51 protein-coding genes and 2 tRNA genes (1 of these 53 running past the window's edge) are annotated in these 57,386 nt (G+C 67.1%); 15 read left to right on the forward strand and 38 right to left on the reverse strand.

The features are described from left to right. From QZ709_RS19380 to QZ709_RS19415, 8 genes are all read left to right on the forward strand, one after another. On the forward strand, positions 1–112 hold a 112-nt coding region (locus QZ709_RS19380; protein ID WP_294639235.1), incomplete at its 5' end, for an arginase family protein. A gap of 104 nt (positions 113–216) precedes the next feature. Next, positions 217–993, forward strand: coding sequence for an ABC transporter substrate-binding protein (locus QZ709_RS19385; RefSeq protein WP_294639181.1), 777 nt, complete (start codon positions 217–219; stop codon positions 991–993). Positions 994–1,011: 18 nt separating this feature from the next. Further along, a complete protein-coding gene (locus QZ709_RS19390) occupies positions 1,012–1,797 on the forward strand; it encodes an amino acid ABC transporter permease (protein ID WP_294639182.1) in 786 nt (261 codons plus the stop codon). Next, positions 1,794–2,537: an amino acid ABC transporter ATP-binding protein gene (locus QZ709_RS19395; RefSeq protein ID WP_294639183.1), complete on the forward strand. Its 744-nt coding sequence runs from the start codon at positions 1,794–1,796 to the stop codon at positions 2,535–2,537. The genes QZ709_RS19390 and QZ709_RS19395 overlap by 4 nt, the downstream gene beginning before the upstream one ends. A 34-nt stretch (positions 2,538–2,571) precedes the next feature. Further along, entirely contained in the window at positions 2,572–4,023 is a 1,452-nt protein-coding gene (locus QZ709_RS19400; protein ID WP_294639184.1) for a DcaP family trimeric outer membrane transporter, read from the forward strand. A gap of 24 nt (positions 4,024–4,047) precedes the next feature. After that, positions 4,048–4,968 (forward strand): DMT family transporter, encoded by a 921-nt coding sequence (locus tag QZ709_RS19405; RefSeq protein ID WP_294639185.1) that lies wholly within the window; start codon positions 4,048–4,050, stop codon positions 4,966–4,968. 8 nt (positions 4,969–4,976) lie between these two features. Next, positions 4,977–5,600, forward strand: coding sequence for a MarC family protein (locus tag QZ709_RS19410; RefSeq protein ID WP_294639186.1), 624 nt, complete (start codon positions 4,977–4,979; stop codon positions 5,598–5,600). A 124-nt stretch (positions 5,601–5,724) separates the two neighbouring features. Further along, positions 5,725–6,078 (forward strand): hypothetical protein, encoded by a 354-nt coding sequence (locus tag QZ709_RS19415; protein ID WP_294639187.1) that lies wholly within the window; start codon positions 5,725–5,727, stop codon positions 6,076–6,078. Positions 6,079–6,100: 22 nt separating this feature from the next. Here the strand turns inward: QZ709_RS19415 and QZ709_RS19420 are convergent, their stop codons facing one another. The 18 genes from QZ709_RS19420 to QZ709_RS19505 all read right to left on the reverse strand — a co-directional run bounded on the left by QZ709_RS19420 (position 6,101) and on the right by QZ709_RS19505 (position 24,445). After that, positions 6,101–9,307 carry a response regulator gene (locus QZ709_RS19420; RefSeq protein WP_294639188.1) on the reverse strand — a complete coding sequence of 1,069 codons (3,207 nt, stop codon included), beginning with the start codon at positions 9,305–9,307 and terminating at the stop codon, positions 6,101–6,103. After that, the gene (locus QZ709_RS19425; RefSeq protein ID WP_294639189.1) at positions 9,304–10,302 is read right to left on the reverse strand and encodes a substrate-binding domain-containing protein; all 999 of its coding nucleotides are present in this window, start codon (positions 10,300–10,302) and stop codon (positions 9,304–9,306) included. The genes QZ709_RS19420 and QZ709_RS19425 overlap by 4 nt, the downstream gene beginning before the upstream one ends. Before the next feature lie 533 nt (positions 10,303–10,835). Continuing rightward, a tRNA-Lys gene (locus QZ709_RS19430) sits at positions 10,836–10,911 on the reverse strand. Between the two features lie 176 nt (positions 10,912–11,087). After that, a tRNA-Lys gene (locus QZ709_RS19435) sits at positions 11,088–11,163 on the reverse strand. Between the two features lie 32 nt (positions 11,164–11,195). Next, a complete protein-coding gene (locus QZ709_RS19440) occupies positions 11,196–12,056 on the reverse strand; it encodes a tRNA threonylcarbamoyladenosine dehydratase (protein ID WP_294639190.1) in 861 nt (286 codons plus the stop codon). Beyond that, positions 12,056–12,883 (reverse strand): tol-pal system protein YbgF, encoded by an 828-nt coding sequence (ybgF, locus tag QZ709_RS19445; protein WP_294639191.1) that lies wholly within the window; start codon positions 12,881–12,883, stop codon positions 12,056–12,058. The genes QZ709_RS19440 and ybgF overlap by 1 nt, the downstream gene beginning before the upstream one ends. A gap of 54 nt (positions 12,884–12,937) precedes the next feature. Next, entirely contained in the window at positions 12,938–13,507 is a 570-nt protein-coding gene (gene pal / locus QZ709_RS19450) for a peptidoglycan-associated lipoprotein Pal (protein WP_294639192.1), read from the reverse strand. A 62-nt stretch (positions 13,508–13,569) separates the two neighbouring features. After that, the gene (tolB, locus tag QZ709_RS19455) at positions 13,570–14,892 is read right to left on the reverse strand and encodes a Tol-Pal system beta propeller repeat protein TolB (RefSeq protein WP_294639193.1); all 1,323 of its coding nucleotides are present in this window, start codon (positions 14,890–14,892) and stop codon (positions 13,570–13,572) included. A 137-nt stretch (positions 14,893–15,029) separates the two neighbouring features. Next, positions 15,030–16,532 carry a ribonuclease G gene (gene rng / locus QZ709_RS19460; RefSeq protein WP_294639194.1) on the reverse strand — a complete coding sequence of 501 codons (1,503 nt, stop codon included), beginning with the start codon at positions 16,530–16,532 and terminating at the stop codon, positions 15,030–15,032. Positions 16,533–16,541: 9 nt separating this feature from the next. Beyond that, a complete protein-coding gene (locus QZ709_RS19465) occupies positions 16,542–17,249 on the reverse strand; it encodes an NAD(P)H-binding protein (protein ID WP_294639195.1) in 708 nt (235 codons plus the stop codon). Positions 17,250–17,281: 32 nt separating this feature from the next. After that, positions 17,282–17,902 (reverse strand): nucleoside triphosphate pyrophosphatase, encoded by a 621-nt coding sequence (locus QZ709_RS19470; protein WP_294639196.1) that lies wholly within the window; start codon positions 17,900–17,902, stop codon positions 17,282–17,284. Positions 17,903–17,935: 33 nt separating this feature from the next. Then, positions 17,936–19,516, reverse strand: coding sequence for a hypothetical protein (locus QZ709_RS19475; protein ID WP_294639197.1), 1,581 nt, complete (start codon positions 19,514–19,516; stop codon positions 17,936–17,938). Continuing rightward, positions 19,509–19,976, reverse strand: coding sequence for a 23S rRNA (pseudouridine(1915)-N(3))-methyltransferase RlmH (gene rlmH / locus QZ709_RS19480; protein ID WP_294639198.1), 468 nt, complete (start codon positions 19,974–19,976; stop codon positions 19,509–19,511). The genes QZ709_RS19475 and rlmH overlap by 8 nt, the downstream gene beginning before the upstream one ends. Before the next feature lie 18 nt (positions 19,977–19,994). Beyond that, positions 19,995–20,822, reverse strand: coding sequence for a ribosome silencing factor (gene rsfS, locus QZ709_RS19485; protein WP_294639199.1), 828 nt, complete (start codon positions 20,820–20,822; stop codon positions 19,995–19,997). Next, positions 20,823–21,467 (reverse strand): nicotinate-nucleotide adenylyltransferase, encoded by a 645-nt coding sequence (gene nadD / locus QZ709_RS19490; protein WP_294639200.1) that lies wholly within the window; start codon positions 21,465–21,467, stop codon positions 20,823–20,825. Positions 21,468–21,471: 4 nt separating this feature from the next. Then, positions 21,472–22,389 carry an oxygen-dependent coproporphyrinogen oxidase gene (gene hemF, locus QZ709_RS19495; RefSeq protein WP_294639201.1) on the reverse strand — a complete coding sequence of 306 codons (918 nt, stop codon included), beginning with the start codon at positions 22,387–22,389 and terminating at the stop codon, positions 21,472–21,474. Positions 22,390–22,425: 36 nt separating this feature from the next. Continuing rightward, positions 22,426–23,712, reverse strand: a complete 1,287-nt coding sequence (purD, locus tag QZ709_RS19500) for a phosphoribosylamine--glycine ligase (protein WP_294639202.1) — start codon at positions 23,710–23,712, stop codon at positions 22,426–22,428. A gap of 10 nt (positions 23,713–23,722) precedes the next feature. Next, positions 23,723–24,445: a YebC/PmpR family DNA-binding transcriptional regulator gene (locus QZ709_RS19505; RefSeq protein WP_294639203.1), complete on the reverse strand. Its 723-nt coding sequence runs from the start codon at positions 24,443–24,445 to the stop codon at positions 23,723–23,725. 188 nt (positions 24,446–24,633) lie between these two features. Here QZ709_RS19505 and QZ709_RS19510 point away from each other — a divergent pair, with 188 nt between their 5' ends. After that, positions 24,634–26,190, forward strand: a complete 1,557-nt coding sequence (locus QZ709_RS19510; protein ID WP_294639204.1) for a helicase HerA-like domain-containing protein — start codon at positions 24,634–24,636, stop codon at positions 26,188–26,190. Positions 26,191–26,228: 38 nt separating this feature from the next. On the opposite strand, the gene QZ709_RS19515 is transcribed toward QZ709_RS19510, so the two are convergent. Both QZ709_RS19515 and lplT read right to left on the reverse strand, forming a co-directional pair. Beyond that, positions 26,229–26,621, reverse strand: coding sequence for a hypothetical protein (locus QZ709_RS19515; RefSeq protein ID WP_294639205.1), 393 nt, complete (start codon positions 26,619–26,621; stop codon positions 26,229–26,231). Between the two features lie 129 nt (positions 26,622–26,750). Beyond that, positions 26,751–28,034: a lysophospholipid transporter LplT gene (gene lplT, locus QZ709_RS19520; protein WP_294639206.1), complete on the reverse strand. Its 1,284-nt coding sequence runs from the start codon at positions 28,032–28,034 to the stop codon at positions 26,751–26,753. 196 nt (positions 28,035–28,230) lie between these two features. On the opposite strand from lplT, the gene alr reads away from it, so the two are divergent. The 3 genes from alr (at position 28,231) to radA (ending at position 31,415) form a co-directional block, all read left to right on the forward strand. After that, positions 28,231–29,352 (forward strand): alanine racemase, encoded by a 1,122-nt coding sequence (alr, locus tag QZ709_RS19525; RefSeq protein WP_294639207.1) that lies wholly within the window; start codon positions 28,231–28,233, stop codon positions 29,350–29,352. A 91-nt stretch (positions 29,353–29,443) separates the two neighbouring features. Next, the gene (locus QZ709_RS19530; RefSeq protein WP_294639208.1) at positions 29,444–29,950 is read left to right on the forward strand and encodes an acyl-CoA thioesterase; all 507 of its coding nucleotides are present in this window, start codon (positions 29,444–29,446) and stop codon (positions 29,948–29,950) included. A 91-nt stretch (positions 29,951–30,041) separates the two neighbouring features. Beyond that, positions 30,042–31,415 (forward strand): DNA repair protein RadA, encoded by a 1,374-nt coding sequence (gene radA, locus QZ709_RS19535; RefSeq protein WP_294639209.1) that lies wholly within the window; start codon positions 30,042–30,044, stop codon positions 31,413–31,415. 24 nt (positions 31,416–31,439) lie between these two features. Here radA and murJ read toward each other — a convergent pair whose 3' ends face one another. Then, positions 31,440–33,002, reverse strand: coding sequence for a murein biosynthesis integral membrane protein MurJ (murJ, locus tag QZ709_RS19540; RefSeq protein WP_294639210.1), 1,563 nt, complete (start codon positions 33,000–33,002; stop codon positions 31,440–31,442). Positions 33,003–33,169: 167 nt separating this feature from the next. Here murJ and rpsT point away from each other — a divergent pair, with 167 nt between their 5' ends. Continuing rightward, the gene (gene rpsT, locus QZ709_RS19545) at positions 33,170–33,463 is read left to right on the forward strand and encodes a 30S ribosomal protein S20 (protein ID WP_294639211.1); all 294 of its coding nucleotides are present in this window, start codon (positions 33,170–33,172) and stop codon (positions 33,461–33,463) included. A 106-nt stretch (positions 33,464–33,569) separates the two neighbouring features. Here rpsT and QZ709_RS19550 read toward each other — a convergent pair whose 3' ends face one another. Next, the gene (locus QZ709_RS19550) at positions 33,570–33,914 is read right to left on the reverse strand and encodes a DUF3579 domain-containing protein (RefSeq protein ID WP_294639212.1); all 345 of its coding nucleotides are present in this window, start codon (positions 33,912–33,914) and stop codon (positions 33,570–33,572) included. Positions 33,915–34,351: 437 nt separating this feature from the next. Here QZ709_RS19550 and QZ709_RS19555 point away from each other — a divergent pair, with 437 nt between their 5' ends. Together QZ709_RS19555 and argF are read left to right on the forward strand one after the other, a co-directional pair. Beyond that, positions 34,352–35,551, forward strand: a complete 1,200-nt coding sequence (locus QZ709_RS19555) for an aspartate aminotransferase family protein (RefSeq protein ID WP_294639213.1) — start codon at positions 34,352–34,354, stop codon at positions 35,549–35,551. Between the two features lie 20 nt (positions 35,552–35,571). Beyond that, positions 35,572–36,504, forward strand: a complete 933-nt coding sequence (argF, locus tag QZ709_RS19560; RefSeq protein WP_294639236.1) for an ornithine carbamoyltransferase — start codon at positions 35,572–35,574, stop codon at positions 36,502–36,504. Positions 36,505–36,577: 73 nt separating this feature from the next. Here the strand turns inward: argF and QZ709_RS19565 are convergent, their stop codons facing one another. The 16 genes from QZ709_RS19565 to QZ709_RS19640 all read right to left on the reverse strand — a co-directional run. Next, positions 36,578–38,017, reverse strand: coding sequence for a methyl-accepting chemotaxis protein (locus tag QZ709_RS19565; RefSeq protein ID WP_294639214.1), 1,440 nt, complete (start codon positions 38,015–38,017; stop codon positions 36,578–36,580). Positions 38,018–38,107: 90 nt separating this feature from the next. Then, positions 38,108–39,481 (reverse strand): methyl-accepting chemotaxis protein, encoded by a 1,374-nt coding sequence (locus tag QZ709_RS19570; protein WP_294639215.1) that lies wholly within the window; start codon positions 39,479–39,481, stop codon positions 38,108–38,110. 58 nt (positions 39,482–39,539) lie between these two features. After that, complete coding sequence (locus tag QZ709_RS19575) at positions 39,540–40,253, reverse strand: RNA polymerase sigma factor FliA (protein WP_294639216.1); 714 nt, start codon at positions 40,251–40,253, stop codon at positions 39,540–39,542. Positions 40,254–40,269: 16 nt separating this feature from the next. Further along, complete coding sequence (locus QZ709_RS19580; RefSeq protein WP_294639217.1) at positions 40,270–41,109, reverse strand: flagellar biosynthesis protein; 840 nt, start codon at positions 41,107–41,109, stop codon at positions 40,270–40,272. A gap of 32 nt (positions 41,110–41,141) precedes the next feature. After that, a complete protein-coding gene (flhF, locus tag QZ709_RS19585; RefSeq protein ID WP_294639218.1) occupies positions 41,142–42,851 on the reverse strand; it encodes a flagellar biosynthesis protein FlhF in 1,710 nt (569 codons plus the stop codon). Next, positions 42,848–44,950, reverse strand: coding sequence for a flagellar biosynthesis protein FlhA (gene flhA, locus QZ709_RS19590; RefSeq protein ID WP_294639219.1), 2,103 nt, complete (start codon positions 44,948–44,950; stop codon positions 42,848–42,850). The genes flhF and flhA overlap by 4 nt, the downstream gene beginning before the upstream one ends. Continuing rightward, positions 44,947–46,125: a flagellar biosynthesis protein FlhB gene (gene flhB / locus QZ709_RS19595; protein ID WP_294639220.1), complete on the reverse strand. Its 1,179-nt coding sequence runs from the start codon at positions 46,123–46,125 to the stop codon at positions 44,947–44,949. The genes flhA and flhB overlap by 4 nt, the downstream gene beginning before the upstream one ends. Positions 46,126–46,342: 217 nt before the next feature. Continuing rightward, a complete protein-coding gene (locus QZ709_RS19600; RefSeq protein ID WP_294639221.1) occupies positions 46,343–47,902 on the reverse strand; it encodes a SpoVR family protein in 1,560 nt (519 codons plus the stop codon). Next, entirely contained in the window at positions 47,899–49,200 is a 1,302-nt protein-coding gene (locus QZ709_RS19605) for a YeaH/YhbH family protein (protein ID WP_294639222.1), read from the reverse strand. The genes QZ709_RS19600 and QZ709_RS19605 overlap by 4 nt, the downstream gene beginning before the upstream one ends. 128 nt (positions 49,201–49,328) lie before the next feature. After that, positions 49,329–51,251 carry a PrkA family serine protein kinase gene (locus QZ709_RS19610; RefSeq protein WP_294639223.1) on the reverse strand — a complete coding sequence of 641 codons (1,923 nt, stop codon included), beginning with the start codon at positions 51,249–51,251 and terminating at the stop codon, positions 49,329–49,331. A 258-nt stretch (positions 51,252–51,509) separates the two neighbouring features. Further along, on the reverse strand, positions 51,510–54,092 hold the full coding sequence (locus QZ709_RS19615; RefSeq protein WP_294639224.1) for an ATPase, T2SS/T4P/T4SS family: 2,583 nt from the start codon (positions 54,090–54,092) through the stop codon (positions 51,510–51,512). Between the two features lie 162 nt (positions 54,093–54,254). Continuing rightward, positions 54,255–55,214 (reverse strand): cell envelope integrity protein TolA, encoded by a 960-nt coding sequence (gene tolA, locus QZ709_RS19620; protein ID WP_294639225.1) that lies wholly within the window; start codon positions 55,212–55,214, stop codon positions 54,255–54,257. A 4-nt stretch (positions 55,215–55,218) separates the two neighbouring features. Continuing rightward, positions 55,219–55,662 (reverse strand): biopolymer transporter ExbD, encoded by a 444-nt coding sequence (locus QZ709_RS19625; protein ID WP_294639226.1) that lies wholly within the window; start codon positions 55,660–55,662, stop codon positions 55,219–55,221. Positions 55,663–55,665: 3 nt separating this feature from the next. Then, a complete protein-coding gene (gene tolQ / locus QZ709_RS19630) occupies positions 55,666–56,382 on the reverse strand; it encodes a protein TolQ (protein WP_294639227.1) in 717 nt (238 codons plus the stop codon). A 32-nt stretch (positions 56,383–56,414) separates the two neighbouring features. Next, complete coding sequence (ybgC, locus tag QZ709_RS19635; protein ID WP_294639228.1) at positions 56,415–56,948, reverse strand: tol-pal system-associated acyl-CoA thioesterase; 534 nt, start codon at positions 56,946–56,948, stop codon at positions 56,415–56,417. A 93-nt stretch (positions 56,949–57,041) separates the two neighbouring features. Continuing rightward, a protein-coding gene (locus QZ709_RS19640) for a histidine phosphatase family protein (RefSeq protein ID WP_294639229.1) crosses the window boundary here: on the reverse strand, positions 57,042–57,386 show its 3' portion. The gene runs 144 nt beyond the window's last position; 345 of the gene's 489 nt are visible here — the last part of the coding sequence; the start codon falls outside the window, past its right edge; the stop codon is at positions 57,042–57,044.

Below are 57,386 nucleotides of genomic sequence, written 5' to 3' on the forward strand. Positions count from 1 at the left end.
GCTGGACGTGGTCGAGCTGAATCCGGCGCTGGATGTGCGCAACCAGACCGCCCAGCTTGCCGTGGACCTGATCGAGAGCCTGTTCGGCAAGAGCACTTTGATGCGCCGTTGAGCGGGCGCCGCCGGAGGGGTGGGTCGGATGGGTTCGGGATAGGCATGGTTCCTGCTATTACCGGCCCCTGCCTGACCGACTGACCTCTCTCAAGGACCCTCACCATGACGCAACCCGGCAAGTGGATTCGACGCGGCGCGCTGATCGCCATCGGCCTGATGGCCGCCCTCGGCGCCCAGGCGCGCAGCCTGGACGACATCAAGAAGGACGGCAAGATCGTCGTCGCCACCGAGGGGCAGTTCCCGCCGTTCAACTATTTCCAGGGCACCAAGCTCACGGGCTTTGAAGTCGAACTGGCCGAACTGGTGGTCCAGAAGATGGGCCTGGGCATCGAGTGGAAGGTGCTGGGCTTCGACGCCCTGTTGGCGGGCCTGCGTCAGGATCGCTGGGACCTGGTGATCGCCTCGCACGGCGTCACGGAAGAGCGCGCCAAGGCCGTGACCTTCGCCAACCCGCACTACTGTTCGGGTGGACAGGTCGTGGCCCTGGACCCGGCCATCCGCACCGGCGCCGATCTGGCGGGCAAGGTCGTGGCCGTGCAGACCGGCACCACCTACCTCGAGAGCGTCAAGAAGCTGCCGGGCATCAAGGAAGTGAAGAACTTCCCCAAGGACACCGACGCCCGCACCGCGTTGCTGAGCCACCGGGTCGACGCCTGGGTCAGCGACCGTTTCGTCGCCAAGCAGGCCCTGGCTGCCGCACCCAACGCCGGCATGAAGGCCGGCGACATGGTTTTCATCGAGCGCATTGCCGCTGCGGTGGCCAAGGGCAACCAGAGCGTGGCCGCTGGCTACAACAAGGCCCTGGCCGAGGTCATGGCCGACGGCAGCTACACCGCGCTGTCGAAGAAGTACTTCAACGAAGACGTTCGTTGCAAGTAAGCCCGAGGACCTGACACCATGCTGACCCTGCCTGGCTGGCCCACCAGCTGGAGCAGGTCGACCCGCAGCACCGCCACCATGGTGGTGGCGAGTGCTGCGCTCGTCCTGTTCCTGTTGCTGATGGCCATTCCGTTGTCCTGGGCACCCGAGCCCATCGGTCCGGCCGCCCGCGACTTTGCCGACGGCACGCTCGTCACCGTCGAGCTCACCGTGGTCTCCGGCCTGGCCGGCATCGCCATCGGGCTGGTGGCGGCCATGGGCAAGCTCTCGCGCATCGCCCCCCTGCGCTGGCTTGCCGCGCTCTACATCTGGATCGTCCGTGGCACGCCGCTGCTGGTCCAGGTGCTGTTCGTGTACTTCGCACTGCCCGCGCTGGTCCCCTCGCTGCGGCTGAGCGACTTCACCTCGGCCTGCATCGCGCTGGCGCTCAACATCGGCGCCTACAACGCCGAAGCCATCCGCTCGGGGCTGCAGGCCGTCCCCAAGGGGCAGATGGAAGCCGCGCGCTCGCTCGGCATGTCGTCCTGGTACACCTTTGTCGACATCGTGTTCCCGCAGGCGATGAAGATTTCGCTGCCTTCGCTGGTGAACAACATCGTCTCGCTGCTGAAGGACTCGTCGCTGGCCTACACCATCGGTGTGGTCGAGTTGACCAACGTCGGCAACCGCATCCAGGCCGCCACCTTCCAGCCCATGGCCACGCTGGTCACCACGGCCTGCATCTACCTTGTGCTGACGACCATGCTCACGCAGATCTCGGACGCCATCGAGCACCGCTACGACGTGGAGGGCCGCCGGCCATGACCGCCCCGCAACCGTTCATCACCGTGCAGCAGGTGCAGAAGGCCTTCGGCACGCACCAGGTGCTGCGCAACGTCAGCACCCACTTCGACGCAGGCAAGGTCACGGTCATCCTCGGCTCGTCGGGCTCCGGCAAGAGCACGCTGCTGCGCATGCTCAACCGGCTGGAAAAGCACGACAGCGGCACCATCACCGTCGATGGCATCGAGGTGAGCGATGACGCGAAGGCATTGAACGCCCTGCGCCGCGAGGTCGGCATGGTGTTCCAGCAGTTCAACCTGTTCCCGCACCTGACCGTGCTGGACAACGTGACGCGCGCACCCCGCCGTGTGCGCGGCACACCGAAGGCCGAAGCCGAGGCCAAGGCCATGGCGCTGCTGCGCAAGGTGGGCATGGAAGCCCACGCACACAAGCATCCGTTTGCCCTGTCGGGCGGGCAACAGCAGCGCGTGGCGATTGCGCGCGCGCTGGCCATGGAGCCCAAGGTCATGCTGTTCGACGAGCCCACGTCGGCCCTCGACCCGGAAATGGTCAAGGAAGTGCTGGACGTGATGAAGCAGCTCGCCCGCAGCGGCATGACGATGATCATCGTCACCCACGAAATGGGCTTTGCCCGAGAGGTCGCCGACCGCGTGCTGTTCCTCAACCAGGGCGAGATCCTGCAGGACCGCCCACCCGCCGCCTTCTTCGACGCGCAGGACAACCCGCGCATCCGGGCCTTTCTCGGCCAGATCGCGCATTGAGCCCCACCCCCCTTTCCCCATGCAAAGGCACACCATGATGAAACGTAGCGCCCTGAGCCTGGCCCTGCTGGCCGCCTCCGTCACGTCCCTGCCCGCCCTGGCGCAGTCGGCCAAGGATTTCGAGTTGCTGCGCAACGAGGTGATGCGCCTGCGCAAGGAACTGGACGAGCTCAAGGGGCAGCAGGCTGCCAGGCCGGCACCCGCCCCCGCCGTGGTGGCCTCGCCCGAGCCTGCGGTCGACACCGCGGCCCTGACGGAGCGCATCGAGCAGGTTGAACTCAAGCAGAAGGACGCGGTCGTGGCCGGCGACATCCCGGGCAGCTTCCGCCTGCCGGGCTCGGACACCTCGATCCGCCTGTATGGCCACGTGGAAGTGAACGCCGTGCACGAGTTCAAGGGCTCGAGCGGTGACATCGATTACTCGACCTTCCTGCCCTACGCCCCGCTGAACGGCAGCACCGCGCGCAAGGGGGAGACCTACCTGCACGCCCGCACCTCGCGCATCGGCATCGAGACGTCCACGCCGACGTCGTACGGCCCGCTGGGCATCAAGCTCGAAGGCGACTTCAACAACGACCCGCGCCTGGGTGGCTCGGCCGTCAGCGGCGACGTGAAGGCCATCTACACCCAGCAGGCGACGAACTCGTACAACTTCCGCCTGCGCCAGGCCGTGGCCACGTTTGCCGGCTTCACGGTGGGCCAGACGTGGTCGACCTTCATGGACGTGGACAACGCGCCCGAGACGGTGGACTTCAACGGCCCCATCGGCTCGACCTTCATCCGTCAGCCGGTGGTGCGCTACACCTATGCTACGCCCGACCTGGGTGGGCTGACCGTGGCCGTGGAGAACCCGGTGAGCTATGCGCTCGATGCCCCGGGCTCCGTCACCAAGTCGGGCTTCTCGAAGACGCCCGATCTGGTCCTGCGCTGGGACAAGGGCTACGACTGGGGCGCGGCCAGCCTGCGCGGCGTGACGCAGGAAGTGAAGATCCTGAGCGCCGACCGCGCGGTGGACGCCGCCAAGCGCGGCTACGGCATCGCCGGCACCGGCCTGATCAAGCTGCGCGGCGGCCAGGACGCGCTGAGCCTGGGCATGACCTATGGCGACGGCGTGGGCCGCTACTTCAACTACCTGGAAGGCGCCATCGTCGACGAAACGGCCAACCGCATCCTGATGGAGCGTGCACTCGGCCTGGTGCTGGGCTACCAGTACAAGGCCAGCGACACCCTGCGGGCCAACCTCGTCGGCGGCTGGCAGAAGAACTTCCACAACACCTACACCGACTTCGCGCTGGCCAATGGCCTGGGCACCGGCCAGTTCGGCATCAACAAGCGGATGTACCAGCTGCACGCCGGTCTGATCTACAACCCGGTGAAGAACGTGGACCTGGGCGCCGAGTACATCTGGGGCGAGCGCGAGACGCTGGCCGGAGAGAAGGGCTCGATGTCGCGCTTCAACCTGATGGCCCGCTACACCTTCAACTGACCGCCTTACGGCCCAGCCGCGCGCATGAGTGACACGTCTTCCCTGCAGCCTGCATCGCCCGTGCGCGCGGGCTCCCGCCACCGGATCGGCATTGCCGCGCTGGTGATCGTCACCGCCGTGTGGGGCACGACCTTCCCGGCGATGAAGGCCATGAGCGACGACCTGCAGGCGCTCGAGATCATCTCGCTGCGCTTCGCGGTGGCCTGCGCCGTGCTGTGGCCCTTTCTGCGCGGCGTGCAGGCGCATGAACTGCGCTGGGGCCTGCTGATGGGGGCGGTGATGTTCGGCGCCACGGCACTGCAGGTCAGCGGCCTGGGACTCACAAGCAGCAACCGCAACGCCTTCATCACCGGGTTGAACGTGGTGATCGTGCCCTTGCTGGCTGCCGGGCTGGGGCAACGCCTCGGCTGGCCTGTGCTGGCGGGTGCTGCGCTCAGCGTGATCGGCATGTACGGCCTGTTCTACGAGGCCGCTCCCTGGAGCCTGGGCGACAGCCTGACACTGGCCAGCGCCTTCGTCTACGCCGTGTACGTGCTGCTGTTCGAGTACTGTGCGAGGGCGCCCCAACGCAGCCGCCCCGAGCGGCTGGCGGCCGTGCAGGCTTTCGTGATGCTGGCCCTGGGCGCCGGTGGGGTGGCCTGGCAAGGGCCCGAGCCCGCGGCGCTGGTGGCACGTGCCGAGAGCCACGCCCTGCCGCTCATCTACCTCGGCCTGCTGGCCAGCGCCGGCATCGTGTGGCTACAGGCCTGGGGTCAGGCGCGGGTGCGCGCCGTCGAAGCCGCCCTGATCTACGGACTCGAGCCGGTGTTTGCCTCGCTGACGGCCATCTGGTACATCAATGAAGTCTTGGCTGGCCGTGCCCTGATCGGCGCGGTACTGATCGTGGCCGGGGTCATGCTCTCCCAGTGGCCCGCCCGCCGCCCCGATCCGGCCCGTGCCACCTGAGGTGCGCCATGGAACATGATTTCCTCTCCGCCTTCATCGTGCTGCTGATCGTCACCGATCCGCTCGGCAACGTCCCCCTGGTCATCAGCCTGTTGCGCAACGTGCCCCGTGAGCGCCGGCTGAAGGTGATCACCCGGGAGTGCCTGATTGCCACGGTGATGCTCCTGCTGTTCATGCTGGTCGGTGAGCGCCTGCTGGCCGCCATGCACCTCACCAACGTCTCACTCGAGATCGCCGGAGGGGTGATCCTGTTCCTGATCGCACTGGGCATGGTGTTTCCCAGCATGGGTGTGAGCTTTGCTTCCCAGGAATCGGAAGGAGAGCCGATGCTGGTGCCGCTGGCCATCCCCTTGATTGCCGGTCCTTCTGCACTGGCCACCGTGGTGTTGCTGGCATCCCGACAACCCGACCACGCATGGTCTTGGACCGCTGCCATCGTGCTGGCGATGACGGTCGGGTGGGTGGTGCTGGCATCGGCCGACCGACTGTCGCGCCGCCTGGGACCATCCGGCCTCGTTGCTCTGGAGCGCTTCATGGGCCTGCTGCTGTCGGCCATGGCGGTGGAGATGCTGATCTCTGGCCTGCACCGGGCCTTCCCTGCCATGGCGCCCGTGGTCGGTGGCGCGGGTTGACGCCTGCGCGCCACGTTGTGTCAACCGACCTGACCTGCGTCAGGGCCGGACGCCCCCCGAAAACGTCCAGTCGGACTAGAGTGATGCATGGGCCCGCGCACAGCGGCCCCGAGGAGAACGGACCATGCAGCATTCCAACGCCCTGTCCCCTTTACCTGGCCGGCCTGTGAGCCGACTTGCCGCCTGCCTGGCCGTGCTGGCTCTGGGTGCCTGCTCGTCGGTGCCGGAGCGTTACCACGGCCCTGTGCGTGTCCTGAGCGAGGAAGCGGTCGCTGGCTGCGTGCTGCTCGACGAGATCGAGACCAGTTCCGGCTTGGTCGGGCTGCTGGGCCCGAAGGGTGTCGACAACAACCGGCAGGTGCTGCTCAGCCGGGCAGAGCGGATGGACGGCACCCACGTCGTCTGGGGCAAGCCCCTGGTGGGAGATCGCAGCACATCGCTGTCGGCCCGCGTCTACCGCTGCCCGGACGCCCGCTGACCTGACCGGTTCTCACAAGGCCTCAGACGGACGCACCATCGCGCTGGCCGGCAGGCGCCTGCCGGTGGATCGCGGCCAGTCCCCCGAGCACCTCCGACAGGGCCTGCCCGAAGCCGGGCAGCAGGGTCTGGACGCCCGAGCGGTCCTGCTCCAACAGCGCCCGCTCCAGGGCCGTGGCCTGTTCGGCCAGCACCACGGCCCCGATCGTGGCCGCATCGGCCTTGAGCACATGCAGACGACGCGCGGCCGCGGACCAGTCCGATGCCTGGACCAGCGAGATGATCTGCCCGCCCTCCTCTTGATGTCCGTCGAGGAACAGCCCCATCAGCCGGCGATGCAACTCGGGCCGCCCGGCACAGTGCAACTCGCCCACCGTCCGATCGATGCCAGGAAGGGCTGACACCGCATCCTCCGTCGGTGAGCCATGGGAGGCCGTTTCCGGCCCCGGTTGCGCCATCGACGGTCTCCCCGGTACCGCCTCCGAGCCGCTGCGCCAGGCCTTCACGACCTCAACCAGCCGTGCCCGGTCCAGGGGCTTGGTCAACACCTCGTTCATGCCCGCCGACAAGGCGGCCTCGCGATCGCGTGCCAGCGTGTGGGCCGTCACGGCGATGATCGGCAAGCCAGCCCAGCGTGGTTGCTGCCGGATGCGACGCGTGGCCTCCAGCCCGTCCATCACCGGCATCTGGATGTCCATCAGAACCAGGTCTACCGGCGTGCGGGCCAGTGCGTCCAGCGCGGCCTGCCCGTCACCGACGACGTGCACCCGTGCCCCGGCGCCCTCCAGCAACTCCGAGGCGACCTGCTGATTGAGCAGGTTGTCCTCGACCAGCAGAACCACCAGGCCCGCCAGCGAGTCGTCGCGCACGGTTTCGGCCGGGACGGGGGCGGCCAGCGGGATAGCACGCGGCGCGAGCGACTCTGCGGCACCGGCCCCCGGCACGCGGCCGACACACACCGCCAGGGCCCGAGCCAGTCCGGAGGTCGATGCGGGCAGGGGCACGTGGCCCTCGAACACATCCTGGGCGGCTGCCATCATGGCCACCTCACTGCCCGGGGCGCAGGCCATGGCCCAGCGGGTCGGCGAAGAACGACGCCCGTGCTGCCGCAGACGCCGGGCCACCGTGGGGGCATCGGTGCCCGGCAGCAGCCAGTTCACGATCACCAGGTCGAAGGGTGAGCCTGCATCCTCGGCCGCCAGCAGCCGCGACAGCGCATGGTCTTCATCGGCCGCCAGTTGGGCTTCATGACCCAGGGTACGGCATTGGCGCAGCACGGACTCGGCCGCCCGGCCGTGCGGATGCAACACCAGCACGTGCAGTGCGTCCTGCGGCGGCACGGGCCAGGCGCCGCCTGGATCGGCGTCTTGCGCAGTGCGCGGGGCCAGCACCACGGGCAGGGTCACGGTCACCAGACACCCCCGCTCTGCCTCGCTCGCCAGGGTCAGCAGCCCGCCCATGCGGTCCACCAACTGCCGGCAGATGGCCAGCCCCATCCCCATGCCGCCATGACGCCGGGTGGTCGAATCGTCCACCTGCTGAAACGGTTGCCAGACACGGGCGTGGTCGGTGGGCGCAATGCCGATCCCCGAATCCTGAATCTCGACCTGCAGATGGAGACCGCCGTCCGCAGGCGCGCCGACCACCGAAACCGTGCACGTGACCTCGCCTTCGTCGGTGAACTTCACGGCGTTGTGGCACAGGTTGATCAGCACCTGGGCGAGCCGCGCCTCGTCGCCCACCAGACACCAGGGGCGATCGAGCCGGCAGTCGTGCACCAGGGTGAGGCCCTTCTGCTGAGCCGGCAGCGCGACCACCGCCCACACCCGGTCCAGCACCTCGTCCAGCATGAACGAGGCCTGCTGGAGCACCAGGTTGCCCGACTCCATGCGCGAGTAGTCCAGCACATCGTCGATCAACGCCAGCAGGGACGTGGCCGCCTGGCGTGACTTCAGCAGGTAATCGCGCTGCTGTGGTGACAGCGGGGTGGCCAGCGCCAGCTCGGTCATGCCCAGCACCGCATTCATCGGCGTGCGGATCTCGTGGCTCATGTTGGCCAGGAAGGCGCTGCGGGCGCGCGCCAGTGCCAGCGCCTCTTCCCGGGCCGTGATCAAGGTGCGCTCGGTTTCCCGACGCTGGCTCAGGTCGCGCAACACAATCTGCAGGCGAACGGGTTGCCCCCCCGCGTCCCGCTCGATGACCGCCAGGCTGGCCTCGACCGGCAGGGTGCGTCCATCGCTGCGTTGAACCGACAGCTCTCGCCCCACCGCACGGTCCTGCACGGCCAGCAAGGCGCGCACAGACGGCCACGACGGCGACACCAGCCAAGCGCCCACGGGAAGGGTGCCGCGCTCACGCAGGCCGCTGCCGCCCAGCATCTGCTGCCACGCCGGGTTCATGACGACGATGGCGCCCTCGCCGTCGAGCACACCGGCTCCGTCAGCCATCTGCCGCAGCACCTCGTCCAGCTGCTGACTCTGGTGAACAAGCACTGCATTGAGCTGGTCACGCTGCACCGCCAGCTCCTGCGCAATGTCATCGCGGTGCGTCAGCTCGGTCTGCAACGCCCGCTGAAGCGCTGTGATACCGCGTGCGAGGTGATGCAACTCGTGCTCCGGACGGGTGGAAGGTTCCGGCGCAGCAGGCTCGAGATCACCATGGATGAGGCCGTCAACGTGACGAGACAACGCTGCCACCGGGCCACTCACCTGCCGCCGAACCATCCAGAAGACCAGCCCGGCCATGAGCAACAGCACCGGCACCACCAGCAGGATGAAGCGCCGCGTCTGCGTCCAGACTTCGGCTTCCAGTGCGGCCTCGTCCAGCACGAGCTGCCAGACGCCGATGACCTGCTCGCCACCGGGCTCGGTGAGGGACAACCTCAGCGTCTGCACCCGGCCGAACGGACCGCGACCGCTGCGGGCGTAAGTCCGGCTGAGTCCGCCACCCTGCACCTCGGCCGCCAGCACCACTGGAAAGTGGGCCAGTTCGGCCAACTGCGCCTGCACCGCGGCGTCGTCCAGGGCCCAGACGGCGCGCGAAAACGCCACCCGGTGCAGCGACACCACGGCGTCAATGAGCGCCTGCTGCTGGGTTTCCTCGTGCTCGCGATGGATGTGGGCCATGAGCAGCGTGGCGCCGAGCGACAGCAGCAGACTGAACCCGATCACACGCCACAGCAGCAGGCGAGACAGCGAGGCTGTGCCGGCAGGAGCCTTCTCCGGACTCATGGCCTACCCTCCGCCCCGGCCAGGCGGCTCTTGAAGCCGGTACGCACCACCCCCTCCAACCGCTCCCCGCGCGACAAGCGCTTCATCGCCCGGAACGCGGCACGGCCCATGGCCTCGAAGTCCATCTCGACCACGCCGGCCAGGTGGCCTTGCCGCAACAACAGACTCTGCTGAGGCGACAGCACGCCCGTTCCCACAAAGACCGCCCGGCGCACGTCCAGGCCTCGCTGGCGCAAGCCCTCCAGCATCTGCTGGTACGCCGCAGGTTCCGCGATGGGCCAGGCGCCCACGGAAACCACGGCCTGGACGCGCAGACTCTCCAGCGACAACGCAATCTGCTGGCGCGCCCGTGACGGGTCATCCCCGTTGTACCAGGGGCAACGGGCGGGCTCGGTCCAGCCGCCCTCCCCGTTCAGGCGAGCGGGCGGTCTGTCGAGCAGGCCACTCAGCACCGCGCGGACACCGGCCAGGCGCTGATTGAGGTTCGGGTCATGCACATCGGCGCTCATGAGACAGACGCTGCCTCCCGCAGGCCACTGCCGGCGCACCATCTCGCCCAGTTCACGTCCGAACGCATGGTTGTCCGGGCCGATGTAGAGGCGGCGAAGGTCCCGGTGGGGCCAGTCGAGATCCGAATCGAAGGTCACCACCGGGATGCCGGCAGAACGAGCCTGGGCAAGTCCATGGTCGGCCAGAAACCCCGAATGCATGACCGACACGGCCAGTGCCGCCAGACCTTCCTGCAACGCCATGCGGATCGCCTCATCCTGCAGGCGCGCATTCGCTGAGCCAGCGCGCCCCAGGTGCAGGCATCGATCGCCCTGCGCCCGCGCTTCGGCGTCGCAGCCGCGCCATGCGGCCACGAAGTTCACGTCGTCCACACGCTTGCCTGCCAGGCCGAACACCCGCCCTTCGCCATGGGCCTGGCCAGCCCCGCAGGCGAGCCACAGCGCCACCCAGGCAACGCGACCACGCGCCCTCCAGCCTCCCGTCATCCCTGCGCCTCCACATCGAATGTGTGTCCGCGCTGCAGCACGAGTCTTGTGGGCGCTCGTTTGCTCCGGGCACGGAACCAGGGGCCCCGCGTGGTGCGGCAGCCACAGAGGGAGCACAACACAAGCCTTCCACAGCGTCAAGACAGGGCTCGTCGGGATGGCATTGCCGGCCACACCGTGTGCGCAATCCATCACGCTCCGCCGCGTGGCGGGCGCTCTGCTGAGGGATCCGTCTCCGCGTCACCGGCCCCATCCTCCGACGGCAAGGTCTCCGGCGCATCAGGTGGCGTATCGAGAGAAGCCCCTGGATCCTCTTCCCCCGCAGCCGCCTCGGATGGGACGTAGTCCGACGGTCGGCGAGAACCGGTGGACGAGGCGGGGCGCTGACGGACGGAACGCGGCGTGTCGGACATGCGGGACTCCTTGCAAGGCGCGGGAATCGACCCGGACAGATTCCGGCAACCCATGTGCCTGCAACATCGCGCGCACAAACAAAAACGGCGCATGCCGATGACATGCGCCGTTTGGAAATTTGGTGGGCCCTGTAGGATTCGAACCTACGACCAACGGATTAAGAGTCCGCTGCTCTACCAACTGAGCTAAGAGCCCGATTGCTGAGGCCGGTTGGCCTTGCATTCGTTTGCTGACTTCGTTTCCGTCATCAGCGAAGACTTGAAGTATACCGTGTTTTTAGAATCAACACGCTGCACTTGCGGTCTGTTGTAATTTTTTATCACTGCTTGTCTTGCAGTTCTTTCGCACTTTCCGAGGCTGCCAAAGCAGCTTGGTGGGTCGTGCAGGATTCGAACCTGCGACCAACGGATTAAAAGTCCGCTGCTCTACCGACTGAGCTAACGACCCGCCCTGGAAAGCCTGAGATTCTAATATGAATTTCAGCGCGTGATCAAGTGTTGCAGCATTTCTGCTGCGGCGACCATGCCAAAAGCCGCCGTGACCGTCACGCTCGATCCGTAGCCGTGGCAGTTCAACGAGCCGTCGCCCCCCGGCAACACCTCACAACTGTCCTGTGGCGGCGCCACTGCCTCGCGCGAGAACACGCACGTCACCCCGATGCGGCCCTTGCGGGGGCCCCCATGCCGCTGACGCAGGCGCTGACGCAGACTGGCGAGCAAGGGGTCGTGGGTGACCTCGGCCAGGTCGGCCACCTCCACGCGGTGAGGCTGAACCTTTCCGCCAGCCGCCCCCACGCTCACCACCGGCTTGCCATGTGTCCAGCCCCATGCAGCGATGGCAGCCTTCGCCCGCACCTGATCGCAACAATCGATGACCCCGTCCAGACGATCGGGGTCCAGCAAGGTCGCGACGTTCTCCTCGTCCACGAAAGCCTCTATCGGGGTCACCGAACAATCGGGATGGATGAGGCTGAAGCGCTCCCGCAGGGCCTCCACCTTGGCTTGACCCAGGGTGGTTTCCAGCGCGTGCACCTGTCGATTCACGTTGGATTCGGCAATGTGGTCCAGATCGATCAGTACCAGCGCCGCGACCCCGCTGCGCGCGAGCGCTTCGGCGGTCCAGGAGCCCACGCCACCCACCCCGACCACAGCAATCCGCGCGGCACGCAGGCGCTCGTACGCGGCCACGCCATGTAGTCGGCGCAATCCGCCAAAGCGACGCTCGGGATCGGGACGCGATGCCGCAGCCAGCCGCTCGGCCGAAGAGCGCGTGGACGGCTGAGCCGAGGCTTCAACCGGGGCATCACTCGGGGCATCGGGATGCCCGGACACCGTGGCCATCAGCCTCGGGCTTTCTTCGGTGCGGCAGCACCCTTGGTGGGCGCCGGCATGGTCAGCAGGCGATCACGGGCGGCCTGGGCGGCCTCTGTGCTGGGATACTGCTTGACGAGTTCTTCCAACGTGCGGCGTGCCGCCTCGTTGTCCTTGAGCTCGCCCTGGCAGTTGGCGATCGACAGCAAGGCTTCAGGCGCCCGCGCATGCTCGGGTGCCTTGTCCACCAGTTGGCGGAAGGCCGTGATGGCCTCCTTGTACTGCCTGAGACCGTAATGGGCATTGCCCGACCAGTACCAGGCCGACTCGCGGTAGCCTGTGGATGGATACCGCTGCAGCAACCCGTTCAGGCCCGCCACACCAGCCGCAAAATCGGCTGCGCGCAAGCGCGCCAGAGCGTCGTCGAACAGCCGCTTTTCGTCCGGATCGGCCTTGAAGGTCTTGCCGTCGACCGTGAGGGTCTGCGGCTCGAGCTTGCGAACACGCTCGTCCACCGAGGCCTGCGTGTCCTTCAGCTTGCGCTGCACCTCGGCCAGGTCACGGGCCAGCACCTCGTCCTGTCCCCGCTGCTTGGCCAGGTCGCCCCGCAGCTGCTCGATCTGGGCATTCATCTCTAGCAGGCTGCGACGCAGCTGCTCGATCTGCGCGTTGAGCGCGCCCAGCTTGCTGGCCAGCGCATCGGCATCCTGGGTACGCTGCTGGCGCAGGTCCAGAATCGCCCGCCGGGCATCCGCGTCTTCAAACAGGCCCGCCTGCGCAGCCGAAGCCAGGCAGGCAGCGGCCAGCGCCAGAACCAGGGGACGAAGCCGGGTGGCAAAGGGCGGAAGCAGGGTCATGAGGCTCTCGATGAGGCGAAAAACGACAAGGCGGGCTCAGCAGGACGGCGTGTGTCAGCGGTCCTTGATCTCGGCGCGGCGATTCTGCGCCCACGCTTCCTCGGTGCTGCCCTGAACGGCCGGACGCTCCTTGCCGAAGCTCACCGATTCGATCTGGTCAGCCGACACGCCCAGCAGCGTCAGCGACTTCTGCACGGCTTCGGCACGCTTCTGACCCAGAGCCAGGTTGTACTCGCGGCCACCGCGCTCGTCGGTGTGCCCTTCGATCAGCACCTTGCGGGTCTTGACGGCGTTCAGGCGACGGGCATGGGCGTCGATCGCGCCCCGGAACTCGTCCTTCACCACGAAGCTGTCGAAATCGAAATAGACCACGCGGGCCAGGCCGCTGGCGTTGGCCGCGTCATCCGAGGGCGACACAACGATCGGGGCCACGGCGTTCGACGGCACCGAGCTGTTGTTGGCGCCGTTGGCAGCGTCGGCCCCATTGGCGGTGGCGATCGGGGCCGGGCCCTTGTTGGCCTGGTCGTCCAGCTTCACGGACGAGCCGCAGCCGGCCAGCCACAAGGCGCTGCTGCTCAGCAGGGCCAGGCTCAGGGTACGCAGGGTAAAGCGGGGGTTGCGCATGCTGGATTGCTCCTTCAGCTGTCAGGTTGGTGTGATGGTCAGGGGGAAAGAAACGGGGTGGCTCAGCGCTTGAGCGGGGGGGCCGCCGGGCCCCACACGGGCTCGCGCACGTCCGCCTGCGGTGTCGCCAGCCGGGCCTTGATGCGGCCGTCCAGCGTGGTGGTCATCAGCACATCGCGCCCACCGGACCGGGTGGCGTAGATGATCATCTTGCTGTTCGGCGCGAAGCTCGGGCTTTCGTCGTCGCGGGTGTCGGTCAGGGCCTTCACGGTGCCCGAAGCCAGTTCCATCAGGTGCACGCGGAAGGCGCCGCCATCGGTCTGGCCGATGTAGGCCATCCAGCGGCCATCGGGGCTCAGGGCCGGGCTGATGTTGTAGCTGCCCGAGAAGGTCACGCGCTGGGCATTGCCGCCGGAAGCAGGCATGCGGTAGATCTGTGGGCTGCCGCCGCGGTCGCTGACGAAGTAGATCTGGCTGCCATCGGGCGACCAGCAGGCTTCGGTGTCGATGGCACTGCTCTGCGTAAGCCGGCGCAGGCCCTCGCCATCGGCGCCCACGACATAGAGTTGCGAGCCGCCATCACGACTGAGCGTGACAGCAAGTTGACGGCCGTCGGGCGACCACGCAGGTGCGCTGTTCGTTCCCTTGTAGCTGGCCACCACACGGCGGCGCCCGGTCATGACATCCTGGGTGACGACGACGGCCTTGCCGCCCTCGAACGAGACATAGGCCAGCTGACGGCCATCCGGTGACCACGCCGGCGAGATGATGGGCTGCACGCTGGTCAGCGGCGCCTGGGTCCCTTCGCCATCGGCATCGGCCACGACCAGCGTGTGGCGCGCACCCACCTTGCTGACGTAGGCAATGCGGGTCGAGAAGACGCCCTTGTCGCCGGTCAGCTTTTCGTACACGTCATCGGCAATGCGGTGGGCCGCCTGACGCAGGTCACCCGCCGGCACGACCAGGCTCAGTCCGCCCAGGTCCTGTCCCTTGACGACATCCCACAGGTGGTAGCGCACATCGAACCGGCCATCGGCCAGCTGCGTCACCGAGCCGGCCAGCAGCGCATCCGCACCCTTGCTGCGCCATTCGGCGATCGGGGGGCGGCTGGTGTCATCCAGGGCACTGGCCGTGGCGTCCAGCGAGCGAAACAGCCCGCTGCGTTCAAGGTCGGCCTTGATGATGGCCGACAGCGGCTGGGGCGAGCGCGCTTCGTCACGGAAACGACCGATCGCGATCGGGATCTGGGTCGCACCGACGCCAGCGATCTCGACCCGGAACTGGGCCAGCGCCGGCCCGCTCAGCCCGAGCGAGGCGCCACCGAGCAAGGCCGTCGTGCCGAACAGCCGTCCGAGGGCAGCGCGGCGCGGAAGGAAAGCATGCATGGGTCCGTCTCAGGAAAAAAGGTCAGAACCCTGGATTGTGCCGTGTGAATCAGGGAAGTTCCCCTCACACCGCCTTCATCCCTGCCTTCTGTATGTGAAGCTCTGTGAAGGGCCGCGGCGCCCTCACGTCCTGCGCGTCACAGCAGCACGATGTCGTACTGCTCGGGCGACATCGAGGGCTCGGTCTGCAGTGACACAGGCTTGCCGATGAAGTCGCTCAGCCCTGCCAGGTGGGCGCTCTCCTCGTCGAGCAGCATCTCGACCACGGCCGCACTGGCCACCACGCGGAACTCGCGCGGATTGAACTGGCGCGCCTCGCGCAGGATCTCGCGCAGGATGTTGTAGCAGACCGTGCGCGGGGTCTTGACCTGGCCGCGGCCCTCGCAGGTCGGGCAGGGTTCGCACAGCATGTGCGCCAGCGATTCACGCGTGCGCTTGCGCGTCATCTCGACCAAGCCGAGCGGCGAGAAGCCGCTGACGGTGCTCTTGGTGCGGTCGCGTGCCATCTGCTTGCGCAGCTCGGACAACACCGACTCGCGGTGGTCTTCACGCAGCATGTCGATGAAGTCAATGATGATGATGCCGCCCAGGTTGCGCAGCCGCAGCTGTCGGGCGATGGCCTGCGCCGCCTCGAGGTTGGTCTTGAAGATGGTGTCGTCGAAGTTGCGGGCGCCCACGTAGCCGCCCGTGTTGACGTCGATGGTGGTCAGGGCCTCGGTCTGGTCGATGATCAGGTAGCCGCCCGACTTGAGGTCGACCCGCCGGGCCAGCGCCCGCTCGATCTCGGTGTCGACGTTGTACAGGTCGAAGATGGGGCGCTCGCCCTTGTAATGCGCCAGCTTGCCCACGCCCGTGGGGGTGAACTCCTGCCCGAACGCCTGCAGGGTGTCGAACTGGATCAGCGAGTCGATCCGGATGGACTGCACTTGCTCGGTGACGAGGTCGCGCAGCACGCGCTGAGCCAGGTTCAGCTCCTGATACAGCAGGGTGCCGGCGGGAGCCTTCAAGCCCAGTTCGCGGATGGTCGCCCAGGTCTTGCGCAGGTAAGCGATGTCCATCGCCAGTTCGTCGTCGGTGGCGTCTTCGGCGTTGGTGCGCAGGATGAAGCCGCCCGGACGGCTGCGCCCGTCCTTCGCATCGGCCGCACCGATCAGCCGGGTCATGCGCTCGCGCAGCTGCTCACGCAGTTCGGGCGAGCCGATCTTCTGCGAGATGCCCAGGTGGTCATCCTGGGGCAGGAACACCAGCAGGCGCCCCGCCACGCTGATCTGCGTGGACAGGCGCGCGCCTTTGGTGCCGATCGGATCCTTGATGACCTGCACCATCAGGGTCTGGCCTTCGTGCACCCGCTTCTCGATGGGCGTCTGCGCATCGGCCGAGCGGCTGGCGGGCCGGCTGGCCGGGTCTTCGCGGTGCAGATCGGCCACATGCAGGAAAGCGGCGCGCTCCAGGCCGATGTCGATGAAGGCCGACTGCATGCCGGGCAGCACGCGCACGACCTTGCCTGCATAGATGTTGCCGACCAGGCCGCGCTCGAGCGTGCGCTCGACGTGCAGTTCCTGCACCGCCCCACTTTCGATGATGGCGACGCGCGTTTCCTGAGGGGTCCAGTTGATGAGGATGTCTTGAGAAGCAGGCATGCGGCCAATTTACCGCATGGCGCGCAAGGCCGTGTTCGACAGCACGTGCCATCCCGGGACACCCGCCTTGGCCGAGTTCAGCAAACCGGCGGCCACCTGTCGTGCAGCCACGGGTTTGTACGGAGCCGGCATCAGCCAGCCGAATGCCAGGCCGAGCCGTTCGGCGGGTCGCAGGACGCTGCGCTCGCCCTGCAGCAGAGACGGTCTCGCCACCGAGACCTGCTCGAAGCCGATGTCGCGAACGGCGTCCTCCAGCTCGCCCTTGACCCGGTTGTAGAACACACGCGATGTGGCGCGGGCGCCCACGGCGCTCACCAGCATGGCGCGGCGGGCGCCCTGCGCGTGCGCCAGTTGCATCACCTGCAGGGGATAGTCGAGGTCCACGCGACGGAAGGCGGCCTGGGAGCCTGCATCCCGAATGGTCGTGCCCAGGGCCGAAGCCACCCAGTCGACGTCGAACCAGTCGCTGTGGTGAGCCAGCCGCTCGAAATCGACCACCCCGATGCGAAGCTTGCCCACTCCCGGCATGGCGCCGACTGGCGTGCCCAGCAGCGCCTCGGCGGAAAGCTCGCGGCGCACCAGGGCACGCACTTCGCCGACCTCCGGATCACACAACAGCTGGCACAGCAGCTCGCGCCCGACCAGACCGGTTGCGCCCGAGAGCAGCACCGTCGGACGAGGATGGATAGGGTCACGGGGCAAGTCGGACAGTGGCATGGAAAGGCGCTCCCTGGGTGCGAGGCAGGACCTCAGAATTGCCACCCCAGCGGCTTGAGCAGTTCTGCGGTTTCGAACAAGGGCAGGCCCATGATGCCGCTGTAGCTGCCAGACAGGTGGGCCGTCCACGCGCCCGAGCGGCCCTGAATGGCGTACGCACCAGCCTTGCCCATCGGTTCGCCGCTGGCCACGTAACGGGCGATCTCGTCTACAGACAGGGTCCGCCAGCGCACTTGGGAGACGGACAGCCGGAGTTGCCCTTCCACCACCACCGCCGTCAGCACGCGGTGGTCCTGGCCCGACAGGCTCGAGAGGATGCGGGCCGCGTCCGCTGCATCCGCGGGCTTGCCGAGAATGCGGTCGCCCAGCGCCACGGTGGTGTCCGCGCACAGCACTGGCGCAGCAGGCCAGGCTGCCGCGTCACGATCCCGATGGCGCGCGAGCCGCGCCGTGGCCGCCTCCCATTTCGCCCGGGTCACGCGTTGGACATAGTCCTCCGGACACTCGCCCGGTCGTTCCTGCTCCAGGGCTTCGGCGTCTTCATCGGCATCGGGGAGCAGCAGACGATGCGCCACGCCGAGCTGGTCCAGCAGCTGGCGACGACGGGGGCTCTGCGACGCAAGGTAGAGCCACGGGCAAACGGTGTCAGGCATGCCGCGATGCTACCGCGGGGGCGATGGCCTGACTCAGCGACTGGCCCGGTCGCACACCGCAGGGTCCAGGATGACCGACTGCAGCCACAGACGCCGGTGTGGCGCCAGGCGCATCGGCCACGTCTGATGCTGGATGGGGCCGAGCCACATGCCCCGCGTCATCGCGGCCAGTTCGGGCGGCGGGGGGCCGGGCTCGTCCATGTCCACCCAGGCCGCCACGCAGGTCCACGGGGTAGCAGAAAAACCGAGCGGCGGCGGCAGGTCGGGCGACACCGCGGTCCAGCTCAGGTCGCGACCATCGACGGCCACCAGAATGCCGGCAAGGTGGTCATCTCCTGTGATGATGCGCAGCGGCTCGCCATGCCACTGATGCAATGCATGCGAGAAGGCCACGGCCGGACGGTCCGTCCAGCAGTTTCGGCAGCGCTGGGCCGTGCGCTCGGGCTCCCACCAGCGCAGCAGCGACACCGCGATCGCGAGCACGGCGACGCCAACCGCCAGGGCTGCCAATCGACCTGACCAGCGCCTCTGCCCGGACACCGCGTCGTGGGTCTCCGCGACGTCGCACGCCCACATGACCATCCAGACCGTCAGGCCAGGCAGCACGGGCCACAGCCACCGGGGCGTGAAATGCGAGCCGTGCAGCGCGGTGACCATCAGGGCCATGGTGATCAGGCCCAGGACCGACTGCCATTGCAGCCAGGCCATGCCCGCACTCTGCCGGACAGCCGCGCCACGATGCCGCAGCCGCAGCGCCACCGCGATGGCAGCCAGCGCAGCGGGCGTGATCATCACGTACTCCAGTGCCCCCAGCGCCAGCAGAGCCGGCGGCTGCCACCAAGGCATGGCGGCGTCCGGCAGCACGATGCGGCTCGCCAGTTCGGTCGTTTCGCGCTGGGCCCACCACCACTGTGCATAGGGGGCAAGCAGCATCGCAAACACCGCCAGGGCCAGCAACAACCACGGCCCGTGCGCCAGCCAGCCAGCACGCGGCAGGACCAGCCCGCTCTGCACGAGGTGCGCCGCAGGCGCCTCGTCCCGCGTGCGCCATTGCAGCCCCATCCACGCCACCAGCGCCGTCAGGCACCACAGGGCGGCATTCAACTTGGCCAGGCAGGCCAGCGCTGCCAGCACAGCCACCAGGGGCCACCAGCCCGGCCGCCGCTGGGCCAGCACCACCGCGACGGACGCCCACGTGGTGAGCGCCGCAGCCAGCACGGTGTGGGTCAGGCTGTCATGCACCCGCCACATGGCGAGCAGAAATCCCAGGTGCGCCAGCAGCACGATGGCCTGGCGGGCGGACGATCCGCCGCAGACACGGGCCAACGCCTGGATCCCCCCCAGCCACGCGAGCAACACCGCGTAGCGTGCCACCTCGAGCGCGGCAGGCCAGCTGCCGCCATCGGGTCGCAAGGCCAGCAACAGCCACGTGTAGAGCGGCGGCTGCCGCGTGCCATAGCCGAGCTGCCATGACTGCGCGAAGTAAACCTGTTCCGCGCTGTCGATGTCCAGGCCGGCCGTGCTCCCCAGCTTGAGGACCACATAGGACAGCAGCCAGACCAGCACGGTCAGCCATGCGGCCGTCAGCGGCCGCCGCCGGACAGCGTCAAGCACGGTGATACGGATGGTTGGTGCGCAGGGACCAGGCGCGGTAGAGCTGCTCGAGCAAGAGCACGCGCGCCAGAGCGTGAGGCAAGGTCATGTCGGACAGGCGGATGGCCTCGTCGGCCGTCCGCTTCAGTGCCGGGTCGATGCCGTCAGCCCCGCCGATGATCAGCGCCACATCGCGACCATCGTGCAGCCATGCTTCTGTGCGCTCGGCCAGCTGGACGCTGGTCAGCCGGGTGCCCCGCTCGTCGAGGATCACCCGACGGACGCCCCGGTCCAGGGCGGCTTCCATGCGGGCGGCCTCGGCCTGCATGATGGCCGCCACCGGCCGGCCCTCGCGGGGCTCGGCCTTCAAAGCCTTGACCTCCACCTTCCAGTCGGGCGGAAAGCGCTTGAGGTAGTCCTCGCACGCTTCGTTGGCCCAGTCCGGCAGGCGGTGGCCGATGGTGACCACCGTGAACTTCATGGACGATGGGATGTCGCGTCAGCGAGCCGCCTTGCGAGCGGGAGCCTTCTTGGCGGCGACCTTCTTGGCCGCCACTTTCTTGACGGCAACGGTCTTGCGTGCAGGCGCCTTCTTGGCGGCCACCTTCTTCGCGGCCGGTTTGCGGGCCGGCGCGTTGACCACCACCTTCTGGAGTGCGGCCTTCTTGGCAGGCGCCTTCTTGGCAGCCACCTTGCGCGCGGTCGTCGTGGTCGCGGCCTTCACCGCGGGCTTCTTCGCAGCGACCTTCTTGGCAGCCACCTTCTTCGCGGCAACCTTGCGAGCCGGTGCCTTCGGTGCGGCTTCGACCTCAGCCGGAGCAGCCTTTCGGACCGCGGGCTTCTTGGCTGTGGCCTTCTTCGCGGCCGGCTTCTCGGTGGCAGCCTTCTGGGCCGGCGTGGCCTTGCCCGAGACCTTGCGGGCCTTCACCGGGGAAGCGTCCTCGTCCATCGGCTCGGAGGCCTTGACCAGCCCGGCCTTGGCGGACTTCAGCTTGATGGACACGGGCTTCTCACCCCAGATCTCTTCAAGCTGGTAGTACTGACGGATCGCCGGCTGCATCACATGCACCACGGCCGCACCGCAGTCCACGATGATCCATTCGCTGTTGTCTTCGCCCTCGGTGCGCATGACCTGAAAGCCGGCGGCCTTGACGGCCTCGCGCACGCTGGAGGCCAGCGCCTTGGTCTGGCGGTTGGACGAACCGGTGGCGATGACGACACGCTCGAACAGCGGCGAGAGGTGTTCGGTGTTGAACACGACGATGTCCTGAGCCTTGACGTCTTCGAGGCCATCGACGATGGCGCGTTGCAGTTTGCGGATGTCCATTCAGCGTGGGGTGCCTGGGGCGTAGAGTTGATGTTCGGCAATATAGCGCGCCACGCCGCCGGGAAGGAGCGCGGGCGCCAGGGAATCAGGGTTCGCCCCGTCGGCCAGACGGGCGCGGATATCGGTCGAAGACACGTTCATGGGCGGCAACGGCAAGGCCAGCACCCGATGGGGATGACGCTGCAGTTCGACCGGTGTCGACAGGGTATCACCGCCACGGCAGGCCACGGCCACCGTCACGCGGTCCAGCAACTCGAGCCAACCATGCCATGTGGGCAGGTTGGTGTACTGGTCCTGCCCGATCAGCAGCACCCATTCGACGCGCTGGCCCGCCTGGTCGGCCCGCGCCTGCAGGGCCCGCACGGTTTCCAGGGTGTAGGACGGACCGGCTCGGTCGACCTCGAGGCGATCGACGACAAAGCGCGGTTCGTGCGCCGTGGCGGCCGCCACCATGGCAAGCCGGGCCTCGGCGGGCGCCAGACGGCGCGCCTTCTGCCACGCCTGACCAACGGGGATCCAGCGCACCTCATCGAGCGCCAGATGCCGCAGCGCCAGTTCGGCCAGCGCGACATGGGCCACGTGAACGGGGTCGAAGCTGCCGCCCATCAGGCCGACGCGGCGCAGCGGGGTGCCAGCCAGGCTCAAGGGATCAGACCCAGTCCCGCGCCGGCAGGAAATCGGTGTAGAGCCGCGCTTCGGGTGAGCCGGCTTCGGGATGCCAGTCGTAGCGCCATTTCACGATCGGCGGCATCGACATCAGGATGCTCTCGGTGCGCCCGCCCGATTGCAGCCCGAACAGGGTACCGCGGTCCCACACGAGGTTGAACTCGACATAGCGCCCGCGGCGGTAGGCCTGGAAATCGCGCTCGCGCTCGCCATAGGCCTGGGCCCGGCGGCGCTGCAGGATGGGCAGGTAGGCCTCGGTGAAGGCATCGCCCACCGAACGCATCATGGCGAAGCCGCCTTCCATGCCGAGCTCGGAGAAGTCGTCGAAGAAAATGCCGCCAACACCGCGGGCCTCGTTGCGATGTTTGAGGAAGAAGTACTCGTCGCACCAGGCCTTGAAGCGCGGGTACTTGTCGTCGCCGAACGGCGCGAGCGCATCCTTGCACACCTGATGAAAGTGGCGCGCATCGTCTTCCCGGCCATAGTAGGGCGTCAGGTCCATGCCGCCGCCGAACCAGGCCACGGTGGTGCCGTCGGGCTTGTGGGCGGCCAGCATGCGCACGTTCATGTGCACCGTGGGCACATAGGGGTTGCGCGGGTGAAAGACCAGCGACACGCCCATGGCCTCGAAGGGGCAGCCGGCCAGCTCGGGACGGTGCTGGGTGGCCGAGGGCGGCAGGCTCGGGCCGCGCACATGCGAAAAATTGCAGCCGCCCCGCTCCAGCACGTTGCCCTCTTCCACCAGGCGCGAGCAGCCATCGCCCTGCAGGCGTTCTTCGGGCCCGCGCACCCAGGCGTCACGCACAAAGGGTTTGCCGTCCTCGGCCTCGAAGGCCGAAATGATGCGGTCCTGCAGGTCCAGCAGGTACTGACGGACGGCGGCGGTGTCGAATTCGCTCATGGCGGCTCGTGTGAGGGGGTCGGGGCAGAAGGCGGATCAGCGGGCCTTGATGGCGCGCCAGCCGATGTCCGAGCGGAACTGCATGCCATCGAAGGCAATGCCACGCATGTAGTCGTAAGCGCGCTGCTGGGCCAGCTTGGCCGAGTCCCCCAGCGCGGTCACGCACAGCACGCGCCCGCCACTGGTGCGCACCAGACCGTCGTCGCCCATCGTCGTGCCGGCATGGAACACCATGGCATCGTCGGTGTCAGCCGGCAGGCCGGTGATGACGTCGCCCTTCTTCGGATCCAGCGGGTAACCGCCCGCGGCCACGACCACGCCGAGCGCAAAGCGACGGTCCCACTGCAGCTCGATCTGGTCAAGGGTGCCGTCCGTGGCATGCAGCATGACGTCGACCAGGTCGCTCTTGAGCCGCATCATGATGGGCTGGGTCTCCGGGTCGCCCATGCGGCAGTTGAACTCGAGCGTCTTGGGGTTGCCCTGCGCGTCGATCATCAGGCCGGCGTACAGGAAGCCGGTGAAGGGGATACCGTCCTTGGCCATGCCGGCCAGGGTCGGGTTGATGATCTCCTGCATGGCCTTGGCGTACACATTGGGCGTGACCACTGGCGCGGGCGAGTAGGCGCCCATGCCACCGGTGTTCGGACCAGCATCGGCGTCCAGCAGGCGCTTGTGGTCCTGGCTGGTGGCCATCACGGCCACGTTCTTGCCATCGGCCATGACGATGAAGCTGGCTTCCTCGCCAGCCAGGAACTCTTCGATCACGACCCGGGCGCCGCCCGCGTTGTGCTGTACGCCGAGCTTGTTGTCGAGCAGCATGAAGTCGATGGCTTCATGGGCTTCCTGCAGTGTCATGGCCACGACCACGCCCTTGCCCGCTGCCAGGCCGTCGGCCTTGATGACGATGGGTGCCCCCTTGGCGTCCACATAAGCGTGGGCTGCGGCAGCGTCGGTGAAGGTCTCGTAGAACGCCGTGGGAATGCCGTGGCGCTTCATGAAGTCCTTGGCGAAGGCCTTGGAGCTTTCCAGCTGCGCCGCCTTCTGCGTCGGGCCGAAGATGCGAAGACCGCGCGCACGGAACTCGTCGACCACGCCGGCCGCCAGTGGCGCCTCCGGGCCGACCACCGTCACGGCGATCTTGTTGGCCTGGGCGAAATCGGCCAGCGCCTTGACGTCGGTGATCGGCACGTTCACCAGACGCGGGTCACGCGCGGTGCCACCGTTGCCCGGCGCCACATAGACCTTCTGGGCCTTGGGCGACTGGGCCAGTTTCCAGGCCAGGGCGTGCTCGCGGCCGCCCGAACCGATGACGAGGATGTTCATGGGGAGGTTCTCAGTTCAGTTCGGCGTTGTGGAACACGTCCTGGACATCGTCCAGGTCTTCCAGCACGTCCAGCAGCTTCTGCATGCGGGCGGCGTCATCGCCCGACAGTTCGATGTTGTTTTCGGCCCGCATGGTGACTTCCGCCACCTCGGCAGTCAGGCCTGCACCCTCCAGAGCGTGCTTCACGGCCTCGAAATCCCCCGGGGCGCTGAGCACCTCGATCGAGCCGTCTTCGTGGGTGATCACGTCTTCGGCGCCGGCTTCCAGGGCGACTTCCATGATCTTGTCCTCGCTGGCACCAGGCGCGAACAGGAACTGCCCGACATGCTTGAACTGGAAGGCCACCGAGCCTTCGGTGCCCAGGTTGCCACCGTGTTTGCTGAAGGCATGGCGCACGTCGGCAACGGTGCGCACGCGGTTGTCGGTCATGCAATCGACGATGACGGCCGCACCGCCGATGCCGTAGCCCTCGTAGCGGATTTCCTCGTACGTGACGCCATCCAGGTTGCCGGTGGCCTTGTCGACGTTGCGCTTGATGTTGTCCGCCGGCATGTTGGCCGCCTTGGCCTTGTCGATGGCCAGGCGCAGACGCGGGTTCATGGCCACGTCACCGCCACCCTGCCGTGCGGCCACGATGATTTCACGGGTGATGCGGGTCCAGACCTTGCCGCGCTTTTCGTCCTGACGGCCCTTGCGGTGTTGGATGTTGGCCCACTTGGAATGACCGGCCATGGCGTTGTGCTCCGGGTGTGTTTTGTGTGCTGAGAACGACAGCGCGCGCCCTGCCTGACGACAGCGCGCGCACGCATACAGCCCTGCGAAGAGCTGAGAGATACTGTGATTTTAACGTTGGCCCGACCCAGGCTCGACCGCGGGAGGGGTGACGTGAGCGCTTTTTTCAGTTTCCGGAGTCCAGCGTCATGGCCGAACCGATCCTGCTTGCCCGCCACGGCGACACAGCCTGCCACCTCCTGCCCGCTCTGGCCAACCGGCACGGGTTGGTCACCGGGGCCACCGGCACCGGCAAGACCATCACCCTGCAAGCCCTCGCGGAACGCTTCTCGGCCATCGGGGTGCCGGTGTTCTTGGCGGACATCAAGGGCGACCTGACGGGCATCTCACAGGCCGGGGTCGTGAGCCCGAAACTGGCCGCCATCCTCACCGAGCGGGGACTGGACACCCCCGAATCGCAGGCCTGCCCCACCACGCTTTGGGATGTGTTCGGCGAGCAGGGCCACCCCGTGCGTGCCACCGTGTCCGACATGGGCCCACTGTTGCTTGGCCGCATGCTCAACCTGAACGACACGCAGGAAGGGGTGCTGCAACTGGTCTTCAAGATCGCCGACGACAACGGCCTGCTGCTGCTCGACCTGAAGGACCTGCGGGCCATGCTCCAGCACGTGGGCGACAACGCCAGCCAGTTCACGACCGAGTACGGCAACATCAGCGCGGCCAGCATCGGCGCCATTCAGCGCGGCCTGCTGCAGATCGAACAGCAAGGAGGAGACCGCTTCTTCGGTGAACCCATGCTCGACATCCGCGACTTCATGCAGACCGTGGACGGCAGGGGCGTCGTGAACATCCTGGCAGCCGACAAGCTGATGAACGCCCCCCGGCTGTACGCGACCTTCCTGCTGTGGATGCTGTCCGAGCTGTTCGAGACCCTGCCTGAGGTGGGCGACCTCGACAAGCCCAAGCTGGTGTTCTTCTTCGACGAAGCGCACTTGCTGTTCAAGGATGCGCCCACCGCACTGATCGAGCGCATCGAACTGGTGGTGCGCCTCGTGCGCTCCAAGGGGGTCGGCGTGTACTTCGTGACCCAGAACCCGCTGGACGTGCCCGATACGGTGCTCGGCCAGCTGGGCAACCGGGTGCAGCACGCCTTGCGGGCGTTCACGCCACGGGACCAGAAAGCCGTGAAGTCGGCCGCCGAGACCATGCGCGCCAACCCCGGGCTGGACATCGCCACGGCCATCACCGAACTGGCGGTGGGCGAGGCGCTGGTAAGCCTGTTGGACGACAAGGGGCGGCCCTGCGTGACGCAGCGGGTGTTCGTACTGCCACCCGGCAGCCAGATCGGCCCCATCAGCGCGGCCCAGCGGCAGGCCCTGCTGCAGGGCTCGCTGGTGGCCGGGGTGTACGACCAGGTGGTGGACCGCGAGTCGGCCTACGAAAAGCTCAAGGGCCGCACAGCCGCGCCCGGCGCACCCACAGGGTCGGGTCGGACGCTGCGCGACGAGGCCTGCCAGGCCACCCGCTCCGGCGCCGGAGAGGCCGCGCGAGGCGCCGCCACGGGTGCGGCCGGCGGCTGGCTGGGGGACGCCGCTGGCGACCTGTTCAGGGGCAGCGGCCGCAAGGACTCCATCCTGGAAACGGTGGCCAAATCCGCCGCGCGGACGATCGGCTCGACCGTCGGCCGAGAGGTCATCCGGGGTGTGCTGGGCTCCCTGCTGGGAGGCTCCAGCCGTCGGCGCTGAGACCGGGGGGCGCCCCAGAGGCGCCTCCGGCGCGGGGCTCAGCGGCCGTGGTGACCGCGCCAGCCACCGTGACCATGGTGGTGATGGTGGTGGTGATAGCCCCAGCCAGGCTGGATGTAACGCACTGGCTCGACGTAGCGCACCGGCGGGCCGTACACCACCGCCGGGGGCGGCGCATACACGACACGTGGGTGCCCGACCACCACGGGTGCCGGCATGATGACCTGCGGTGCCGCCACCACCATCCCGTAAGGCGCACCGTACGGCGCGTTGGACACTGTGGTGCCGACCCGCCCGACGCCCTGCATCGGGGCATCGACATTCACCGACCAGTAAACACCACCTCCTGCGTGCGCAGCGGCGGCGCCGGCGGCCAGGGCAAGCAGACCCGCGATGCGGGCCACATGGGCAAAGGGGCGTGTGTTCAGCATGTTCATCTCCTCCGCGCCCCGCCGGCTGCCGAATGAACTGGCCTGCCGCTGCGGGTTGCATGTGTCTACAACGACACGCGCCGGCCGGCCGATGACATGCGAATGTAAAGACTTGTTCGGGGCCGCGACTCAGTGGTGGTGCGCATCGCTGCGGGCGATCGCCAGCAGGTGATCCACCTCTTCACGGTGGTGCACCGTGTTGTGCTTGTGCCATCGCCCGATGAGGAACATGACGCCGGCCACCACCAGCCCGAAAGCGGTGATGGCACCGTAGGCAGACAACCCGGAGGTGGTCAGGGCGCTGTAGCCCAGGCCCAGCAGCAGGATGCAGGCCTGTTCGTTGAAGTTCTGCACGGCGATCGAGCGCCCCGCCCCCATCAGGTTGTGCCCTCGGTGCTGCAACAGCGCGTTCATCGGCACCACCAGGAACCCCCCCAGCCCGCCGAGCAGCACGAGGAAGGGCACGGCGATCACCAGATCGCGCAGTACGTTCATGCCCAGCACCAGCACCCCCATGGCCACACCCAGCGGGATCACGGACGTGGCCTGATCAAGCCGCATCCTGACCGATGCCACGACCGCCCCGACCGCCGTCCCGATGGCGACCACCCCAACTAGAGACGACGCCTTGGTGGTGTCGTAACCGAGCGCCACAGCCGCCCAGGCCAGCACGATGTAACGCAGGTTGCCCGACACCCCCCAGAAAAGCGTCGTGGTGGCCAGCGAGATCTGCCCCAACTTGTCCTGCCAGAGCCGGCGATTGCAACCGGCGAAATCACGAACCAGCTCGAACGGGTTGTCACCGAAGGGCTGCAGGGGCGTACTGGTACGCGGGATGCGGAGGTTGAAGCCTGCCGCGATCACATACAACAGCACCAGCGTCACGATGGCCGCCTCCGGCGGGGTGTCCACGCCGGTGCTCAGCGCCGGAAAGTCGAGCGCCAACAGGTGCGGGGCCACGAGCGGGCCCATCAGCTGACCACCCAGCACCACGCCCAGGATGATGGAAGCGATGGTGAGCCCCTCGATCCAGCCATTGGCCTTGACCAGTTGCGAAGGGGGCAACAGCTCGGTCAGGATGCCGTACTTGGCCGGCGAATAGGCCGCAGCCCCCAGCCCCACGACCGCATAGGCCATCAGCGGATGACTGCCGAACAGCATCATCAGGCATCCGACCACCTTGATGCTGTTCGAGATGAACATGACCTTGCCCTTGGGCCAGGCGTCGGCGAACGCGCCGACAAAAGGCGCCAGCAGGACATAGAACAGCGCAAACATGGGCACCAGCGCCGCACGCTGCCATTCTGGCGCGCCCTCGGACCTGAGCAGTTCCACTGCGGCGACAAACAGGGCGTTGTCGGCCAGCGAGCTGAAGAACTGCGCCGCCATGATCGTGAAAAAGCCTTTTTTCATGCGCGAGCGTCGGGGAGCAACGGTTCCGGTCTGACAAGAAGATGTCGCCAGACAGCCCCGCCGACGGGCAGGCTCTTCCAGCAAGCCGCCGGTTATAGCACGGCGGAAACGGACAAACGAAGGCAGAAGCACCGGCTTGCGCGCCCAAGTGCGGGTTGACCCCAGGCGCCATCCGCCACGCTGGCAGAATGGTCACATGCCGCGCCCGATCGAAGCCCTGATCCACCTCGACGCCCTGCAACACAACCTGGCCCGGGCCCGTGCCTGCGCGCCGGATGCGCAGGTCTGGTCGGTCGTCAAGGCGAACGGCTACGGCCATGGGCTGACACGCGTGTTCGAGGGGCTGCGCGCCACCGACGGCTTCGCCCTGCTGGACATCGAGGAAGCCCGCCGCCTGCGCGAGCTGGACTGGCGCGGTCCCATCCTGCTGCTCGAAGGGGTGTTCGATCCCCGCGATCTGGAAACCTGCTCCCGGCTGGGCCTGTGGCACGTCGTGCACAACGAGCAGCAGATCGACTGGCTGGCCCAGCACAAGACCGAATGGCCGCACCGCGTGTTCCTGAAGATGAACACGGGCATGAACCGCCTGGGGTTCCGGCCGCACGCCTTCCGCAACGCCTGGGCCCGGCTGAGCGCCCTGCCCCAGGTCGACGAGGTGTCGCTGATCACGCACTTTTCGGATGCGGACGCGGCGCGGGGAATCGACCACCAGGTGGCCCTGTTCCAGGCCCACACGGCCGATCTGAGCGGCGAACGCAGCCTGTGCAACAGCGCCGCCGTGCTGCGCCACGCCCAGGATCCGGCGGTGCGCGCCGACTGGGTCCGCCCCGGCATCATGCTGTACGGCGGCGTGCCCGACTACCCGGAGCACGATGCCGCGCACTGGGATCTCCAGCCGGCCATGACGCTGCGCTCGCAGCTGATCGGGGTCCAGCATCTGGAGGCCGGCGAAACCGTGGGCTACGGCAGCCGCTTCACCGCGCCGCATGCCATGCGCGTCGGCGTGGTGGCCTGCGGTTATGCCGATGGCTATCCGCGCCATGCACCCGATGGCACGCCGGTGCTGGTGTGTGGGCAACGCACCCGGCTGGTCGGTCGCGTCTCGATGGACATGCTCATCGTGGACCTGGACCCGGTGCCCCAGGCCCAGCTGGGCAGCGAGGTCACGCTGTGGGGGCACGGCCCCCGCCTCGATGGCGCACCGACACGCCTGGACATCGACGAAGTGGCCCACGCCTGCGGCACGATCTCGTATGAACTGATGTGCGCGCTGGCGCAGCGCGTGCCGGTCACGGTGCTCGAGCCGCACACCGCCTGATTGCAGCGCCCCTTTTTGCGCGCTCCCGCCCCTCCTTCCCACCGCCACCGCCCCCCCGATGCAGACCGACGACCAGAAACATCAGCTCCGCATGACCCTGCTGATGACGCCCGACATGGCCAACTTCTCCGGCAATGTCCACGGCGGCGCCATCCTCAAGCTGCTGGACCAGGTGGCATACGCCTGTGCAAGCCGCTACGCGGGCTGCTACGTCGTGACCCTGTCGGTGGACCAGGTCACCTTCCGACAACCCATCCACGTCGGTGAGCTGGTGACCTTTCTGGCCTCGGTGAACTTCACCGGCACGTCGTCGATGGAGATCGGCGTCAAGGTGATTGCCGAGAACATCCGCACCCAGGTGGTTCGCCATGCCAACAGCTGCTTCTTCACGATGGTGGCCGTGGACGACCAGGCCCGCCCGACGGCTGTGCCACCGCTGACCCCGGTCACGCCGGATGAAAAGCGCCGGTATGAAGCCGCCAAGCTGCGCCGCCAGCTGCGGCAGGAGCTGGAGCGCCGCTTCAAGGCCATTCAGAAAGGCGGCGCCGACGCACCCACGCCCGACGACGTGACCCCGACTGCGCCACCTTCGGCCTGATCGGTCGGCATCCCCCTGGGCGGGTTCCTCCGGACGGGGGGATGGCGCCCCACCGCCCGACCCTGGCCCTGCCATCGCCGACAATCGCCGCATGGCCAAGGACAAGACGATCTACACGTGCAGCGAATGTGGCGGCACGAGCCCGAAGTGGCTGGGCAAATGCCCGCATTGCGGCGCCTGGAACACGCTGGAAGAAACACGCGCGGAGCCGGCCGCCGGCAAGAACCGCATGCAGGCGCTGGCCCGCGGGCTGAACGCGGCCCAGCCGGTCACGACGCTGTCGGAGATCGAAGCCGCCGAGGTCGCCCGCACGCCGACCGGACTCGAAGAACTGGACCGCGTGCTGGGCGGCGGCATTGTGGCCGGCGGCGTGGTGCTGATCGGCGGCGACCCGGGCATCGGCAAGTCGACCCTGCTGCTGCAGGCGCTGGACGCCCTGTCGCGCCAGATGCCGGTGCTGTATGTGACCGGCGAGGAAAGCGGCGCCCAGGTGGCCCTGCGCGCGCGCCGCCTGGGTCTGGACGGCTCGCAGGTGCGCGTGCAGGCCGAGATCCAGCTGGAGAACATCGTGGCCACCCTGGAGGCGGAAAAGCCGGCCTTCTGTGTCATCGACTCGATCCAGACGCTGTTTTCCGATCAGCTGACGTCCGCGCCCGGCTCGGTGGCCCAGGTGCGCGAATGCGCGGCCCACCTGACCCGCGTGGCCAAAAGCAGCGGCTGCACCATGGTGCTGGTGGGCCACGTCACCAAGGAAGGTGCGCTGGCCGGTCCGCGCGTGCTCGAGCACATCGTCGACACGGTGCTGTACTTCGAAGGCGACACGCACAGCAGCTTCCGCCTGATCCGCGCGATCAAGAACCGCTTCGGGGCGGTCAACGAGATCGGCGTGTTCGCCATGACGGACAAGGGGCTGAAGGGCGTGACCAACCCCAGCGCCATCTTCCTGTCGACCCACAGCGAGCCCGTGCCCGGCTCGTGCGTGCTGGTGACGCTGGAAGGCACCCGGCCCATGCTGGTCGAGATCCAGGCCCTGGTCGACAGCGGGGGCCCGAGCCCGCGCCGCTTGAGCGTGGGGCTGGAGCGCGACCGCCTGGCCATGCTGCTGGCGGTGCTGCACCGCCACGCGGGCATGGCCTGCTTCGACCAGGACGTGTTCGTGAACGCGGTGGGCGGTGTGCGCATCAGCGAGCCGGCGGCCGACCTGGCCGTGCTGCTGGCCATCCAGAGCAGCCTGCGCGCGCGCGCGCTGCCCAAGGGCTTCATCGCCTTTGGCGAAGTGGGCCTGGCCGGCGAAGTGCGCCCCGCCCCACGCGGACAGGACCGGCTGAAGGAAGCTGCCAAGCTGGGCTTTTCGATCGCGGTGGTGCCCAAGGCCAACGCACCGAAGAAGCCCGTCGAGGGACTGACCATTCACGCGGTGGAGCGTGTGGAAGAAGCGATGGAGCTGGTGCGGTCGCTGATGTGATCCGCAGCCGCGAGGCCGAGCGGCTCAGCGCCGGATCGCCTGCCGCAGGTTCAGGCCGGACGCCGCCAGCGCACCGAAGTACACCGCGGCGGCGGCCACCAGGCATCCGGCCATCGCGCCGATGCGCACCAGCGGCTGGCTGCGCAAGGCCACCCAGTCCAGATGGGTGGACGCCAGCCACAGGCCCACACCCAGCAAGGCCGTGGCCCCGACCACCCGCAGGCTGAACAACAGCCATCCCGGCGCCGGCGTGTACCGGCCCGCCTTGCGCAGCCCGATCAGCAGCCATGCGGAGTTCACCAGCGACCCCAGGCCGATGGACAGCGCCAGGCCGGCGTGCCCCAGCCAAGGCACGAAGACGAGGTTGAAGCCCTGGGTGATGACCAGCACAGTGATGCCGATGCGCACCGGCGTGCGGATGTCCTGCGTGGCGTAGAAACCGGGGGCCAGCACCTTCACACCGATCAGGCCCATCAGCCCCACGCCGTAGCACGACAGCGCCAGCACGGTCTGCTGCACGTCGGTCGGGCTGAAGCGGCCGTAGTGGTAAAGCACGGCCACCAGCGGCTTGGAAAACACGAGCAAGGCCACGGCGCTGGGCAGCGCCAGCAGCAGCACCAGGCGCAGCCCCCAGTCCAGCAAGCCCGAGAACTTGTCGGCGTCGCCACTGGCCTGGGCCCGAGACAGCTGCGGCAGCAACACCACGCCCAGGGCGACCCCCAGCATGGCCGTGGGGAACTCCATCAGCCGGTCGGCATAGGTCAGCCAGGACACCGCCCCTGCCCCCAGGTGCGACGCAATCTGCGTGTTGACCAGCAAGGAAATCTGGGCGACCGACACGCCGAGGACGGCCGGCGCCATCTGGCGCAGCACGCGGCGCACGCCCGGGTGGTGCCAGGCCGCCTTGAAACGCGACCATGTCATGCCGATGCGGGGCACCATGCCGATGCGCAACAGCGCGGGAACCTGCACCCCCAGCTGCAACAGGCCGCCCACCATCACGCCCACGGCCAGTGCGTAGACCGGCTCGATGCCGCGGGTGCGGAAGAAAGGCGCCAGCAGCCCCGCCGCCCCGATCATGCTGAGGTTGAGCAGCACCGGCGTGACCGCCGGCACCGCGAAGCGGCTCCAGGTGTTCAGGATGCCGGCACTGAGCGCCACCAGCGACATGAAGCCGATGTACGGGAACATCCACCGGGTCATGACCACGGCCGCGTCGAAGCCTCCGCTTTCCTTCAGGCCGGAGGCCATCAGCCACACCAGCACCGGCGCCCCCACCGAGCCCAGCACGCACACCACCAGCAGCGCGCCGAACAGCACCGTGCCCACGGCGTTGACCAGATCGTGCGTGGCCTCGTCGCCCTGCCGGGTGCGGCTTTCCGCCAGGATGGGCACGAAGGCCTGGGAGAACGCCCCTTCGGCGAACAGCCGACGCAGCAGATTGGGAATGCGGAAGGCGACGTTGAAGGCGTCGGTCGTGGCGCTCGCCCCGAAAGCCGCAGCGATCAGCAGTTCGCGGATCAGGCCGGTGATGCGCGACGCGAGCGTCATCACCGAGACAATGGAAGCGGACTTCAGCAAGCTCATCGACCGATTATAGGAAGCGCCTTCCATACGGCCCGCCGCACCCCTTGTCCGAGGGAGCGGGCTCGCGTTATACTCGCAGGCTTTCCAACCAACTCGCCTTTGTGGGGTGCGAAGCGGTGCCGGTGGCGACATGCCGCGGCGTCGAGCATCTACAGGGCCACAAGATCATGGCATCTGCATCCAAAGCCAAGAAGACCGTCCGCATCGCCTCGGGCCGCAAGCGCGCCCGCCAGGACGTCAAGCTGAACGCCGCCAACTCGGCACTGCGTTCGAAGTTCCGCACCGCCATCAAGGGCGTGCTCAAGGCTGTTCAAGCTGGCGACAAGGCCAAGGCCTCTGACGCATTCAAGACCGCTCAATCGGTGATCGACTCGATCGCTGACAAGGGCATCTTCCACAAGAACAAGGCCGCCCGTCATAAGAGCCGCCTGTCTGCCAAGATCAAGGCCCTCGCTGCCTGAGTCCTTCGGACTCCATGAAGAAAGCCCGCTTCAAGCGGGCTTTTTTTCGTCCGGACTTCAGCCGAACACCGGCCGGGCTCGGGGCGAAGACCGCCCCGCTCTCACCTCAGGCCCGCGGCGCGTCGGGCAACAGGCAGGCCTCGACGACCTGAAGGTCGTTGTCGCGTGCGAAGTTCATGACGAAGTCCCATGCCATGGGTTCGATGTCGCGCAGCGCCTCGTTGACGACGACACACTTGACCTTGCCCATGCTGGTCGGCACGCAATAGGGTGAATAGCCGATGTGGGCGCCCGGCCCCATCGCCCGCCCCCCAGGGCGGAAGCAGGACATGGCCCCGGCGAGGCGCTCGGCCCAGTCGCTTGGCCGGAAGGTACGCCCGTCGCTGGTCACGCCCTGAATGAAGATTTCACGTGGTTTCTGGGTGGCTGTGGGCTTCGAGGGCGACGACACGGTGGCGCTTCCGAGGGCTGTGCAATGGGTAGATTGACAGGCGTGGCGGCAGATCGTGTCTGGCCGCCACAGGAAACAAGGCTCGCCGTGAGAGGTGTCCCGGCGGCAAGGCCTTGACCGGAGCATGGACGGATCGCCATCCGACCCCGGCTGGGCCAAGTCTTGTATAAGACTCGACGACCGACATTGTCGCCCACCTGCCCCTTTGACGCAACCCGGAAAACGAGAAACTGCACACCGCGCTGGGCTGCGACAGGCCATAGACAGCCTGCCTCCGGACGGGTGTCCGCGGCGAGCTCATGGCCCGCATCGGATCGCGCCGTTTGATGGTGAAGCGGCGTGCGCCGACTTGGCGACCGCGGGCTTTTCCTTAGAATGGCGTGATGGCGCAGTGCCTGCTGCGCCATTTTTCTTTTCACCCGCTTCGAGACCCATCCATGAACGCCCCTGTGTCGATGCCCCACGTGATGCCCACCTATGGCCGGCTGCCGGTTGCCCTGTCGCACGGCGAAGGCGCCCGCGTCTGGGACACCGAGGGCCGACGTTATCTGGACGCGCTCTCGGGCATTGCGGTGAACACGCTGGGCCACAAGCACCCGCGTCTGGTGGCTGCACTGCAGGATCAAGTCGAGAAGATGATCCACTGCTGCAACTACTACCAAGTGCCGCTGCAGGAGGAACTCGCCAGCATGCTGGTCGAGCGCTCGGGCCTCACCAATGTGTTCTTCTGCAACTCGGGCCTGGAAGCCAACGAGGCAGCCCTGAAGATTGCGCGCAAGTACGGCCACGACAAGGGCATCGACCGCGCTGAAGTGGTGGTGTACGAGAAGGCTTTCCATGGTCGCTCGATCGCCACGCTGTCGGCCACGGGCAATCCGAAGGTCCACGCCGGCTTCGAGCCGCTGGTCGAAGGTTTTGTGCGCGTGCCGCTCAACGACATCGCCGCGCTCGAAGAAGTGGCACGCACCCGCCCGAACGTGACGGCCGTGTTCCTGGAAGTGATCCAGGGAGAAGGCGGTATCAACCCGGCCCGCACCGAGTACCTGCAGGCCGTGCGCGCCCTGTGCGACAAGCAAGGCTGGCTGCTGATGCTGGACGAAGTGCAGTGCGGCATCGGGCGCACCGGCAAGTGGTTCGCCCACCAGTGGGCCGGCATCCAGCCCGATGTGATGCCGCTGGCCAAGGGCCTGGGCTCGGGCGTGCCCATCGGCGCGGTGGTGTGCGGTCCGAAGGCCGCCGATGTGCTGAAGCCGGGTAACCACGGCACCACTTTCGGCGGCAACCCGCTGGCCATGCGCGCCGGGGTCGAAACGCTCAAGACGATGGACGCCGAAGGGCTGATGGCCAACGCCGTCACCGTCGGTGCCCACCTGATGGCCGCCCTGAAGCGCGAACTCGGCGACCTGGCCGGCGTGAAGGACATCCGCGGCCAGGGCCTGATGATCGGCATCGAGCTGGACCGCCCCTGCGGCATCATCCTGAGCCGCGCGCTGGAAGCCGGCCTGCTGCTGAGCGTGACGGCCGACACCGTGGTGCGCCTGCTGCCGCCGCTGATCTTCACCACCGCCGAGGCCGACGAGTGCGTGGCCATCCTCGCCCCGATCGTGCGTGCCTTCCTTGCGGAAACCCAAGCGTGAACTCCGACCGCGTCAACACCATGAAGCCTGGACACAGCCTGATCAAGCATTACCTTCAGTTCAAGGACCTGCGCGCCCCCGAGTACGCCTACCTGTTCGAGCGTGCGGCCATCATCAAGAAGCGCTTCAAGAACTACGAGAAGTACCAGCCGCTGGCTGACCGCACGCTGGCGATGATCTTCGAGAAGGCCAGCACGCGCACGCGCGTGAGCTTCGAGGCCGGCATGTACCAGATGGGTGGCTCGGTGGTGCACCTGACCACGGGCGACAGCCAGCTGGGCCGCAGCGAGCCGATCGAGGACAGCGCCAAGGTGATCTCGCGCATGGTCGACATCGTGATGATCCGCACTTACGAGCAGGCCAAGCTGACGAAGTTTGCGGCCAACTCGCGCGTGCCGGTCATCAACGGCCTGACGAATGAATACCACCCCTGCCAGATCCTGGCCGACATCTTCACCTACATCGAGCACCGCGGCTCGATCCAGGGCAAGGTGGTGGCCTGGGTGGGCGATGGCAACAACATGGCCAACACCTGGCTGCAGGCGGCCGAACTACTGGGTTTCACGGTGCACGTGAGCACGCCCAATGGCTACGAGATCGATCCGGCTGTGGCGGGGGTCTCGAACCCGGACTGCTACAAGGTCTTCAAGGACCCGATGGACGCCTGCCGTGGCGCCGACCTGGTGACCACCGACGTGTGGACCTCGATGGGCTATGAGGCCGAGAACGAGGCTCGCAAGAAGGCCTTTGCGGACTGGTGTGTGGATGCCGAGATGATGGCCGTGGCCAAGCCCGACGCGCTGTTCATGCACTGCCTGCCGGCCCACCGTGGTGAAGAGGTCGAGGCCGAGGTGATCGACGGCCCGCAATCGGTCGTGTGGGACGAGGCCGAGAACCGCATGCACGTGCAGAAGGCGCTGATGGAGTACCTGCTGCTCGGACGCATCGGCTGAGACGCTGCCCTGCACGACACCATGATGAAGGCCCGCTGAACGCGGGCCTTTTCATTGGCGCGCGCGCCTCGGCTCAGCGAGCCGTGCGGAACACCGAGACGGCCGCCACCAGGGCATCGGCCTGCTGGCTGAGACTGGCCGCCGCGGCAGCGGTCTGCTCGACCAGAGCCGCATTGTGCTGGGTGGCCTCGTCCAGCCGGCCAATGGCGCTGTTGAGCAGACCGATGTCACTGTTCTGCTCGGAACTGGACGCACTGATCTCGCCCACCAGTTCGGTCACGCGGCGAACCTGCTGCACCACATCCCCGATGATGGCGCCCGTGTTGCCCACCAGGGTCGAGCCCGAGTCCACCTGTTCGACACTGCTGGTGATGAGCTGTTTGATCTCGCGGGCGGCCTCGGCGCTGCGCTGCGCCAGGGTGCGCACCTCGCCCGCCACCACGGCGAAACCACGGCCTTGCTCGCCAGCCCGTGCCGCCTCCACGGCGGCGTTCAGGGCCAGGATGTTGGTCTGGAAGGCGATGCCGTCGATGACGCCGATGATGTCGGTGATCTTGCGGCTGGCCTGCTGGATGCCGGTCATGGTATCGACCACCTGGTGCACGGCGTCCCCACCCTGGCCGGCCACCCGTGAGGCACTGCCGGCCAGGCTATTGGCCTCGTGGGCATGCTCGGTGGTCTGCCGGATGGTGGCGGCGATCTGTTCGACAGACGAGGCCGTTTCGGCAATGCTGGCGGCGGCCTGTTCGGTCCGGATGCTGAGCGACTGGTTGCCCGCGGCAATCTCGCTCGTGGCCTGCTGGATGGCCTGGGCCGCCACGCGGACTTCGCTCACGGCGCCTTCGATGTGACGAAGGGCAGAAAACATCCGGGCCGTGACGGGGCTGACCGGCGTCTCGTAGGCCACCGAGAGGTCCAGGGTGCCATCTTCGGCGCGGAGCCGTTCGGCCACACTCGTGAGCTGTTCCGCGGCCCTGAAATCGGCACGGGCGCGGGCGGCGAGCAGCAACAGAATGGCCGACTCGGCCACCACATACAGCGCATGCTCGATCACCCTGAGCAGACTGGGCTCGGTGAAGCACATCGGCCCCCAGCCCCATGCCTGCAACTGGTTGAAGCTGAGGTGGTGAACGGCAATGGCGGTGGCGCCTGCCAGGATCGGCAAGGCCCGCCGGTACACGACCAGCACGGCCATGAAGGCGAAGACGGCAAAGTGCGCCTCGGCATGCCCGCGCGCCACGTGGATGAGCAGGGCCACCATCGCCATGCCCAGGATGGGAAGGGTGAACTGACTGCCCTTGCGGCCGTTCGAGGCCTTGGCGATCACCGCCGCAACACCCAGCAGCAGGGGCCCGACGGTCAGGGCCAGCATCAGGCCGTCGCGGGCCACGGCATAGGCCACAGCCCCCAGAAAGGTGACGGCCATTGCCGCCATCACCACGGCATCGTTGCCAAACCGAAGGGCCGCCGCAGGCGGGGCCGAAGAGAGAACAGGGGAAGAGTGCTGAGTCATGACGAGGACCGCCTGCATGAACGCAAAGGGGTCATCGTCTTTTCGGATGATCGCAGGCGGGATTGAGCCGCGTTACGAAATTTCTCCGATTCAAAACCGATACGCCAGCCGCAATCCACCCCAATGGCGGCCCTGCACGATGATGGGTGCCGCGGCCTCCTTGAGCAGCACGTGCTGACCGCCCCCCATGTCCCGGCGGTAGGTCTGCAACAGGAACGGCCGCTGGTTGCGGGCCGAAGCCAGGCCGGTACGGTCGTTGAAGATGCGGCGCCAGCGGCTGTGCGCCGTGTTCCAGACGACATCACCCGGGCGCTGAGGATGGCAGTAAGCCCGGTTGTGCGTGGAGATGTAGCCGTTGCGGTCGGCCGCGATGCAGAACACCACGCCCGGCATGGCGCTGAGCGCCGGCTCCTGCAGGTCCGGCAAAAGCTCGTCCGTCAGCTTGTTGAAGCGCGTCAGGTGCTGGGCGGGGTTGCTGCCCACCACGGGCTTGTATGCTTCGTCGAACAGGTCGGCGAGCGAGATGCGCCCCGACTGCACAGCCGCTTCCAGCGCGGCCGAGATGCGGGCCGCCACGTTCTGGGCCTGCTCGATGTAGGGCGTGTCGGCCGTGTGCACCCCGCAGGAGGCGATGTGGTCCATGAGTCGCTCGGACACCCCGAGGACGCTTTCGCTGCGCCGCAGGGCGACGTCGAGCACATCACGCGTCTGGCGGACTTCGACCTCCATCACGCCGACCTGCTGGGTGATGCCGCCCGACACCTCGCGGCTGGCATCGGCAGCTTCGTGGATGCGCTGGACGCCCTCCTCCACCGCGCGCAAAGCATGATGGAAGCGAACACGGCCGTCGCTGGTGCGCACGTCGGTGCCGCCGGTGTCGCTCAGGTCGCTGGCCAGTGACTGGATGCGCTGATCCAGTTGCGAGACCGTGCTCATGATGGCCTTGGAGATGGACTCGACCTGGGTCGAGAGGTCCTTCACGGCATCGGCCACCACCGAGAAACCGGCCCCCGCCTCGCCGGCGCGCTTGGCCTCGACCGAGGCGTTGAACGCCACCAGCCGAGTCTGCAAGGCCACCTGGGTGATCTGACGGGCGGCATCGGCCACCTGGTGCAGGGTGTCGACCACCCCGGCCACCTCGCGCCCGACGTGCGAGACGCTTTCGCGGGCCTGGTGCATGGCGTCCTGGCTGCCGCGTGTCTCGGCGTGGATCTGGTCCTGAGAACGCACGATGTCCTGCAACTGTCCGAGTAACTGCGTCAGCGTGTCGGACTGTCGGCGCGCGATCGCCGCTGTGTCCTCCAGAGTACCACGCAGCTCGGCCGCCTCCCGCCCCAGGCCGCTGGTGTCGCGCTGAAGCGTTTGTGCCAGAACGTAGGCATCACTGCCCTGGCCCTGGCCTGGTTCCACGGGTGCCGCAGGCCCGGAAGGTTCGGCGGGCTTGCGACGGAAAGACATCAGCATGGGGCACCATCAAAATCAAAGCATGCCCACCGCCCTCCAGCAGGGCGTCATGGGCTCATCACCACTCTCTCAGCTTGACCCTCAGCCGGGCGATGGACTGGCTGTGGAGCTGACACACTCGGGATTCCGTGACGCCGAGGACCGCCGCGATCTCCTTGAGGTTCATGTCCTGCTCGTAGTACATGCTCATCACGTACTGTTCGCGCTCGGGCAGGTTCTTGATCGCTTCGACCAGCGCATGGCGCATGCGGTGATCCTGCAGCAGGCTCAGCGGATCGTTGCCTTCGTCGGCCACATGGCGGTCCAGGTAGTCGTTGTCGCCATCTTCGCCGCTCATGTCCTCCAGGTAAATGAGTTGGGTTCCCCGGACTTTCCCCAGCATCTCCTGGTAGTCGCCCAGGCTCATGCCCATTTCCTTGGCGATTTCGCTTTCCTGCGGCGCACGGCCCAGGCGCTGTTCCAGCTTGTGCACGGCGGACTCGATGTCGCGCTGCTGCTTGCGGGTGCCGCGGCTGAGCCAGTCTGCACCACGCAGCTCGTCGAGCATGGCGCCGCGGATGCGCTGTGTGGCGAATGTCTCGAACTGCACGCCCTGCCCCGCGTCGAAGCGGTTCAGCGCGTCGGTCAGGCCGATCATGCCGACCTGGATGAGGTCATCGATCTCCACATTGGCCGGCAGCTTGGCAATCATCTGGTGAGCAAGACGGCGCACCAGCGGGCTGTACTGGCGGAGCATCGAATCGATGTCGAGTCGTCCTTTGGCGGTGTACATGCGGGCTCCGTGGGTCTTAATTGATGGCGGGGTTGGCGCTGGTCGGCAGCGCGGCCCCGGGGTACATCAGATGGTCGAACGCCAGCTCGCTGAGCGTGTGCTGCAGGGCATGCCTCAGCAGCCCCCCAGCCAGTTCCTGAACACGCGGCGCCGGCTCGACTTCAGCGGGCTCTTCGGCGTCCAGGCGCACAGCCTGACGTTGGGCCATGCCGAGAAAGGCATCGGCGCACTGTCCGAGCCGGTGCGCCACTTCGTCGGCCAGCGGCGAATCCACCGGTGCGCAGACGAGCAGCTCGAAACTGTGCCACCCGCCGCGCTGCCCGAGGATCTTCACGGCGGCATACGCGTCGCGCAGGCTTTCGGCGCGGTCGCGGGTGTAGACCAGCGGCACAACCTGCCGACCACGCGCGCGTTCGGCAAACAGGCGCACGATCTCGCTGGCGGTGGCGTGCACCAGGATGACATCGGCCTGCGGTGCGGCCTCGGCCAGCGCATCCAGCAGCGTGGCACACGAGCCACGGGCATCGACGTGGCGCAGGGGCAAGCCGCGGGCCGGCATGTAGCTCACGAGGTCGGACAGGCGCTCGATGCCTTCGGCCAGGTCGAAAGCGACCAGCTCGCCAGGCTCGCGCGCCTGCGGGCCGGCATCGACGACCAGCGTGTGCAGACCGAACCCCGTGTACGCGCTGCACAGGCGCTCGAGCACCTTGCCGCCGCAGGCAGCGGTGGGATTGGCCACGACCGGCACGAGCCGCACCACGCGGGCGGCAAACATGCGGCGCAGTCCCTGGGCCTGGTCCACCTCATGCAGGCGGGCGGGCTCCTGACGTTCCGGTTGGCGTGTGTGTCGATGCATGGACAACGGTCGCAGGGTCAGGGATCAGGAAATCACACGGAACGCGAAGTGGCAACAGCGTCTGCCGCTGGCGCCGTCGAGAACACCAGGCTGACTTCAGCCGGGTCCAGACGGTACGCCGGGTTCAGGCTGGCACGCAGTGCACGGTGCACCAGGGCCTGCGACGACAGACGATGCCAATCTTCCGGCACGCGCTGTCCATTGGCGACGCCCAGGACCTTCAATTTGTGACGAATTAACGCATCCAGCGCCGGACCGAGCTTCACGGCCTCGTCCAGCTTGGACAGAACGATGCCGGCGCAGGCCGAAGCCTGGTACGCGACCATCGTGTCCTCGATCGCATCACCCTGGGTGGCGGCGTTGATCACCAGCAGCTTCTTGATGCGCGGGTGCGACAGCATGTCGAGCAGTTCCTTGGCGCGGCTGTCACGCTGGGCCATGCCGGCGGTGTCGATCAGGATGAGCTTCTTGCTCGACAGCAGGTCCAGGAGGTCTTCCAGCGCAGCGCGGTCATGCGCCATGTGCACGGGCACACCGAGGATGCGGCCGTAGGCGCGCAGCTGCTCGTGGGCACCGACCCGGTAGGCGTCCAGCGTGATCAGGCCGAGGTTCGAGGCACCGTGCTTGGCGGCGAACATGGCGGCCAGCTTGGCGGTCGACGTGGTCTTGCCAACACCGGTGGCGCCGACCAGGGCGAACACGCCGCCGCGGTCTTCGATGGCCGGCTCGTTGTCGGCCGTGTGCAGGTTGCGCTGCAGCACTTGCGTCGCCCAGCCCAGCTCGTCAGCCTGGCCGCTGGCGACTTCGGCCGGCATGGCGTCCAGCATCTTGCGGATCAGCACGGTGGAGAAGCCGCCGTCCAGCAGCTTCTGCGCCAGCTGAGCCTGGGCCGGGGTGCGGCCCAGCTTCTCGATGAAGGCGATGGTTTCGAAGCGTTCCTGCATCATCGCGCGCATGGCACGCAGCTCGCCCAGCATCGAGGCATTGGCTTCCTGAGCGGCCTTCAGGGCCTTGACGGTGGCCTCATCCGGCACGGCCGGCGCAGCCTTCAGGGCCGGGCGCTTGGCGGTCACGGCGTCCATCGTGAGCTCGCTGGCTTCGCTGCGCAGCGGCACCACCTGGGCCGGGCGGCTCTGACGAACCGGCTCGGGGCGGGCCACCGGCTGCGGCGCAGCCTGACGCGGGGCGGGGGCAGGCTCGGGGCGCTGCCAGTCGTTGAGTTCGGCTTCCTGCTCCAGGCGGCGTGCGAAGGCCGCCGCCAGTTCACGGGTGTCCACGCCCAGATCCACGGGTGCAGCCGGTGCCGGGGCAGCCGGTGCCGCTTTGGGCTCGGCAAAGCGGCGGGTCAGGTGCTCCTCGGGCGGCGCGGCCATGGCGGGCTCGGTGCGCTGCATGGCGGCCTGGCGGCGCTTGAGCATGCGCTCGCGCACATAGTCCTGGAAGGACAGCGTGCTCATGGCCAGCTGCTTGACGTCGTCCTGCACGGTCGAGGCCAGGTTCGCCACGGCCTGGCGCGCCTGCTGGGCAGCCGGCGCCTTCTTGGGGGCAGCGGCCACCGGGGCCTCGGGCTCGACGGGGTAGGACTCCACCGCCGGCACGCTGTCGGCCGCCATGGCCAGGATCTCGATGCCACCTTCCGCCGCGGGTTTGGTCGACAGGACGACGGCTTCGTCACCGAAAGCCGCCTTGACCTTTTGCATGGCCTCTCGGCTGTTCCGTCCAGTAAAGCGTTTGACGTTCATGCTTGGCCTCCAATCAGGGTACCGATGCGGATGGAGTGGGTTTCAGGGATCTCGCTGTGGCCCAGCACCTTGAGGCGGGGCGCAGCACGCTTGAGCAGACGGGCCACCGTCGGACGGATGGCGTCCGGCACCAGCAGGCAGGCCGGCTGGCCCATGTTTTCCTGGCGGTTGGTCGCCTCGGCGGCCTGGCGTGTCAGGTGGTCGGCCACGCCCGGGTCCAGCATGGGGCCGTTGGGCGAGGTCAGTGCCTGGGTCAGCAGGCGTTCCAGATCGGGTTCGATGGCAATCACATCCAGCTCCTTCACAGGGCCGTAGATCTGCTGGACGATGGCCGGAGCCAGACCGATGCGGATACGGCGGGCCAGCTCGGCCGGATCGTTGACGATGGCGGTGTTGCCGCTGGCCTGCTCGGCCAGGGTCTCGATGATGGAGCGCATGTCACGAATGTGCACGCCCTCTTCCAGCAGGAGCTGGAGCACTTTCTGGAGGGTTGCGATGCCGATCATCTTGGGAACCACGTCTTCAATCAGTTTCGGAGCCAGTTTCGTCACATGTTCCACCAGCTGCTGGGTCTCGACCCGGCCCAGCAACTTGGCTGCATGGAGTTGCATCAAGTGTGAGAGATGGGTGGCCACCACGGTCGACGGATCAACGACGGTGTACCCCGCCATTTGCGCGGCATCCCGCTGCCGTTCTTCGATCCACACCGCCGGCAGACCGAAGGCCGGGTCGATCGCGGCCGTGCCCGCGATCGGGTTGACCACATGGCCGGGGTTGATGGCCATCAGCATGCCGGGGAAGACCTCGCCCTCGCCCACCACCGCGCCACGCAGGGTGATGCGGTAGTAGCTGGGCTTGAGCTCGAGGTTGTCCTTGATGTGCACGGACGGCGGCAGGAAGCCCACCTCCTGCGCGAACTTGCGGCGCACGCCCTTGATGCGGTTGAGCAGGTCGCCGCCACGGTCCTTGTCCACCAGCTGGATCAGGCGGTAGCCCACCTCCAGGCCCAGGGTGTCGACCGGCTGCAGGTCTTCCCAGCTGGCCTCGCCGTTGGCAGCGGGGGCATTGGCGGGCTTTTCGGGGGCGGGCGGCGCCAGGCGGGCCGCCTCCTGCTTCTGATGCAGCTTCCAGGCAGCGTAGCACATGCCACTCGCCACCGGCAGGAACACGAGGGCCGGCATCCCAGGGATCACACCCAGCAGACCGATCACGCCACCGGCCACACCGATGACCTTCGGGTTGGTGAACATCTGGCCACTGATCTGCGTGCCCACGTCCTTGTCCTTGCCCACGCGCGACACCACCATGGCGGACGCGACCGAGATCAGCAGCCCCGGAATCTGGGCCACCAGCGCGTCGCCGACGGCCAGCAGCACGTAGCTTTCAGCTGCCTGGCCCGGCGACAGGCCGTGCTGCGCCACCCCGATGACGAAGCCGCCGATGATGTTGATGAACAGGATGAGGATGCCGGCGATCGCGTCGCCGCGCACAAACTTCGAGGCACCGTCCATCGAACCATGGAATTCGGCCTCTTCCCCCACCTCGGTGCGACGGCGGCGGGCTTCCTTTTCGTCGATCAGGCCGGCACTCAGGTCGGCGTCGATGGCCATCTGCTTGCCGGGCATGGCGTCCAGGGTGAAGCGGGCGCTCACCTCGGCAATCCGCTCGGCACCCTTGGTGATCACCACGAAGTTGATCACCACCAGCACGGCGAACACAATCAGGCCGACAGCGAAGTTGCCGCCGATCAGAAAGTGACCGAAGGCTTCGATCACCTTGCCGGCCGCACCCGCGCCGTTGTGGCCGTCCATCAGCACGATGCGGGTCGACGCCACGTTCAGCGACAGGCGCAACAGCGTGGTCAGCAGCAGCACCGACGGGAAGGCGGCGAAGTCCAGCGGACGCAGCATGGTCGATGCGACCATCATCACCATCAGCGCCGTGGCGATGTTGAACGTGAAGAACAGGTCCAGCAGGAACGATGGCAGCGGCAGCACCATCAGCGCCAGCACCAGCACCACGACCACCGGGGCGGCCATGGCCTGAAACTGCTTGCCATTACCCAGCAGGGTCTGCAACCTCATGAGGGCGGGGTTCATGCGTCACCTTCGCTTTCGGAGATCTTCTTCACCGTCGCACGCGGGTCGTGCGGGTCGAGTTCGGGCGGCACGTCCAGATCCGGCAGGTTGCCGGGCATCGGTGCCTGGCCGGTCAGCGCGGCCTTGAGTCGGAACACGTAGGCCATCACCTGGGCCACGGCGGTGTACAGGGCCACCGGCACCTCGTGGTCGAGTTCGGTGTTGGCGTACAGCGCACGTGCCAGGGGCGGCGCCTCCAGCACCGGCACCTTGTGCTCGGTGGCCACGTCACGGATCTTGAGCGCCAGCAGATCCACTCCCTTGGCGACCACACGGGGTGCGCCCATCGAGCTTTCGTCGTACTTCAGCGCCACGGCGTAGTGGGTCGGATTCATCACCACCAGATTGGCATCCGGCACGGCGGCCAGCATGCGGCGGCGGGCCATTTCGCGCATCTTCTGCTTGATGCGCCCCTTGACCTCCATGTTGCCTTCCTGCTGTTTGAACTCGTCCTTCATCTCCTGGTGGCTCATCTTCATGCGCTCGGCGAAGAGGAACTTCTGCAGCGGCCAGTCGATCAGCGCGAAAGCGGCCACCACCAGCAGCATCGACAGCAGCACGCTGGCCAACGTGTCACCCAGGGTGGCGATGGCAGCCGGCAGCGGCTGGGCCAGCAGGTTCACCATCGACGGCCAGGCCTTGCTGAGGAAGAACAGGCCCGTTGCGCCCAGCAGCAGCCCCATGGCCGAGGCCTTGAGCGCGTCGATCAGGTGCTGCTTGGAAAACAGGTTGGCGAAGCCGGAAATGGGATTGAGCTTGCTGAACTTGGGGGTGATGACCTTGAACGACATCACCCAGCCGCCGGCCAGCACACTCGCTGCAGCCGAGGCCAGCACCACCCCCAGGGCGAACGGCACGATGATGAGCAGGGCTTCGGTCGCCCACTGCATCAGGCGCTCGCCCATGACGGCCGGATTGGCCACCGTGCGGGCGTCGAACCTCAGGCCGGCGGTCAGGATCTTGTCCAGTCGATCGAACCAGACGGGCGTCAGCGCCACCAGGGCCCCCGTGGCGGCCAGCAACACCAGAAAGTGGCCCAGGTCCTTGGAGCGGACAACCTGGCCATCCTTTCTGGCCTCGCGCAGCTTCCGCTCCGAGGCGGGTAACTGCTTGTCTTGTGCGCTGTCGTCGGACATGGTGGACGTGGTTCGGGGTGGTCAGCCCGATTCTTGGCCACCGACCGCCGAACTTGAGCCGGATAAAGGGGGTGTCCCACAGCCTGTTTTCGCCCTGTCGCTCCACGCCGACCTGCCTGGGCCACCCGCGTGTGACGCCTGTCACGAACCGGCCTCGATCATGAAAAAGCCCGGCGATCCGGCCGGGCTGGGGCGGCTGTGCCAGCCGGTATGCCGCTCAGTCCATGTTGGCCGGCACCACCGTCCACTGCTGGCGCACATCGCCGGCATGGTTGACGCTTTCCAGGTGCACCGGAAAACCCCACAGCCGCGCCACGTGCTTGAGCACCTCGCGCGTGCCGTCGCCCAGCGGCCGGTCGTTGTGCTGGGTGTGGCGCAGCGTGAGCGACCGGTCACCCCGCAGGTTGACGCTCCAGACCTGGATGTTCGGCTCGCGTGCACCCAGGTCGTACTGGCGCGACAGGGTCTCGCGCAGCGCCCGGTAACCCGTGTCATCGTGGATGGCACTGACCTCGTACTCGCTCTCTCGCTCGTCGTCGCGGATGGCGAACAGGCGGAAATCGCGCATCACCTTGGGCGACAGGAACTGGCCGATGAAGCTCTCGTCCTTGAAATTCCGCATCGCGTAATCCAGGGTCTTGAACCAGGCGTGCTCGTCCGGGTCGGTGCCCTGCGCCGAGCCGGCGAAGTCGGGGAACCAGTGGCGGTCTTCGTCGGTCGGGTCGATGCAGATGCGCTTGAGGTCGCTGTACATCGCGAAACCCAGCGCATAGGGGTTGAGCCCGCTGTAGGCCCGGTGCCCCACCGGCGGCTGGTACACCACGTTGGTGTGCGACTTCAGCCACTCCAGCATCACGCCGTCGGTCAGCCAGCCGTCGTCATACATGGTGTTGAGCAGCGTGTAGTGCCAGAAGGTGGCCCAGCCCTCGTTCATCACCTGGGTCTGGCGCTGCGGGTAGAAGTACTGTGCCACCTTGCGCACGATGCGCACGATCTCGCGCTGCCAGGGCTCCAGCAGCGGCGCGTTCTTCTCGATGAAGTACAGCAGGTTTTCCTGCGGCTCGGCCGGGAAGCGCTTGACCACTTCCTCCTCCGGCCGGTCGGCCCGACGCGGCAGCGTGCGCCACAGGTCGTTCACCTGCTGCTGGAGGTAGGCCTCGCGCTCCTCGCGACGGGCCAGCTCCTTGTCCAGCGACAGCTTGCCCGGCCGGCGATAGCGGTCCACGCCGTGGCTCTGCAGCGCATGGCACGAATCCAGGAACTCCTCGACGGCGTCCACGCCGTAGCGCTCCTCGCAACGCGCCACGTACTGCTTGGCATAGACCAGGTAGTCGATGATGGAACCGGCATCGGTCCACATCCGGAACAGGTAGTTGCCCTTGAAGAAGCTGTTGTGGCCGTAGGCCGCGTGGGCGATCACCAGGGCCTGCATGGCCATGGTGTTCTCCTCCATCAGGTAGCTGATGCAGGGATTGGAATTGATGACGATTTCGTAGGCCAGCCCCATGTGGCCGCGGCGGTAGTTCTTCTCGGTCGAGATGAACTCCTTGCCGTACGACCAGTGCCGGTAGTTCACCGGCATGCCGACGCTGGCATAGGCGTCCATCATCTGCTCGGCCGTGATGATCTCGAGCTGATTCGGGTAGGTGTCCAGCTTGTAGCGCTCGGCTGTTCGGCGGATCACGTCGTGGTAGTCCTCGATCAGCTCGAACGACCAGTCCGACGGCCCCGGCAAGGGCTTGGTGAGCGTGCTGTCGTGCTGCAAGGTCATCGTCATGCGTCGACCCCTTCCTTCTTGAACAGCTCCCTGAACACCGGGTAGATCTGCGAGGCATCCAGCACCTTGCGCATCGCGAAGTGCTTGTGTCGTTCACTGAGCGCCAGGTATTCGTCCCAGAGGTTCTGCTCGGTCTGGGCCACCTGCACATAAGCGAAGTAACGCACCAGCGGCAGGATCTTGTCCTCCAGGATTTCCCGGCAGCGACTCGAATCGTGGTGCCAGTTGTCACCGTCGGAGGCCTGAGCCACGTACAGGTTCCACTCGCTGGTCGGATAGCGGGCGCGGATCACTTCGTCGAGCAGCACCAGCGCACTCGACACCACGGTGCCCCCGGTTTCGGTCGCGTGGAAGAACTCATCTTCCGTCACCTCCTGCGCCTGGGTGTGGTGGCGGATGAAGACCAGCTCGATCTTGTCGTAGTGCCGCGTCAGGAACAGGTAGAGCAGGATGAAGAAGCGCTTGGACAGCTCCTTGCGCTGCTCGTCCATCGAGCCGGACACGTCCATCACGCAGAACATCACGGCCTTGGTGGTCGGCACCGGCACCTTGACGCGGCTGCGGAAGCGCAGGTCGATCGGGTCGAGGAAAGGGATGCCCTTCATGCGCCCATACAGGTGCTGCAGTTGGGCTTCGATGGCTTCGGTCTCGGCGGCGCGGTCACGGGCCAGCGCGGCATCGTCCGTGTCCTCCAGGGCACGCAGCGCGTCCAGCCGCGCCTCGAGTTCCTTGATCTCGCGCCGGCTGCTGGCGCCCAGCGCAATGCGCCGGCCCAGCGCGCCCCGCATCGAGCGCACCACGTGCAGATTGTTGGGCGTGCCATCGCTGCTGAAGCCGGCACGGTGGCTCTTCCACTCCGGCACCTCGGCCAGCGCGGTGCGCACCAGGTTCGGCAGGGCCAGGTCTTCGAAGAAGACCTGCATGAACTCTTCCTTGCTCAGGCTGAAAACGAAGTCGTCCTCGCCCTCCCCCTGGTCGCTGGCCTGTCCACCACCGCCGCCCTGCCCGCCGCCGCCCTGCGGCTTCTCGATGCGGTCGCCCTTGATGTATTCCCGGTTGCCCGGGTGCACCACCTCGCGCGTGCCGCCGTCGCCATGGCGGAACACCGGCTCGGACAGATCGCGCTTCGGAATGGCGATGTCTTCGCCCTTCTCGATGTCACGGATGCTGCGGCCGTTGATGGCGCGCTGCACGGCTTCGCGCACCTGCGTCTTGTAGCGACGCAGGAAGCGCTCACGGTTGCCGATGGACTTGTTCTTGCCCGCCAGCCGCCTGTCGATGATGTGTTGCCGTGTCATGAAGACCCTTCGCCTTAGGCGCTCTGCTGCCGACCCCCATCCGGGATCTCGTCAGGGGCCCAGGGCCACGTGGGACCCGGCACCCGACTCGCTGACACCTGTGCGGTGAACAACATGCTCTGCTCCGATCAGGAGGACTTCCGAACGCGCAGGTACCACTCGCACAGCAGGCGAACCTGCTTGGCCGTGTAGCCCTTCTGGACCATGCGGTTGACGAAGTCCTCGTGCTTCTTGACCTCGTCGGCGCTGGCCTTGGCGTTGAAGCTGATGACCGGCAACAACTCTTCGGTGTTGCTGAACATCTTCTTCTCGATCACGGTGCGCAGCTTCTCGTAGCTCGTCCACACCGGGTTCTTGCCGCCATTGTTGGCGCGCGCGCGCAGCACGAAGTTGACGATCTCGTTGCGGAAGTCCTTCGGGTTCGCGATGCCGGCCGGCTTCTCGATCTTCTCCAGCTCGGCGTTCAGCGAAGCCCGGTCGAAGATCTCGCCCGTGTCGGTGTCGCGGTACTCCTGGTCCTGGATCCAGTAGTCGGCGTAGGTGACGTAACGGTCGAAGATGTTCTGGCCATACTCGGAGTAACTTTCCAGGTAGGCCGTCTGGATCTCCTTGCCGATGAACTCGGCGTAGCGCGGTGCCAGCATCTCCTTGATGTAGGCGATGTACTTCTGCTCCAGTTCCGCCGGGAACTGCTCGCGCTCGATCTGCTGTTCGAGCACGTACATGAGGTGCACCGGGTTGGCGGCGACCTCGGCCGGGTCGAAGTTGAACACCTTCGAGATGATCTTGAACGCAAAGCGCGTCGAGATGCCGCTCATGCCCTCGTCCACGCCCGCATAGTCGCGGTACTCTTGGATGGACTTCGCCTTGGGGTCGGTGTCCTTGAGGTTCTCGCCGTCGTAGACCTGCATCTTGCTGAAGATGCTGGAGTTCTCGGGCTCCTTCAAGCGCGTGAGGATGGCGAACTGGCTCATCATCTTCAGCGTGCCGGGCGCGCACGGTGCCGCGGCCAGCGACGAGCCGCGCACCAGCTTCTCGTAGATCTTGATTTCCTCGCTCACGCGCAGGCAGTACGGCACCTTGACGATGTAGATCCGGTCGAGGAAGGCCTCGTTGTTCTTGTTGTTGCGGAAGGCCTTCCACTCGCTCTCGTTGCTGTGCGCCAGCACCACGCCGTCGAAGGGGATGGCACCGAAGCCTTCCGTGCCCTTGAAGTTGCCTTCCTGGGTGGCGGTCAGCAGCGGGTGCAGCACCTTGATCGGCGCCTTGAACATCTCGACGAATTCGAGCAGGCCCTGGTTGGCCAGGCACAGGCCACCCGAGTAGCTGTAGGCGTCCGGGTCGTCCTGCGCATAGGTTTCGAGCTTGCGGATGTCGACCTTGCCCACCAGCGAGCTGATGTCCTGGTTGTTCTCGTCACCCGGCTCGGTCTTGGCGATGCCCACCTGCTTGAGGATGCTGGGGTAGCGCTTGACCACCTTGAACTTGCGGATGTCGCCGCCGAACTCTTCCAGGCGCTTGACAGCCCACGGGCTCAGGATGCGCTGCAGGTAACGGCGCGGGATGCCGTATTCCTTTTCCAGAATGGGGCCGTCTTCCGTCGGGTCGAACAGGCCCAGCGGCGACTCGTTCACAGGCGACCCCTTGATCGCGTAGAACGGCACCTTCTCGGCCAGCAGCTTCAGGCGCTCGGCGATCGACGACTTGCCGCCGCCCACCGGGCCCAGCAAGTACAGGATCTGCTTCTTTTCCTCGAGGCCCTGCGCGGCGTGGCGGAAATAGGAGACGACCTGCTCGATCGCGTCCTCCATGCCGTAGAACTCTTCGAAGGCCGGGTAGATCTTGATGACCTTGTTCGTGAAGATGCGGGACAAGCGCGGATCATTGCGCGTGTCGATCATCTGCGGCTCGCCGATGGCCTGGAGCATGCGCTCGGCGGCGGTGGCGTAGGCCGTTTTGTCACGCTTGCAGATCTCGAGGTACTCCTCGAGGGTGTACTCCTCTTCGCGTGTGCGCTCGTATCGCGCGGCGAAGTTGCTGATCACGTCCATACAGACCTCCGAATCATCGACTGACGCCATCGATGCGTTCGTGGTCTGCCGGCTTACCCGTCTGGTGAACCCGGCGCGACCACACAAGCATCGCCTTCACACCAAAGATCGAGGAAACCGCCGGACTGCGATCACCGGAGAAGACCGGTTTTCACTGCTCAGCCTGACGGCTTCGTTGATGCCTATCTTGCACCTTTTTCCAGACCTGCGTGCGGCCCGTCAACAACAAGACCCGTTTTGTGGTGTCGACCGCGCACATCAGGTGTTGCTCGTAGCGCGAACCTCTTCCATGCTGGTGATTCCGGCCAGGACTTTTTCAATGCCGTCCTGACGCAGGATGCGCATGCCATCGCGCATGGCCTGGTGTTGCAATTCTTCTGCCCGGGCGCCGGTCTGGATCATCCGGCGCAGTTCGCGCGTCACCACCATCAGTTCGTGGACACCGGCGCGCCCCTTGTAGCCCGTGTGGTTGCACGTAGGACACCCCTTGCAGCTGTAACGCATCAGGGTGCCATCCTTGCCGAAACGGGTACGCCAGTCGAACAGAACGCGGTCGACGGACAAGGCCTCGACCCCGTCCGGGACGACGTGCCGGTAATCGGCAAGGATCTCCTCCAGCCAGTCGTGGGGAGCGGGCTCGGGCACCTTGCACTCATTGCACAGGCGGCGCACCAGCCGCTGCGCCACCACCACCAGCAGCGAATCCGCAAAGTTGAATGGATCCATGCCCATGTCCAGCAGGCGGGTCACCGTTTCCGGGGCGCTGTTGGTGTGCAGGGTCGAGAGCACCAGGTGACCCGTCAGCGAGGCCTCGATGCCCATGGACGCCGTTTCCGTGTCCCGCATTTCGCCCACCATGATGACGTCAGGGTCGGCTCGCAGGAAAGCGCGCAAGGCCTTGGCGAACGTCCAGTCGATCTTGGGGTTGACCTGAACCTGCCGCAGACCCGGCTGGGTGATTTCCACCGGATCCTCGGCCGTCCAGATCTTGCGTTCCGGCACGTTGATGAAACTCAGCGCCGAGTGCAGCGTCGTGGTCTTGCCGGAGCCCGTCGGGCCCACACACAGAATCATCCCGTAGGGGCGCTCCATGGCCTCCTTGAGCTTCTCGAGGTTCCAGGGACTGAGTCCGATCTTGTCCAGCGGCAGCGGTTTGGCCGACGAAAGGATCCGCATCACGATGTCTTCCAGCCCGTTGTTGGTGGGGATGGAGGCCACCCGCAGTTCGATCCGGTACTGCGGAACGAACTTCTGGAAATTGATTTTGCCGTCCTGCGGTTTGCGCTTCTCCGAGATGTCGAGGTCGCACATGATCTTGATGCGCGCCACGATCGCGTTGCGGTAGGTATGCGGCAACTCCAGATACGGCACCAGCACGCCATCGCGGCGGAAGCGGATCTTGATCTTCTCCCGGCCGGGGTAGCTCTCGATGTGGATGTCGGAGACGCCCTGGTTGTAGGCCTCGATGACCATGGTGTTGATCAGCCGCACCAGCGAGTTGTCACTCTGCTCGATCGGCTTGTCGTCTTCGAAGTTGTGCCGTTCCAGCTCCTCGCGCTCAAGGTTCTCGACCAGCTTGCCGGAGTCCAAGTCGACCAGGTCGAGCGGCGCCGGCTCGGTGCTGAGCCGGCCGATCTGCATGACCGAAACGTCGGCCCCCAGGCGGGCATACGAATCCTTGATGGCCCACTCGAGCTGGCTGGCCTGCGCCAGCACCGGCACGATCTTGCACTGGGTGATGAACTCGAGCTCGGACAGGGTCAGGCGCTTGCTCGGGTCTTCGACCGCGACGATCAACGTGCCTTCGCGCAGCAGCAGCGGTGCCACAAGCAGCCGCGACGCCACATTGAAAGGCACCTTCGTGATGGCTTCGATCTCGGCCGGGAACTTGTCCAGGTCGACCAGCGGATAGCCCATCTTGCGTGCCAGCGCGGTGACGAGGTCCTGACGCGACACCATGTTGAGCCGCACCAGCAACTCGCCCAAGGGCACGGACCGATCGCGTTTCTGCTGCTCCAAAGCCTCTTCGAGCTGCGCCTCGGTGATCAGATTCATGGCAATCAGGGCCTCGCCGATGCGCACCATGGGCATGCGGCTCTGCCGATCGATCGCCTCGAGCAGTTGCTCGGGCGTGACGACCTGCTGGGTCAGCAGGATGTCGCCCAGCTTCTGACTGCGCATGCTGGCCTGCACTTCGACCGCCTGCGAAACCTGTTCGGGCGTCAGCGCGTGCGATGCCACCAGCGCCTCGCCGATGCGCGGCCCGAACTCGACCCGCGTCAGCGCCTCCAGTGGAACGAACAGCCGCGCCACCCGCCCCTGATCGTCCTGAGGCGGAAACAGGAAGATGCCGAACTCGGTTTCCGCGTGGCCAATCGTGCGGCCTTCGGTCACGTCGCCGTTGCGCCAGTGCAGCCGGTACTCGATGCTGGGCCGGACATCGATCACCTCGGCATGGGAGGGATGCAGGGACAGGTCGGAGTCCGGCTCCAGCGCGCGCGTGAGCTGCAGCGCCCGGAACTGGTTGAAGCGCAGCGTCATCGTGGTGCGCGACGGGGGCACCTGGACATGGGCCACCTGCTCCTGCGGCACGAAGAAGATCAAGCGCCCCTGCATCACCCGGCCGTTGAGGCCGATGATTTCACAGGGCTCGTGGTCGAGCTGGGTGCGCGCCTTGGGGTAACTGGCAAACGGCGGCGTGGGCCACCGGAAGGCATGCACGTCCTCCTCCGGCGAGAACGGCGCGGGCTCTTCCGGCTCGTCCACCAGGCGCAGCACCGGCCCAGGCTCCGCCCCGGCGTCGGCAGGCCAGTTCAGGGGGGGCAGGGGCTTGTCGGACATGCTTCTCCTCGTCTCCGGCGGCTCAGGAACGGCCACCTCCGGATGATTGCCATGCTATGAAACGAATGCCGGCAAGAAAAGGCCATTAAAGGTGATATTGCACGCCTTTTGCCGCCATGCGACACCCATCATGGCAAACGGCCTGCCCGGCGTCGGGTGTATTCAGAAATCCCGGGGTCTGAACTCGATCTGCAACGGGTTGGGTACCCGACCGTTCTCGTCCAGCGGCAGGACCTCTGTGCGGTCGACCGCCCGCAGCACGGCCTCATCCCAGGCAGGCAGCCCGGAAGACTCGATGAGCTTGCGGGAAATGATCCGGCCGTCCGGCGCGCAGCGCACCTCGACCAGGGCCGAAGGGTTGCTGCTGACGTTGTCGGTGAAGACGATGTTGGGCTTGATGCGCGCCTTGATGCGCCCGGCATACGAGGCGCTGGGCCCGGCATTGCGGGCCGAGGTGCCCAGCGAACTGCCGCCCAGCTCGCCCATCATGCGCGCCAGGTGCGCCTTGCGCTGGGCCTCGCGGTCGGCGGCGGCCCGGGCTTCCGCCTTGGCGTCGGCCTCGGCACGGGCCTTGGCTTCGGCTGCCGCCGCAGCCTTGGCACGGGCCTCGGCCTTCGGGTCCACCTTGGGCTCGGGGCGCGCCTCCACCTTCGGCTTGGGTTCCGGTTTGGGTTCAGGCTTCGGCTCGGGCTTCTTCACCTTCGGGGGCTTCACGTCCTCGAACACCTCCTTCGGCTCCCGGCGCTTGGGCTCCTTGGGAGGCGGCTCCTTCTTCTGCCGGGTCACGATCTCGGGTGGCTTCTCGGGCACCGGTTCGGGCTCCGGCGGCGCCACCCGGGGGGCGAGCGGCGGAGGCGGCGCCGGCCGCACGGGCTCGGGCTCCGGGGCTGGCGGGGGGGCCGGCGCCGCGACCTGCGGCACCCTGTCCCAGACCTCGGCCTCGACCACCTCCGGCGTCTCGATCTTCCAGCTCACCCCGAGCGCCAGCGCGGCCACCAGCATCAGGTGGACCCCGAAGGCCAGCATCATTCCCGGCCCCCAGCCATCGGCCGTGCGGGGCTCGAAGCGGCTCAGGCCGCCGTCCGGCAGCGCCGTGGCGCCAGGCGAGAGAACCGGTCCCACGCGCTCAGCCTCCCGTGGTGCGCACCGACAGGCCCACGCGCGCCACGCCCGCCTTCTTCAGGCGGTCCATCACCTTGATGACGGCTTCATAGCGCACGTCCTTGCGCGCACTGATGATGACCGGCACGCCATCCGGGCCATTGGGGTTGTCGACCTGCAAGGCCTTGACCCGCTCGGACAGCTCGCTGACTGCGAGCGTGTCCAGGTCCTTGTTGTCCACGCGCAGCTTCACGCGGTCTTCTTCCTCCAGCACGACCTCGATCACGCGGTCCGGCGCCTTCTTGGCGCTGCCCACGCTGGGCAGATCGACCACGCCGGTCGGCAGCAGGGGCGCACTCACCATGAAGATGATGAGCAGCACCAGCATCACGTCGATGAACGGGACCATGTTGATCTCGTTGCGCGTGCGGCGGCGGCGTCCCCCGCCCCGGGCGTTGAGCTCGGCCACGGTTCAGCGCCCCGGCTGGGTGGCTGCCCGGGCGGCTTCGGTCGCCAGCGGCGTGGCGTTGCGCGCCAGGATGTTGGAGAACTCTTCGATGAAGGACTCCATCTGGATCGCGATGCGGTCGATGTCGCGCGCGAAGCGGTTGTAGGCCAGCACCGCAGGAATGGCGGCAAACAGGCCAATGGCCGTGGCCACCAGCGCCTCGGCAATGCCGGGGGCCACCGTGGCCAGCGTCACCTGCTGCAGGTTGGACAGGCCGGTGAACGCGTGCATGATCCCCCAGACGGTGCCGAACAGGCCGATGTAGGGCGACACCGAGCCCACCGAGCCCAGGAAGTCCAGGCGCGACTCGATCAGGTCCATCTCGCGCTGGAAGCTGGCGCGCATGGCACGGCGGGCGCCATCCAGCAGGGTCGGCACATCGGCCACGCGGCGCTCGCGCAGTTTCATGAACTCGCGCATGCCGGACGCGAAGATGCGCTCCTGGGGGGAAGGCGGGCCGTCGCCCCGGGTGGCGTCCTGAAAGAGTTCCTGCAGGGTGCGGCCCGCCCAGAACTCGCGGTCGAAGCTCTCGTTGTCCTGGCGGATGCGCTTGAGGCCGATCAGCTTGCCGAAGATGATGCTCCAGCTGGCCAGCGACACCGCCAGCAGGATGGCCATCACGATCTGCACCACGATGCTGGCGTGCAGGATCAGGGTGATGATGGACAGGTCTTGGTTCATGGGCTCTCGGGCTTTCTTGGAAGGGGCACGAATCAGACGGGATGACGACGAGCCGGCACGGCGGGCTCGGGCGATGCGGCAGCCGGCGGCATGGCCGCGGGCAACACGGCCAGGATCCGGGCCGGGATGCGGGCAGGGCGGAAGGCGCCCTCCCCGGCTTGAGCACCGGCCACGGGCTGCACCCAGCCGATCCGGATGCGCCCCTGGCAGAGCAGGGTCGCGTCGCGCCACACCGCCTGCTCGAACAGCACGGACGCACGCCCCACCTCGTGAACGGTCACGGTGACGGTCAATGCGTCGTCCAGTCGGGCCGGCTGCAGGTAGCGCAGTTGCGTGTCGCTGACGACGAACATGCCCTCGCCGCTGCGCCGCATGCCTTCCTGGCTGAAGCCCAGCGTGCGCAGCCACTCGGTGCGGGCCCGCTCCATGAACTTCAGGTAATTGCCATAGAAGACGATGCCGCCCGCGTCGGTGTCTTCCCAGTAGACACGCAGGCCCAGCCGGTGGTGGCAGGGCGGGATGGCGGGGTCGATGCTCGGCGGCACAGGCTCGGTCGTCGTGCTCATCCCCCGATTATCCCCGCCCCTGCGGCCGGCGCCGGTGCGATCCGCGCAAAGTCGGGTGAAGCGATGCCCTCGATCCAGGGCCGCACCCACCGCTCAGAGCAGATCCGGCCCCTGGACGGCAAGCAGCGTCACCTGAAACTCGCCCTCGCGCTCACGGCCGCGCAGCCACCAGACGGCGCCCTTGCGGATGGACCAGGGCTGGTCCTGCCCTGTGAGCAGGCGGGCGGCCAGCAGGCCCAACGTGGGCTGATGGCCCACCAGCAGCACCGGCTCGCGGGAACGCGGCCAGCGCGCGGCCTTGAGCAGGTCGTCGACCGAGGCCTGGGGGTCGATCGAGGGCACGGTACGCACCTCCCGGCCCAGGGCCTGCGCGGTCTGGCGGGTGCGAACGGCCGGACTCACCAGCACCTTCGCCCCGGCGCTCAGGCGCTGGTTCAG

It is taken from the genome of uncultured Aquabacterium sp., assembly GCF_913773725.1.
GTDB lineage: Bacteria > Pseudomonadota > Gammaproteobacteria > Burkholderiales > Burkholderiaceae_C > Aquabacterium.

Excerpts from the sequence above, each read along its gene's own strand:
- QZ709_RS19390 (WP_294639182.1), top strand. The coding sequence starts at position 1,012 with ATGCTGACCCTGCCTGGCTGGCCCACCAGCTGGAGCAGGTCGACCCGC.
- QZ709_RS19580 (WP_294639217.1), bottom strand. The coding sequence starts at position 41,109 with ATGCATCGACACACACGCCAACCGGAACGTCAGGAGCCCGCCCGCCTG.
- rpsT (WP_294639211.1), top strand. The coding sequence starts at position 33,170 with ATGGCATCTGCATCCAAAGCCAAGAAGACCGTCCGCATCGCCTCGGGC.
- QZ709_RS19505 (WP_294639203.1), bottom strand. The coding sequence starts at position 24,445 with ATGGCCGGTCATTCCAAGTGGGCCAACATCCAACACCGCAAGGGCCGT.
- QZ709_RS19470 (WP_294639196.1), bottom strand. The coding sequence starts at position 17,902 with ATGCCTGACACCGTTTGCCCGTGGCTCTACCTTGCGTCGCAGAGCCCC.
- QZ709_RS19440 (WP_294639190.1), bottom strand. The coding sequence starts at position 12,056 with ATGGCCACGGTGTCCGGGCATCCCGATGCCCCGAGTGATGCCCCGGTT.
- QZ709_RS19400 (WP_294639184.1), top strand. The coding sequence starts at position 2,572 with ATGATGAAACGTAGCGCCCTGAGCCTGGCCCTGCTGGCCGCCTCCGTC.
- lplT (WP_294639206.1), bottom strand. The coding sequence starts at position 28,034 with ATGAAAAAAGGCTTTTTCACGATCATGGCGGCGCAGTTCTTCAGCTCG.
- QZ709_RS19415 (WP_294639187.1), top strand. The coding sequence starts at position 5,725 with ATGCAGCATTCCAACGCCCTGTCCCCTTTACCTGGCCGGCCTGTGAGC.
- murJ (WP_294639210.1), bottom strand. The coding sequence starts at position 33,002 with ATGAGCTTGCTGAAGTCCGCTTCCATTGTCTCGGTGATGACGCTCGCG.
- QZ709_RS19555 (WP_294639213.1), top strand. The coding sequence starts at position 34,352 with ATGAACGCCCCTGTGTCGATGCCCCACGTGATGCCCACCTATGGCCGG.
- rng (WP_294639194.1), bottom strand. The coding sequence starts at position 16,532 with ATGCCTGCTTCTCAAGACATCCTCATCAACTGGACCCCTCAGGAAACG.
- QZ709_RS19600 (WP_294639221.1), bottom strand. The coding sequence starts at position 47,902 with ATGACGATGACCTTGCAGCACGACAGCACGCTCACCAAGCCCTTGCCG.
- hemF (WP_294639201.1), bottom strand. The coding sequence starts at position 22,389 with ATGAGCGAATTCGACACCGCCGCCGTCCGTCAGTACCTGCTGGACCTG.
- QZ709_RS19385 (WP_294639181.1), top strand. The coding sequence starts at position 217 with ATGACGCAACCCGGCAAGTGGATTCGACGCGGCGCGCTGATCGCCATC.
- QZ709_RS19405 (WP_294639185.1), top strand. The coding sequence starts at position 4,048 with ATGAGTGACACGTCTTCCCTGCAGCCTGCATCGCCCGTGCGCGCGGGC.
- pal (WP_294639192.1), bottom strand. The coding sequence starts at position 13,507 with ATGCGCAACCCCCGCTTTACCCTGCGTACCCTGAGCCTGGCCCTGCTG.
- rsfS (WP_294639199.1), bottom strand. The coding sequence starts at position 20,822 with ATGGACATCCGCAAACTGCAACGCGCCATCGTCGATGGCCTCGAAGAC.
- tolB (WP_294639193.1), bottom strand. The coding sequence starts at position 14,892 with ATGCATGCTTTCCTTCCGCGCCGCGCTGCCCTCGGACGGCTGTTCGGC.
- ybgC (WP_294639228.1), bottom strand. The coding sequence starts at position 56,948 with ATGAGCACGACGACCGAGCCTGTGCCGCCGAGCATCGACCCCGCCATC.
- purD (WP_294639202.1), bottom strand. The coding sequence starts at position 23,712 with ATGAACATCCTCGTCATCGGTTCGGGCGGCCGCGAGCACGCCCTGGCC.
- QZ709_RS19605 (WP_294639222.1), bottom strand. The coding sequence starts at position 49,200 with ATGACACGGCAACACATCATCGACAGGCGGCTGGCGGGCAAGAACAAG.
- flhA (WP_294639219.1), bottom strand. The coding sequence starts at position 44,950 with ATGAACCCCGCCCTCATGAGGTTGCAGACCCTGCTGGGTAATGGCAAG.
- QZ709_RS19615 (WP_294639224.1), bottom strand. The coding sequence starts at position 54,092 with ATGTCCGACAAGCCCCTGCCCCCCCTGAACTGGCCTGCCGACGCCGGG.
- QZ709_RS19530 (WP_294639208.1), top strand. The coding sequence starts at position 29,444 with ATGACCCTGCTGATGACGCCCGACATGGCCAACTTCTCCGGCAATGTC.
- tolQ (WP_294639227.1), bottom strand. The coding sequence starts at position 56,382 with ATGAACCAAGACCTGTCCATCATCACCCTGATCCTGCACGCCAGCATC.
- QZ709_RS19570 (WP_294639215.1), bottom strand. The coding sequence starts at position 39,481 with ATGCTGATGTCTTTCCGTCGCAAGCCCGCCGAACCTTCCGGGCCTGCG.
- QZ709_RS19515 (WP_294639205.1), bottom strand. The coding sequence starts at position 26,621 with ATGCTGAACACACGCCCCTTTGCCCATGTGGCCCGCATCGCGGGTCTG.
- QZ709_RS19565 (WP_294639214.1), bottom strand. The coding sequence starts at position 38,017 with ATGACTCAGCACTCTTCCCCTGTTCTCTCTTCGGCCCCGCCTGCGGCG.
- QZ709_RS19420 (WP_294639188.1), bottom strand. The coding sequence starts at position 9,307 with ATGAGTCCGGAGAAGGCTCCTGCCGGCACAGCCTCGCTGTCTCGCCTG.
- alr (WP_294639207.1), top strand. The coding sequence starts at position 28,231 with ATGCCGCGCCCGATCGAAGCCCTGATCCACCTCGACGCCCTGCAACAC.
- argF (WP_294639236.1), top strand. The coding sequence starts at position 35,572 with ATGAAGCCTGGACACAGCCTGATCAAGCATTACCTTCAGTTCAAGGAC.
- QZ709_RS19510 (WP_294639204.1), top strand. The coding sequence starts at position 24,634 with ATGGCCGAACCGATCCTGCTTGCCCGCCACGGCGACACAGCCTGCCAC.
- QZ709_RS19425 (WP_294639189.1), bottom strand. The coding sequence starts at position 10,302 with ATGACGGGAGGCTGGAGGGCGCGTGGTCGCGTTGCCTGGGTGGCGCTG.
- QZ709_RS19610 (WP_294639223.1), bottom strand. The coding sequence starts at position 51,251 with ATGGACGTGATCAGCAACTTCGCCGCGCGATACGAGCGCACACGCGAA.
- QZ709_RS19575 (WP_294639216.1), bottom strand. The coding sequence starts at position 40,253 with ATGTACACCGCCAAAGGACGACTCGACATCGATTCGATGCTCCGCCAG.
- rlmH (WP_294639198.1), bottom strand. The coding sequence starts at position 19,976 with ATGAAGTTCACGGTGGTCACCATCGGCCACCGCCTGCCGGACTGGGCC.
- QZ709_RS19395 (WP_294639183.1), top strand. The coding sequence starts at position 1,794 with ATGACCGCCCCGCAACCGTTCATCACCGTGCAGCAGGTGCAGAAGGCC.
- ybgF (WP_294639191.1), bottom strand. The coding sequence starts at position 12,883 with ATGACCCTGCTTCCGCCCTTTGCCACCCGGCTTCGTCCCCTGGTTCTG.
- flhF (WP_294639218.1), bottom strand. The coding sequence starts at position 42,851 with ATGAACGTCAAACGCTTTACTGGACGGAACAGCCGAGAGGCCATGCAA.
- QZ709_RS19465 (WP_294639195.1), bottom strand. The coding sequence starts at position 17,249 with ATGCCACTGTCCGACTTGCCCCGTGACCCTATCCATCCTCGTCCGACG.
- radA (WP_294639209.1), top strand. The coding sequence starts at position 30,042 with ATGGCCAAGGACAAGACGATCTACACGTGCAGCGAATGTGGCGGCACG.
- QZ709_RS19410 (WP_294639186.1), top strand. The coding sequence starts at position 4,977 with ATGGAACATGATTTCCTCTCCGCCTTCATCGTGCTGCTGATCGTCACC.
- flhB (WP_294639220.1), bottom strand. The coding sequence starts at position 46,125 with ATGTCCGACGACAGCGCACAAGACAAGCAGTTACCCGCCTCGGAGCGG.